Raw genomic sequence first — 44,199 nt, forward strand, 5'->3', positions numbered from 1 at the left:
AGTTCTTTGCCAAGAACAATGCGGTGGAAGAACTGGATTCCGTTGCTCAGGCGCGGGATGCCAAGACCCTCAGGCTGCGAGAGGCACGTCTTGCCAAGGAGTTAGCCGACCGCATGTCGGCGACATCAAATCTCATCGCAAAACGCGCCAAGTCGTGCTGATCGCCACACCACTCGCTATCGGGATAAGAATGAAGAACGTCAGAAACAACGAAGTCGCCGACCGCCGCTCCTCATCCGCTGAGGCTAAAGCGGCTCTGCTCAATGCCTACCGTGCGGCAAAGACCGCGACAGAACCCGCTAGGATCGCGAGGCAGGCGGAACGTGCAGCCATTGCCAACGCGCGTGAAGAACGCCGTGTTGAACGCGAGCGCATGAAGCTTGAAGAGCAGGCTCGTATCGAGACCGAGGCGGCGGAGCGGCAGGCCGCCGCTGAGGCCGCGGTGGCCGCTGAAGCCGAAGCGCGGGAGAGCGCCGAAAAAGCCCGGATAGCGAGGGTGATCGACGATGAGGCGCTGCGAAAGGCCGAGCGCGACAGGCGTTACGCCAACCGCAAGGCAAGGAAAGCCTAGTTCTTGGTTCGTACCGACCTAACCATGACGCCGTCATGTAGGGGTCTAATCACAGGAGGGAGCCCTAAATGGCACTGAACATGAACGAGCTGCAGGCGATCAACACGGCATGGCAAATCGCAATCCAGGAAATCCTGCGCATGGTCATTCGTGACATGTACCACGCTGGTGGCGAGACAAAGTTCAAGGCACATATCAAACGCATCGAAGAGGCCGCCGTCGACAGCATCTATACCGATCTGAGACTTCGAGGGACCAACGAGTGGACCGAGGTGCTCGTCAAGGAGAGGGCGAGCAATTTCGTGACGACGTTGCTGACTTCTTTCACCTACGATCGAGCCTGACTGCCAACTTGCAAAGAGATTTGGCCGGGGTTTGCACCGAGAGTGGCTGTGATGCACATGTTCTGACGTGTAAATCCGCCGCCAATCGAGCTCAGATGCACCTCGTATCCTCAAGCCACTCCAAGGCTGATCTGCAAAGACCTTGGTCTGAAAGCAGCGTCCTTTCCTTGGCAGATTGGGGAGGTCCTTTAGCTGCGGCAGATTCGTCGACGCTAACGAGCTGACATTTGGTCGGATCAAGAGTTCGAATCCCATCAAGAGCTTATGCCACGTGTCCGCAGCAGCTTGGTGGCTGATGCTCCACGTCGAATATCAGAGGATCGCTCGTCTTCCGGCGGCGGCCCTCCGCAGGTGCTCTCGGAAGAGGGTGCGGAAATCCCGAAACCTTACAAAGCCAAGCGCTTTCGTGAGGCGTATCACGGTCGAAGGCGAGACGGCGAATAGGGCGGCGACAGAGCTTGCTGTCCCGAACGCGATCACCTCTGGCCGCTCGAAGGCAACGCGCGCGATGCGATGATGATGATCGGAGAGGGCAATTAATCGGCTCGCGATCGCCGATTTGAGGGCGGCCAAGTCGCGTGGTTGTTCCATGACCGCCCCCGAAGACTTACGCGATCGAGACGACGGTCTTGGTCTTGACCGACTCGATGCAGGCCAGAGCGACGGCAAGCGCGTTGCGTGCATCAGCGCCACTTGGCGAGCCGGAGATATCCCCGCTGCGGATCGTGCGGACAAACGACGCCAGCTGCGCCGTGTAGCCGTGGATGAAGTGGTCGGTGTCGCGGCGCCACGTGTCATTCGAAACGCCCTCGGCGTCGAAGAGCGTCATGCTTGAGCGACGGACATCACCCATCGTCACCATGCCGCCGGAGCCAAACACTTCGCCCCGGATATCGTAGCCATAGAGAGCGGAGAAGTTCGCCTCCGCAACGGCGACGGAGCCGTTGTCGAAGCGGATGGTGACGACGGCGGTGTCGAGGAAGCCCTTGCTACGGGAGTCTGGACGCACGAGCGCGTCTGCTGCGGCGTAGACTTCGACCGGACGTGCACCGGGATTAAGCCACAGCAGCGTGTCGAAGTCGTGGATCAGCGTCTCGTAAAAGATTGTCCAGAGCGGGATCTTGTCGGGGTCAGCGCCAAAGGGCCCTGGATCGCGCGTCAGCGAGCGGATCAGCTGCGGCGTGCCGATCTTGCCGGCATCGATGGCGGCGCGACCTTCTGCAAAGGCCTGGTCCCAGCGACGGTTAAAGCCGACCTGGAGCGGAACTCCGGCCGCTCTTGCCGCGGCGACGGCGCGATCCGCCTCCTCCAGAGTGAGGGCCATTGGCTTTTCACAGAAAATGGCCTTGCCCGCTTCGGCAGCCTGAACGAGCACGTTGGTGTGGAAGCGGGCAGGCGTCGCAATGATTACTCCATCGAGGCCGGGATGGGCGAGAAAGTCGGCAATGTCCGTGTAGACTGCGTCCACGTCGAGTTTTTCCGCGAGTTTCGAGGCTGCGCCGGGTGCCGGATCTGCGATGGCGACGAGATCGGCGTCGACGAGGCGGCGCGCAACGGTTTCACCGTGGAAGGAGCCGATACGGCCGGCGCCGATGAGACCGATGGAAAGGGGTTTTGTCTTGGGCATGGGCTTGTCCTGTGCTTGGCAAGAGGTCAGAGGGTGAAGGCGGCGCGGAAGGCGTCGAGGGCGGCATCGGAATCACCCGCCGCCCAGGCCTCGAGGCCGATAGGGCCGCAGTAGCCCATCGCCGTGAGTGCCTTGGCGATGCCTGGCCAGTTGACCTCGCCAGTTCCCGGTTCGCAGCGACCGGGAACGTCGGCCACCTGGATTTCGCCGATCCAGGGAAGGCATTTGCGGCAGAGCTCAATGAGATTTCCTTCGCCGATCTGCGCATGGTAGAGGTCTAGATTGAGCCGCAAGCGCGGGTGGTCGATGCTGGAGACGAGGGCTAGCGTTTCCTCGGCGCGGCCGAAGGGCACGCCCGGATGATCGACCGGCAGGTTGAGGTTTTCGAGCGTGAAGGTTACGTCTTCTGCTTCCGCCAGATCGACGATGCGGCGGAGCGTGTCGCGAGCCTTCAACCACATCGCGCCGGTGACGACCTCGATCGGCCGCACGGGCAGGCCGCGGTCGCCGAGGCCCGTGCCATGCAGGTTGAGGCGCTGGACGCCGAGGCGCTTGCCGACCTTGGCCGTCTCGCGGGCGGTGCGAAGCAATTCCGCGGCGCCTTCGTCGTCGGTAAGGCGGCCAGTGAGATAGCCGTTCATGATGGTGAAGGTCGCGCCTGTCGCTTCCAGCTTCGCCAGGTCATGCTCCGGCCAGTTCCAGAGGCCGACGCCGAAGCCACGTTCCTTGAGGCGGGAAGCGCGCCATTCGATCGGCTTGTCGCGCCAGAGCATTTCGGCGCAGGCAGCAAGTGGGAAGGGGGAGGTTTTATCGTGCCCGGCCATGCCGAACTCCTGTTTTTGGGTGAGCGAAAGGGTCGGCCGGTCCGATGGGCCGGCCGCTGATTACCATGAGGGAAGGGGCGTCAGATCGTCCCGCCGAGTTCTTCCGAAAGGGATTGCAGCTCTTTGCCGCCGGCCATCAGATTCTGCAGCGCGTCGATACCAATCCCGTCTTTGCTGTAGCTGCCGAGCGTCTTGCCGCGGTTGAGCACCGTAAAGCGGTCGCCGACGGCATAGGCATGGCGGACATTGTGGGTGATGAAGATCACACCGAGGCCCTTGGCGCGGACCTGACTGATATACTTCAGCACCATGGAGGTTTGCGCGACCCCGAGGGCGGAGGTCGGTTCGTCGAGGATCAGCACCTTGGCGCCAAAATAGACGGCGCGGGCAATGGCGACGCACTGGCGCTCGCCGCCCGACAGCGTGCCGACGGCCTGCTGCGGGTCGCGCACGTCGATGCCGATCCGGTGCATCTCGTCACGCGTCACGCTATCGGCAAAACCCATGTCGATACGCTTGAACGGACCGAAGCCGACCTTCGGTTCCCGACCCATGAAGAAATTGCGCGTCACCGACATCAGTGGGATCATCGCAAGGTCCTGGTAGACCGTCGCGATGCCGGCGTCGAGCGCATCGCGCGGGCCGGAAAAGAGGCGCTGTTGGCCCTCAACCAGGAAATCGCCTGACGTCGGCTTGTGCACGCCGGCAAGCGTGTTGATGAGGGTGGACTTGCCGGCGCCGTTGTCGCCGAGGAGGCAGAGCACCTCATTGGCGTGGACCTTCATCGACACGCCGTTCAGCGCGATGACCGGTCCGAAATGCTTGACGAGGTTCTTGACCTCGACGAGGGGTGTCTTCTCGCTCATCAGCGTTCTCCCGTCACGCGCTTGCGGATGACATTGTTGAAGATGACCGCGATCAGCAGCATGCCGCCGAGGAAGACGAGGTACCAATCCTGATCGATGGAGGTGTAAGTGAGGCCGATCAGCACCATGCCGAAGACAATGGAGCCGAAGAAGGCGCCGATGGCGGAGCCGTAGCCGCCCGTCAGCAGGCATCCGCCGATGACGGCCGCGATGATCGCCTCGAATTCCTTCTGGAAGCCGCGGCGGGCGTCCGTCGAGCCGGCGTCGAGCACGGTGAGGATCGCGACAAGCGTGGCGCAAAGCGCGGTAACGATGAAAAGGATCGTTTTCACGCGGGCGACCGGCACTGCGGATTTGCGGGCGGCGCGCGGATCGCCACCGGCAGCAAAGATCCAGTTGCCGAACTGTGTGCGCAGGAGAACCCATGTGGCGACGAGCGCGATGGCGATGAACCAGAGGATCTCGACGGGGATGCCCGGGACTTTCGGCGTGCCGTTCGGGAAGGTGTCGACGATGCCCATCTCGGCAAGCGCGGTGAAGAGGCCGGGGAAGGCATCGCCGGAAAAGAGAGGAGCCAAGGGGCTGCCCGCGGCGGCTTCCTTCATGCCGCGAAGCTGGGTTGCCCCGCCGCTCGCCCACTTCAGTCCGACCAGCGTCAACCCGCGCAGGATGAAGAGGAAGGCAAGGGTAACGATGAAGGAGGGCAGGCCGGTACGCATGGTAAGCTGGGCGTTGATGACGCCGATGAAGACCGCGAAGGCGACTGCGACCAGGATGGAAACGCTGAGCGGCACCTGCCAGACGACGAGGGCCGTGCCGAAGACGAGGCCGGCAAAGGCGATCATCGAACCGATCGACAGGTCGAACTCGCCGCCGATCATCAAAAGCGCGGCGCCGACGGCGAGAATGCCGAGTTGTGCGGCGGGCGCCATGAAATTCATGATGCCGGCGAGCGTGAACATGGCAGGGTTCGCGGTCAATGCGAAGAAGAGGGTGACGAGCACGAGGCCGGCAACGGCCCCCAATTCCGGGCGGCGCAGAAGGGCGGTCAGCGTCGATACCTTCTTCAGCCGTTCATCGCGCGCCACGGTGACAGCGCTGTTTTGATCATTGGCGAGGGACATGGCTTGGTCCTTGATGGCTTGCGGTCTCCCGCGACGGCGGCAGGACACCTGCGGAACGGCGCGCGTTTGCGCGTGAGGAAATCCAGGATGTGGCCCCCGCCGGGAGCAGGGGCCACCGGGCACCGACTAGCGGATACCCTGGGAGGACTTTTCGATGACCGAAGCGGCGGCATCTTTTTCGACGAAGCTCGGGCCGGAGGCGACATTGCCGGCCGGGATCGTGCCGTAGCGGGCATTGAGTGCCAGGAAGGTCACCGGCAGGTAGCCCTGGAGGTAAGGCTGCTGGTCGACCGCGAACAGCGCCTTGCCGTCTGCGACTGCCTGGAGGAAGCCTGCCGAGAGATCGTAGGAGGCGACCTTCACCTTGTCGCCGACGCCCATCTTCTCGACCACCGCAACGGCGCGCTCGCCGACGAGCGGAGCAGAGAGGCCGAGAACCAGGTCAATGGAGCTGTCCGACGTCAGCGCCGCCTGGATCTTGGCCTCGATTTCGCTCGGGTCCGTCGTTGTCGGCAGCACGGTAACCTTGCCGTCGGCAAAACCTTCCGCCGTGCCGGCGCAACGCTGGTCGAGCGCGGCGTTGCCGACTTCCTGGTTGACGCAGAGCACATGCTTCAGGCCGAGCGACTTCAGCTTCTCGCCGACCTTGATGCCGGCGGGATGTTCGTCTTGGCCGACATGCAACCTGATGCCGAGTTTCTCGGCGGCGGCGATGCCGGAGTTCATGGAGATGACCGGGATGCCGGCGGCAACTGCCTTTTCGATCGCCGGGCCGAGCGCATCGGGGTCGGGGTTGGAGATGACGATGCCGGCCGGGTTCTGGTTTACGGCCGCCTCGATGAGCTGGGCCATCGCCACCATGTCAAAAGTTTCCGGCGCGCGGTAATCGACAACGACATTGCTGTCCTTGCCGGCCTGCGTGATGCCGTTCTTGACGATCGACCAGAACGGGTCGGACGCCTGGCCGTGCGTGACGGCGATGATCGTGGGCTGGTCTTCGGCCTTCACGCCGACGGACCATGACGTGGCGATGCCGACGGCCACGAGACCAAAACCGAGCTTCTTCAAAAGAGACTTCATATTTTCCTCCTCCGAGCCGCTCACTCCCTGAGCGGCAAAAACGAATGCTACCGGGTGCAAAGTTACTTGCTACCGGGTGCAAGCGAGTGCATAGTATCCCCAAATGCGGTAAAAGCAAGCATTCATTTCGTCGGATGGCGAAAATGGAATGTTTGTTTCATTTCGGGGGCAGGACATGCGCAAGCGAGCGACGGCAAAAGAGGTGGCGGATGCCGCGGGAGTTTCCAAATGGACCGTGATCCGGGCCTTCACGGAAGGGGCTTCGATCACGGAGGAAAGCAAGCGGCGCGTCATGGAAGCGGCGACAGCCCTCAACTATTCGCCGAACCTTCTCGCGCGCAGTCTGGCCAAGAACCTGACGCACCAGATCGCCGTTTTTGTCGATGACTTTGCCAATCCACAGAAGCTGCCATTTCTCGAAACCCTGACGGAGCGCTTGCAGGCTGAAGGCCTCGTGGCGATGCTGATCAACATCAACACCAACTTCGACCATGTGCACGCACTCCTGAATGCCGACCAGAGACAGGTCGACGCGGTGGTCCTGTTCGGGACAGCGTTCCGCAACGAGACCCTCAATGACAGCCGCCTCGGGCGAGGGGCGCCACCGATGTTCGTTCTGGCGCGCGACAGTCAGATCGAGGGTGTGCCGGCCGTCGTCTGCGATGCGGAGCGTGCGCTGCGGGAAATCGTCGACCATCTCCATGCACGCGGCTATCGCCGGCCGGGCTTCATGTCTGGCGCGTCCGCTCTCTCCACGGCATTGAAGCGCCGGCAGCATTTTCTGGAGGTCTGGAAGGAGAAGGGCGTCGATACCGTGGCCTCTCTCTCTGCCGAACGTTACAGCGCGCAAGCGGGCGTCGCCGCCATCCGCGCCTATATGGAAAGCACCGCGCCCGCCGACCGCATCGATGTGCTGATGTGCGAGAACGACATTCTGGCGCTCGGTGCCATGGACACGCTTCGCGGCACTTATGGCCTGCGCGTGCCGGAGGATATGGCCGTGGTCGGTTTTGACAACTACGAACTCGGTGGCGCCTTCGCCTATGGCCTCACGACCTATGAACAGCCGAAAGACGAAATGATCGATGTGATCATGGCGATGATAACCGGTCGGCAACCCGCCGAGACTGTGACGCTGTCCGGAAAACTGATCGTCCGAACCTCGACCTAATGCATTGGAGAACGCATGAACCAGAAGCCTATTGCGCTGCCAGCCGGCGTTCGTCTCGCCGTGAGTCCGTTGTCCTGGGCCAATGACGTCCTGGAGGATCTAGGTGCGAACATTTCGCTCGAGACCTGCCTCAATGACGCAGCGGAGGTAGGTTATGAAGGCGTTGAGCTCGGCCGCAAATTCCCGCGCGATCCTCAGTTGCTTCGCTCCCTGCTCGATAGTCGTGGTCTTGCTCTTGCGTCCGGGTGGCATTCCGGGCAGCTGGCAGAGCGGAGCGTGGACGTTGAAATCGCTTCGGTCGGTCCGCATGCAAACCTTCTTACCGCCATGGGATGTAAGGTGATGGTCTATGGTGAGGTGGCGATGATGCCCGCAGGCTTCCCGCTCGACGCACCGATGTCGCAGCGTCTTGTCATGCCGAAGGAGGACGTTCCCGCCTATGCTGCCCGCCTCACGGATTTTGCAAAGCGCATCGTCGGCGAATACGGCCTGACGCTTGCCTATCATCACCATCTGATGATGGTCGCAGAGACCTTTGATGAGATTTCCAGCCTTTTTGAGAAAACCGGTTCGGAGGTCGGCTTGCTGCTCGATACGGGCCACGCCGCCGCCGCTGGCTTCGACTATGCTCGACTTATCGAAAGGTTTGGCGACAGCATCGTGCACCTTCACCTGAAGGACGTCCGCGGCCCCATCCGTGAGAAGGTTAAATCCGCTGATTTGAGCTTCAATGCTGGCGTCCGGGAGGGGATGTTCACTGTGCCTGGGGATGGTGTGGTGGACTTTGCTCCGCTGGCGCGCTTCGTGCAATCGACGGGGTATACAGGTTGGCTCGTTGTCGAGGCCGAGCAAGACCCGTCGCAGACCCCGCCTCGGCAAGCGGTAACCCGTGCCAGAGACCACTTGGGAGCGGTTTTCGGCGCGGGATAACGTACAATGGCGATGGACGTCCAGCCAGGTAGTTCGCCATTTGAATCTACAACAGGCTTCCACGAGGGGCCACTACTGCACCTTGATCACGACCTTGCCCTTTGCGCGCCCCGTCTCGACATAAGTCAGCGCCTCGGGCGTCTGGTTGAAGGGGAATATCCTGTCCACTACGGGGCGCAGCACGCCGCTATCAATCAGCCCGGCGATCTCCTCCAGTTGCCGGCCATCAGCACGCATGAACAGGAAGGAATAATGCACGCCGAGGCGTTTTGCCTTCCTGCGAACGCGGTGGCTGAGCAGGCGAATAACCAGCTTTAGGATCGGGTTCAGCCCGAGGGCTTCGGCGAAGGCCGGGTCCGGCGGGCCAGAAATGGAGACGAGGTGGCCGCCCGGCTTCAGGACGTTCAGAGATTTCGAAAGCGTCTTTCCATCCTGGCTGTTCAGCACGACGTCGTAGCCGGAGAGAACCTTTTCGAAATCCTGGCTCGTATAGTCGATCACCACATCCGCGCCGAGGCTTTTGACGAGAGCAGCGTTCTTCGCGCTCGTCGTGGTTGCGACTGTCGCGCCCAAATGCTTGGCAAGCTGGATGGCGATCGTCCCGACGCCGCCGGAGCCCGCCTGAATGAAGACTTTCTGGCCAGGCTTCACCTTGGCAATATCGACAAGCGCTTGCCACGCCGTCAGCGCGACCAGCGGGATGGACGCCGCGTCTTCCATCGTCAGCGTTCGGGGTTTCATCGCGACATCGTCTTCGTGGATGGCGATGAGCTCCGCGAACGTGCCGACGCGGTGATCCCTCGGCCGTGCATAGATCTCATCGCCGACTTTGAAGCGGGTGACGCCCGGGCCGACCTTGACGATAGTTCCGGCAACATCGTGTCCAAGCACGAAGGGTGGGCGGTAGGGCAGGAATATCTTGAAGTCGCCATCCCGGACCTTCGAGTCGAGCAGGTTGACGGCAGTGGCATGGATGCGCACAAGGACGTCGTTAGTCTGGACCTGCGGATCCGGCCGTTCGGTGAGGCGCAATCCGCCCTTCTTCTCGTACTTCTCGACGACGTAAGCTTTCACTGAGAATCTCCGGTCTTTGGTGCTCCTTGCATGGCAAGGTCTTGAATTGGTTTTGCGGTCTAGGCAGATGACGCCGCACAGCATCATCCGCAAGGGAACGTGCTCTCCCGTGCATTTATGCCAAGGAAGCGGATGCGGGCGTATGACCGTACAGGACGCGTATCGCGTTCTTTCCAGCCTCCAGAATACGGCCGGACGCATCTGCGTTCACCGCGCGCGCCAGCTGGAGCGTTCCGATAAGGGTCGCAAAGATTGCGCATGCCACATCTTCCCTCGCTTCGACATGGTCCGGAAGGGCGTCGGCGAGCAGGAGCACCAGAGTGCGGGATTGTTCCGCATACACGCGGCGCGTCTCCTCAGATTGGCGCGCAAGCTCCGGCAGCAGTGCTGCAGATGCGCAACCCAGTCCCGGGTTGTCCCGATGTTCCGTCGAGAGATAGATGTCGATCACGCGATCAATTCCCCCTTCGTCCAGCACTTCGCGCAGCCATAAGGCTTGCTTGCTCAGGGCGTCGGACAAGGTGTCCCGGACGAGATCGGCCTTCGAGGGAAAATGGGGATAGAAAGCGCCGTTCGTCAGGCCGGCATCCTTCATGATTGTCGCAAGGCCCGAGGCCGCAATTCCATCCGTGCGGAAGCGCTCGACAGCGACATCCATGATTCTGCGGCGCGACGCATCTTTTCGGCCTTTTTCATATCGCATGCGCTTCTCCAATTCGCTATTGAATTACGATCATAATAACATTAAGTGAGCGTAATGCAATTGACCTCCGGAACTGAAATCCGGGACGTTCACCTGAGGTAAAAACATGGACGCCGTAAGAACCGCAATCGTGACCGGGGCATCGTCCGGCATTGGCTACGCAACCGCCGAAGGCCTTGTCCGAGCGGGTTTCACCGTTTTCGGAACGAGCCGGAAAATTGCCAACGACGGCCCTAAGGGTGTAATAATGCTGGCATGCGACGTGACCGACGAGGCGTCCGTATCGGCGCTGGTCGCTGATGTTGTCTCCAAGGCGGGAAAGATCGACCTTCTCGTCAACAACGCCGGCATCGGGATGTTCGGCGGTGCAGAGGAGTCTTCAATCGCGCAGTCGCAGGCCCTTTTCGACGTCAATGTTTTCGGGGTCATGCGGATGACGAACGCCGTTCTGCCGGTGATGAAAAGCCGGGGCGGCGGCCGCATCGTCAACATTGGCTCCATCCTCGGCGTCATCCCAGCACCGTATTCGGCGCATTACTCCGCCGCCAAGCATGCGATCGAGGGCTATTCGGAATCACTTGATCACGAAGTCCGGGCTTTCAATATCCGCGTCTCCGTCATCGAACCCGCATACGTCCGCACGGTGTTCGATCAGAACGGCAAGGACATTGAAATGGCGGCGAAAAGACACAAGGCCGAAGAGATCGTCACGAAGCTTCGTCAGGTTGACGTGCTGAATTCACAGGGAAAATCGATGGCGGAAGCGATCCGGTCGATAGGCGTGACAGAAGTTACATACTACCGGTGGCGGTCTGAGTACGGCGGCTTGAAAGGCGACCAGGTTAAGCGACTGAGGGAACTGGAGGCAGAGAATGCCCGGCTCCGGCGAGCCGTTTCCGACCTTACCCTGGACAAGATGATTTTGGCCGAAGCCGCGAAGGGAAACTTCTAAGCCCCGCTCGCCGCCGCGCTTGCGTTGACTATGTGATCGATGAACTGAAGGTATCCGAGAGACGGGCGTGCCGAGTTCTGGGTCAGCATCGTTCCACGCAGCGCAAGATCGCAAAGACTGCGGATGATGAAGCGGTGTTGACCGCAAACACCACGGCGCTCGCCCTCCAGTATGGCCGCTATGGCTATCGTCGCATCACGGCGATGCTGCACACGTTCCGGTTGCAGGCGCCGATCTCAAGATTCCGGGATATTTTCCCGGAAGATGACCTGAAGTCGCGGCGGGTGGTGCTCGAATTTCCGGCCGAGGATGGTGTTCTTCAGGACGGAGATCGCTTCGCGCGCTTCCACCCGCGGGTTCTGGTCGATGACGGCATCGATGGTGCCGTCGAGAAGGAAGCGCTTGGTGCTCTCGGTCAGTTCGTGGCCGACGAAGATGACGCAGGAGGCCATGCCGGCCTCCTGCAAGGCCTGCCCGATGCCGGCATTGCCGGCGCCGATATTGTAGATGCCGGAGAGATCGGGGTGGCGCTTGAAGAGCGCGACCGCTTCCTCGTAGGCGCGCTGCCGGTCGTCGCGGACTTCGCGCAGTTCCACGATGTCGAGATCGCGGAACTCTTCCATGATGACATGGCGGAAGCCCATCTCGCGTTCCTCGTGGCCGCGATAGGAAAGCGAGCCGGCAAACAGCGCGATTTTGCGCTTGACGCCGCCACCCAGGAAGCGACCGAGCAGATAGCCGGCAAGCCGGCCTGCCGCGCGGTTGTCGATGCCGACATAGCCGGCACGGGGAACATGCAGGATGTCGGAGGCGAGCGTGACGATCGGCACGCCGGACAGCGAGAGCGCCCGCATGGCCTCGCGCACCGTCGGATGGTCAAGCGCGATGACACCGACGCCCTGCGTCACGCCGACCAGAGCATGCAGCGTTCGGGCAAGCGTATCTGGATTGAAGCCTTCGATGGACTGAATGCGGATGTCGAGGTCGTCCTGCATGGCGCCCTGATTGACGATCTGCGTGAGCAGGTTTGCGATGAATGTGTTGGTGCCCGCCGGCAGCACGAAATCGAGCCGGACCTTTCCGGATGTCTCCGCTGCTTCCGAAAACGGCGTGGCGAGATAGCCGAGTTTTCGGGCGGTCTCCAGCACGGCATCGCGGGTTCTTTCCCGCACGCCCCGGCGGTTGTTGATGACCCTGTCAACCGTCGCCGGCGAGACCCCGGCTTCACGGGCAATGTCGATCAATGTTGAACGCAAGGCGTGTCCTTTCACGAAATGATGGGAAATGATGTATTCCTCTGCGGTCCAAATACAAGGTGGTGCGCATAATCCAGGCGCCTTTTCCTCAGAAAACCGCGGGAGCGATGCAGAAGATCCCATCATTTGCCGTCAGTTGGTGATGACTTCAGTCGGTCAATACGTAAACACAGCCGATAAAAGATGTAATATGATTGATGTTGATGTTGACACACATCATTGCGGTCGCCATTACTCATCACGCTGAAGGGTGAGGAGACCTCTCGGCGTGGAGGAGAACATCAATGAGCGAGATTCTGACGGTCTCGCGCCGCGGCCTTTTGGCAGCCGGCGCGAAGACATTTGCATTGACTGCTGCCATCGGCATCGCACCGCAGTTCATCCGTCCGGGCCGGGCCTTCGCGGCCGACGCGCTCGCGCCGGGTATGATCGGCGGCCCGACCGGTTTCGAGGGCGCTGAGCGCTACCAGTACGGTCCCGACACGCCCGAAGGACGGGCCGTCGAGGCCGCCAAGGCGCTGAAGGCCGCCGGTAAGGCGCCGGCGCGGATCGTGCTCGGCCTGTCCGACGGTTCGATCGGCCAGCTGACGCAGGCCTTCCCCGCCGGCGCGCCGTCCATCAAGGAGCTTTGGGAGAAGGAAACCGGCATCACGCTCGACATCGTCGGCGTGCCGAACGGCCAGGAATTCACCAAGGCGATGCAGGACATCTCCACCAAGGGCGGGGCGTTCGACATCTATGCGGTGGAATGGAACCGCCTGGGCGATCTCGCCGAGACGGCCGGCATCGTCATGCTCGACGACTATGTCGCCACCCACAAGCCGGAATGGGACGATCCGGAGCGCGGTTACGTCAACGGCGCAAAGGGCGTGTCGCTGCTCAACCAGTATCGCGGCTCGACCTATGGCGTGTCGCTCGACGGTGATTTCCAGACCTGGAACTACCGCACCGACCTGTTCAAAGACGAGACCGAGAAAAAGGCTTTCTCCGACAAATACGGCTATGCGCTCGCGCCGCCGCGCACCTGGAAGGAGCATGCCGATGTCGCGGCCTTCTTCCACCGCCCGGACAAGGGCCTGTTCGGCTCGACGGACCTGCGCAACCAGGGCTGGGGCTATACCAACTGGTACCAGCGGTTCGTCACGATGGGCTCGCCCAACCAGTTCCTGTTCGGCGACGACGGCAAGGCACTGATCAATTCTGAAGCGGGCTATCTCGCCACGCAGGAATATGTTGAATCGCTCAGCCACCATTCGCCGGATGCGATTTCCTGGGGCTGGCCGGAGCAATACGGCAATTTCGCCTCGGGTGGTGCGGCGATGACCTGCGCCTTCTCGAACTTGCCGAAGTTCCTCGACAACAAGGCGAACGAGGGGTCGAAGATCACGGGCAAGATCGGTTCCATGCTGCCGCCCGGCCGTGACGTCGGCGGCCAGCTCGTCAGCCGCTCGGTGCTCTGGCTCAACCTCTCGGCCTCGATCTCGGCGCAGAGCAAGCATCCGGAAGTCTGCTACCTGCTGCTGCAGTGGCTCGGGTCCAGCCGCATCTATTCGTGGATGACGGCCAATCCGGGCGGTTACTTCGACCCGTTCCAGCTGTCGAACTTCGCCGATCAGCTCGTGCGCCAGACCTATCACGACTACCACATGGATGTCGTGCGCGAGACGGTGGCGCGCACCGTGCCCTCGATCAACTATCCGGGTGCGACCGCTTTCCACAACGCGTTGGATGAAAACCTCATGGCGGCGCTGACCAAGGCGAAGACGCCGGAGCAGGCGATGGCCGACACCGAGAAGCAATGGCAGCGCATCGCGCGGCGCACGGGCGAGGACAAGCTGCTCGAAGCCATCAAGTCGAACAAGGAGGCCTGGCCGACGGTGCTCGATCCGCTGGCCGGCTGAGCCGACATGACCCGACCGCTGGGCGGCCTGCCCGCCCGGCGCCTTCCGACCGCTTTCGATAAGTGACCTTTGCGATCATGAACCGCTCGCTGCCTTTCGAGATTTTCCGCTATGGCGCCATTCTTTTGGCGCTGGCGGTCACGCTCATCCCGACGCTCTGGATGGCCTCGATGGCCTTCAAGCCGATTGCCGAATGGTCCGCCGCCGGCGCCGACCTGACCTGGTGGCCGAAGAGCCCGACGCTCGACAATTTCCGTTTCATCTTCGGCACCTCGACCTCCGATCTCATCGTCGCGCTCGACCGCACCGCCGGCAAGCCGATCTTGGCGTCGCTGCTGTCGGCTGTTTTCGGCACGCTGATCGCCATGACGGCGGGCACGGCCGGCGCCTATGGCCTGTCGCGCTTCGGATCGGGCCAGAACCTGCCGCTCGCGCTCATCCAGCTCCGGCTCTTTCCGCCGATGGCGGTGATGATCCCCGTCATGATCATGTGGGCGTTTTTCGGCCTCGTCGACACCTGGTGGGGTCTGGCACTGATCTACGGCATTGTCACGCTGCCCTTCGCCTTCTGGCTGATGAAGACCTTCTTCGACGACATGCCGCGCGAAATCGAGGATGCAGCACTGGTCGAAGGCTGCTCGCGCCTGCGCGTCTTCATGAAGATCACGCTGCCGATGATGCGTCCGGCGCTCGCCAGCTCCGCGCTCTTCGTCTTCATCCTCAACTGGTCGGACTATCTGATCGCGCTGCTCCTGACGACGCGCGAATGGGTGACGATCCCGGTCTACATGGCCTCGCTGTCGTCCTCGATGACCGGCCAGCTCTATGGCGCCAAGGCCGCCCTCGGCCTGATCGCCGCCGTGCCGCCGGTCATCATGGGCATCGCCATCCAGAAGCATCTGGTGCGCGGCCTGACTTTCGGAGCCCTCAAGCAATGAGCATGCTCGCAACCAAGGAGAAACTCTCCGTGACCGGGGACCTTTCGACGCCCGAGACCCGCATTGAGGATGGAGGCCGCCGCCTTGGCCTGATGCTGACGCTGCCGGCGCAAGTGCTGGTGCTGTTCATCGCGGTCTTTCCGCTGCTGATGCAGCTTTATATCAGCCTGACCGACTGGTCGCCGCTCGACGGCATCGGCTGGTGGCATGCCTATGAATTATGGAACAACTTCGCCAACTATACCGACCTCGCGGCCGACAGCCGCTTCTGGGATGCGCTCGGCCGCACGGCTCTCGTGATGCTGATCTGCGTGCCGGCCGAGTTCCTGCTGGGGCTGGGCCTTGCCATCCTGTTTATGGACAATTTCGCCGGCAAGCGGGTGTTCTACTCGATCATGCTCATCCCCATGATGGTCGTGCCCGCCGTCACCGGCTACATGTTCTTCATGCTGTTCCAGTCCGGCGGGCCGGTGAATGACATCATCTCGACACTGATCGGCCGGCCCTTCGCGCTCGCCTGGCTGTCGAGCCCCGGCACGGCGATGGTCGCGGTGATGATCGCCGACATCTGGCAGTGGACGCCGCTGATGTTCCTCATTCTGCTCGCCGGCCTCGTCGGCGTGCCGGAGGACCAGATGCGTGCGGCGACGCTGCTCGGCGCAAGCTGGACGCAGCGCTTCCACACCATCGTCTTGCCGAAGATGAAGACGATCATCATCATCGCCCTGTCAATCCGCGTCATCGAGAACTTCAAGATCTTCGACACGCTCTACATCATGACGGGCGGCGGGCCGGGCGTCGCGACGGAAACCATCTCCGTCTACATCTACAAGGTGACGCAGCAGGATCTGATCTGGGGCTATGTCGCGGCCATCGCTCTCGTCATCCTGATCGCGCTTTCCATTCTCGTGTCGCTTGCCATCAGCCGCATGAATGCGGCGAAGGAGGCCTGATCCATGACCGCCATTCATCTTGAAAACCTGGTCAAGCGTTTCGGGGCCTTCACGGCGCTGAAGACGATGGACCTCGAAATCCGCGACGGCGAGTTCATGGCGCTGCTCGGCCCCTCCGGCTGCGGCAAGTCCACGACCATGAACATGATTGCCGGTATGGAACAGCCGAGCGAGGGCCGCATCACCTTCGACGGCCGCGACATGAACGGCGTCGCCATTGGCAGGCGCGGCGTCGGCTTCGTGTTCCAGAACTATGCGATCTTCACGCATATGAATGTCTACGACAATCTGGCCTACGGCCTGAAGGTCCGTGGCACGCCGGCGTCCGAAATCGACCGCCGCGTCAAGGCGATGGCTGACTTTCTTCAACTGACGCCGATGCTCGACAAGCCATCGGCCAAGCTGTCGGTCAACATTCTTCAAAGACTGGCGATCGGCCGCTCGGCCATCGTGGAGCCGGCAATCTTCCTGCTGGACGAGCCGCTTTCCAATGTGGACGCGGCCTTCCGCGCTGTCATGCGCACGGAACTCAAGCATCTCCAGCGCCAGTTCCGCCAGACCATGGTCTATGTCACGCATGACCAGCTCGAGGCGATGACCATGGCGGACCGCATCGCCGTGATGGATCACGGCGTGCTGCAGCAGGTCGGCACGCCGCTGGAGGTCTATAACGATCCGGTCAATCTGTTCGTCGCCGATTTCATCGGCTCGCCGGGCATGAACCTGCTCAAGGGGACGCTTGCCGACAGCGACCGCGGGCTGGTGGTCGATCTTGGGATGCTCGGCGTCACCGCGCCGCTCGATCCGGCACTGTCCGCCATCGCGCGGGTAAACCGTGTGCGTGAGGTCGTCTACGGTTTTCGCCCGGAACGGGTCGTGCCGGCAGCAGCGGGGCAGGGGCTTGCCATACCCGTGACCTTCATCGAGCGCATCGGCGCGCGAACGGTCGTTCACTTCGGTGACAGAGAGCAACGGGTGAAGGCGGTGTTCGACAACGACGTCGCCGTCCAGGCGGGCGAGACCGTCCATGTCGCCGTCGAACCGGGCTTTGCGCGTCTGTTCGATGCCGCGACCGGCGTTGCGATCCGGGAGGTGTGAAACATGGCCGGCATTTCCTTCCGCAATGTCACGAAGCGTTTCGGCAAGACGGTTGCCGTCAACAAAGCGAGTTTCGATATTCAGCCGGGCGAGTTCTTCTGCTTCTTCGGGCCGCCGCTTTCGGGCAAATCCACCGTCCTGAAACTGATCCTCGGGCTGGAGACGCCGGACGAGGGCGAAATCCTGATCGGTGGCAAGCCGGTCAACCGTGTCTCACCGGCAGACCGCAATGTGGCGATGGTGTTCCAGAACCTCGCACTCTTCCCGCATATGACGGCGGGCGAGAATGTCCGCTTCCCGCTCGTCGAGCGCAAGGTGCCGGAAGAGAAGATCCGTGCCCGCGTCGAGGCCGTCTCGGCGAAGCTTCACATTTCGCATCTGCTGCACAAACCGCCGGCGCAGCTTTCCGGCGGCGAGCGCCAGCGTGTTGCGATTGGCCGTGCGCTCGTGCGCGATCCGGTAGCCTATCTCATGGACGATCCGATCTCGGCGCTGGATGCACGGCTGCGCGAGGAGACCCGCGTCGAGCTGAAGCGTATCCAGCGCGATCTCGGTCAGACGCTGCTCTATGTCACGCACGATCAGGAAGAGGCCATGTCGATTGCCGACCGCATGGCGATCATGGAGGAGGGGGAGATCCGCCAGATCGGCTCGCCCACCGAGATCTACGATACCCCGGTCAGCCGTTATGTCGCGCGCCTGCTTGGCGCGCCCATGATGAACATCCTGCCGGCGGTGCGCGGCCAGGCGCTGGAAGCGGGGGATGGCACCATCAGCCTGCCGCTCGATGTCGTGCCTGCCGGTGCAGCGCATATCGGCCTGCGTCCCGAAGACCTCAAGGTCGAGCCGTGGAGCGATACGCGTCCGGGGCGGCCTGCCACCGTCTATGAGGTCGAGCCGCTTGGCGGCTACACCGTGGTCACGGTCGATACGGGGGCCGAGAAGCTGAAGGCGCTGATGCGCGGCCAGCCGGACATCCGGCTGGACAGTGCGGTGGCACTGAGCTGCAACCCGGCCAGGGCGCATTTCTTCAATCAGGCGGGGGAGGCCGTCAGCCTGTGAACGAGCATATCAAACGGGAGGTTACAATGAGCGAAGCCGGGGGTTTTGCGCCCGATCCGCAGGTGCGGGTGCGGGATTACAGGATCGGCTGCATCGGCGCCGGCATGATCATGGCGGAATGCCATCTGGCTGCTTACAAGGAGGCCGGCTTTCCGGTCGTCGCCATCGCTTCGCGCACGAAGGACAAGGCGGCGGTGGTTGCCGGGCGCTGGGGCATTCCGACGGTGCACGACACGCCGGACGCCCTGATCGCGGATCCCTCTGTCGACATCCTCGACATCGCCTTCCCGCCGGACCAGCAGCCGGACCTGATCCGCAAGGCGCTCGCCCGGCCGCATATCAAGGGCATTCTCGCGCAGAAGCCGCTAGCGCTGACGCTGGAGGACGCCATCGAACTGCGCGACGCTGCCGCCAGGGCAGGCAAGATCCTCTCGGTCAACCAGAACATGCGCTACGACCAGTCGATGAGGGTGCTCAAGCAGATCCTCGACAGGGGTGAACTCGGCACGCCGGTCATGGCGACGATCGAGATGCGCGCCATTCCGCACTGGCAGACCTTCCTCGAGGACTATGATCGGCTGACGCTCTCCAACATGAGCGTTCACCACCTCGACGTGCTGCGCTTCCTGTTCGGTGAGCCCGAGACGATCACGACGCTGACCCGCACGGACCCGCGCACGACCTTCGCGCATAAGGACGGCATCACCGTTTCGACGCTGATTTTCCCGAGCGGCGTCATGGCCGTTTCCATGGAAGATGTCTGGTCCGGCCCGCGCGAGGAAGGTTTCGACAGCGACATCTATATCAAGTGGCGTGTCGAGGGCACCGACGGCGTTGCGCAGGGCACGATCGGCTGGCCCGACGGGTCGCCTTCGACGCTGACCTATGCCTCCAAGACGACGACAGGCGGCAGATGGGTTACGCCGACCTGGGACACGATGTGGTTCCCGCATGCCTTCGTCGGCGTGATGGAGCAGCTGCAATATGCGGTGAAGTCGGGTGAGCCTCCGGCGCTCTCCGTCGCCGATAACGTCAGGACCGTTGCGCTGATCGAGGCCGGCTACAAGTCGATCGACGAGGGCCGCACGGTCAGGCTTTCCGAAATTTCCATCAATTCATGAATAACGAGGGAGGATTCTCATCATGATGCAGACAGGTATTTTCACCGGCTATTTCCCCTATGCGTTGGAAGAGACGGCAAAGAAGATCCGCGCGCTCGACTTCAATACCGTGCAGCTCGACATGCACTTCAAGGACATCGACCTTTCGGCCGGCCAGATCACCAAGGACAAGTGCGTCAGGATCCGCGAAACCTTCCGCGATCACTATCTGCCGATCTCCTGCATTTCCGGCTACACGAACATCATCCATCCCGACAAGGCCGAGCGCGACCGCCGCGTCGGCTATCTCAAGGAAATCATCCGTAACGCGCGCCATCTCGGCACGCCCTATGTCATCTCGGAAACCGGCACCTTCAACACCGAGTCCGACTGGGTTCATCACCCGAAGAACAAGACGGAAGAAGGCTTCGAGGAATGCCGCAAGGTCATCGCCGATCTCGCCCAGCATGCCTATGACCACGGCGCGGTCTTCCTGCTCGAAACCTATGTGAACAACGTCGTCGGTTCCGTCGAGGAAACCGTGAAGATGTTCGCGCAGGTCGATCATCCCGGTCTCGGCCTGCTGATGGACCCGACCAACTATTTCGAGACGCACAATATCGACCGCATGGACCAGATCCTGAACCAGGTGTTCGATACGCTCGCCGACAAGATCAAGATCGGCCATGCCAAGGACGTGAAGCGCTCGGGCGACGACAAGTCGGAGAAGCATGCCGACATCGGCGATGCGGACGCGCTGGAAAGCCACACCTTCCGCGGCGTCGGCGAAATCGAGCTGCCGGCCCCCGGCCTCGGTTCGCTGAACTACGATCTCTACCTGAAGCGCCTCAGCGAGAAGCACCCGAACATCCCGATGATCATCGAGCATCTCGATGAGAGCGACGTGCCGCGCGCCAAGAAATTCCTCGACGGCAAGCTGCGCGCGCAGGGCCTCTGACAGTCCGGCGGCCGGGCCTGGGCCCGGCCGCAATTTTGGATAGCATGACCTGCCTGGCAGGGAGAAGGAACAACACGATGGTCGAATTATTCGGGGAAGCGAAGTCGCGCCGCGACATTGCTGCCAGCGCAGGACGTTTTTCGCAATTTGCCGGCGTGCGGCTGATGACCTTGTCGGATGGTCTCGAATGTGGCATCCGCATGCTCGAATTCCGCAGCGGCACAGGCCTGCGTTTTACGGTTCTGGTGGACCGCGCCCTTGATATTGCGGATTGCGAGTATCGCGGCATGGCGATCGGCTGGCATTCGCCCTCCGGCTTCCGCCATCCGGGCCTGCACGAATATGAAGGCGAGGGCGGCCTCGGCTGGATGCGCTCCTTCTCCGGCCTGATGATCACCTGCGGCCTCGACCACATTCTCTTCATGTATGACGAGCCGTCCGACCACTATGTCTATGGCCCGAAGAAGACGGTGAAGCACTCCATTCACGGCCGCGTCGGCACCATTCCCGGCAAGCTGGACGGTTACGGCGAGCGCTGGGACGGCGACGATTGTTATCTCTGGTGCGAGGGCACCGTCACGCAGGGCACGGTGTTCGGCGAACATCTCGAGCTGAAGCGCCGCATCGAGATCAAGGCCGGCACCAACGACATCCGCATCTCCGACACGGTGGTCAATCGCGGCTTCTACCGCACGCCGCACATGTTCTGCTATCACATCAATGTCGGCCATCCCGTGCTTTCGGAAGGCTCGCGCTATCTGGCACCGGTGCGCGACGTCGTCTGGGCCGCACATGCCGGAGCGGAGTATGAGAAGCAAGGTGTCGGCTACCGCACCATGCCTGCCCCGCAGCTCGGCTTCCACGAGCAGGTCTGGCAGCATGAGATGGCGGCGGATGCGAACGGCGAGGTGCCCGTTGCGCTGGTCAACGATCGTCTGGGCATCGGCTTCGAGGTCGTCACCCGCAAGAACCAGTTCCCCTGCATGTACGAATGGCAGAACCTGCAGGCCGGGCAATATGCTGTTGGCATCGAGCCTTCGACCAACCATGTGCTTGGCCACGGCGCTGCCCGTGAGCGCGGGGAGCTGATCTGGCTCGAACATGGCGAGGAGCGGCATTACGACACGACGCTCCGCATTCTTCCCGACGCCGAGGCGATTGCCGCAAGCGAAGCGCGGATCACGGCCATCGCGCGCCAGCCGGATGCCGATTTCCCGCCGCCTTCGGGCAACCACGTCGCACTGGAGGGCCGGACATGAACGTGCAGCCAAAGCAACCCGTGCAGAAGGAGAACCAGATGATCTCGGTTGCCGGCAAGGTCATTCTCTATACCGGTGCGGCCGGCGGGCTCGGCGCGGAAACGACGCTGAATTTCCTCCGGGCCGGAGCAAAGGTCGTCGCGCTCGACAACGATCCCGTGAAGAACGCGGCCTTGCAGGCCTCGGCGGACAAGGGGGGCCTCGGTAATCTGGTGATCCGGGCCGTCGATCTCTCCGATCTTACAGCCTTGCGCACGTCCCTCGAAGAATTGTCGCGCGAGGTCGGCGGTTTCGACGTGGTCATCAACAATGCCGCGATCTATCCCTCCAAGCCGTTCGAGGAGTATTCGCTCGAAGAGATGCAGCGGGTCCAGCGCATCAATGTGGATGCCGGCATCGTCTGCGTCCAGGTCGCCCTGCCGCATATGCGTGAACGGGGCTGGGGCCGCATCATCAACATCGCCAGCGTCACGTCCAATGGCGGCTGGGCCAATCTTTCGCCTTACGTCCAGTCGAAGGGCGCGCTCATCGGCCTCGCACGCGCCTGGGCGCGCGAATTCGGCGCCTATGGCATCACGGTCAACGCGGTTTCGCCCGGCGCCTTCCCGACGGATGCGGAAAAGATCCATCCCGATCCGGAAGGCTATACCCGCTTCGTCTTGGACCATCAGGCGATCAAGCGGCGCGGCAGCGCCAGCGACATTGCCAATGCCCTGATGTTCCTTGCCTCGGATGCCGCCGGTTTCATCACCGGACAGACGCTGAATGTCGATGGCGGCTGGGTGATGAACTAGCGCCGCGGTTGCGAATATGCCATGTCGAGGGGGGCATGACCGTGCCCCGCAATGCCTGCAGCACTGGAGTTTTCGCGTGAGCCAGCCTCTCTACCTCGCCGTCGGATCGCTCAATCGCGAGGCGCCCTATTTCCAGGGTGCACGCGGCGAGGGCCTCACCATCTTCGCCTTCGACGAGGATAGGCTGGAATGGACGCGCCTTGCCAACACGTCGACCATCGACAATCCCACCTTCCTCAGTGTCGATGCGGCCTCAGGCGTCGTCTATGCCAATTCGGAAGTGTTCGGCTGGCATGAGGGCACGGTCAGCGCCTTCCGCTTTTCGCCCGCAACGAAGGCGCTCACCTATCTCAACAAGCAGCCGACGCTCGGCAGCATCGCGGCGCATAACATGGTGTCGCGCGACCGGCGTTTCGTGCTGGTCGCCAACTATGCGATGGGCGGTGAGGGGCAGGACCAGTCGGTGGCTCTGTTCCCGATCCGGCAGGATGGCTGTCTCGCGCCGGCTTCGGCGTCGGTTCGGCTCGATGGCCCGCTCGGCCCGGTCGCCGACCGGCAGGAGCGGCCGCATGCCCATATGGTGAGCGAGGTGCCGGAGGGTGGCGCGGTGCTCGTCGCCGATCTCGGTCTCGATCAGCTTGTCGAATACACGCTTTCGATCGATGGCACGCTCGTGCAGTCCGCCAGCGTGGCGCTTCCGGCGGGGGCCGGTCCTCGCCATATCGCCCAGCATGCCAACGGTCGTTTCGTCTATGTATCGAACGAGCTGGATTCCACGGTGTCCTTCGTCTTGCGCGGGGCCGGCAATATGTCGCTCGTGCAGACGCTTTCGACCATCCGGCCCGGCGTGGAATCCCATGGGGCGGACATTCACCTGTCGCCGGAGGGCCGTTTCCTCTATTGTTCGAACCGGGGCGAGGACAGTATAGCGTGTTTCATGGTCGATCAGGCGACGGGTCAGTTGACGCTTCAGGACATCATCCCTTCAGGCGGCAGGACGCCGCGCAATTTCGCGCTCACGCCGAGCGGCCGCCATGTGCTGGTCGCCAATCAGAACGGTGATGCGATCGTGATCTTCCGGCGGAACAAGGAGACAGGTGCGCTGGTTGACAGCGGGAAGCGCATCGAGATCGGCACACCCGTATGTGTGAGGCCGTTCAGCCTGTGACGGACGAAAAGCAGTCTGCAAAACGCGGCCGCCGGAAGGGCGCAGGGGTGACGATGGCGGATGTCGCCGCTGCCGCCGGCGTGTCCATGCAGACGGTGTCGCGCGCGCTGCGCTTTCCCGACACGGTGACGCCGGAAAACCGCAAGATCATCGACGATGCGATCCGCAAGACGCACTATGTCCATAACCTTGCGGCCAGCCACCTCGCCTCGCACAAGAGCAACACCGTCGCCGCCGTCATTCCCACGCTCTCGGCCTCCGTCTTCGCCGAAACCATGCAGCACTTCTCCGAGGTCCTGCATCGCGAGGGCTACCAGATCTTTCTCGGCAACACCGACTACCGGCTCGACCGCGAGGAAGAGGTGATCCGCAGCCTGCTCGGGCGGCGGCCGGACGGCGTGTTCCTGATCGGCGCGCACCACACCCGCGCCAGCGTGACCATGCTGAAACGCGCCGGCATTCCTGTTGTCGAAGGCTGGGACATGACGGCAAAGCCGATCGACCGGCTCGTCGGCTTTTCGAACACCGATGCCATCGCCGAGATGGCGCGGCACCTCGTGCGCTCCGGGCGAACGAACATCGTCTTTGCCGGCGTGCTGCGCAAGGGCGATAGCCGCGCGGCCGAGCGCCGGGACGGGTTTGCCGCCGTCATGGAGGAATTGTTTCCCGGCAAGACGCCGCGCATTTCCATCTCGCGAGACCTGCCTTTGACCATGGCGTCCGGCGCGGACATGCTACGCAAGGCGCTTGCGCGCTATCCCGAAGCGGATGCCGTGATGTTTTCGAGCGACATCATCGCCTCTGGCGCGCTGCAGGAAAGTGTGCGCATCGGCCTCAAAGTGCCGGAGCGCCTCGCCATTACCGGCTTCGGCGACTTCGAGCTTGCCCGGCACCTCATTCCATCGCTGACGACGGTCTCCGTACCTTCCGCGGAAATCGGCCGGGAGGCCGGGCGCCTTCTTCTCGAAGGCATGCGCGGCATTCAGTCCGAGACCACGCTGATCGACATGGGCTTCAAGCTGATGATCCGCGACAGCGGCTAGAGCATTTCCAGCCGAAGCGATCTCGCTTCGGCGTCGGATAATGCGGTGAAAACAAGAATCTAGAAGATTTCCGCCCGGTGCTCGAAGTCGGTCAGCACCTCACAGCCCGTTGCCGTCACCCTGAGCATGTATTCGAGCCGCACGCCGCCGATGTCGGGATCGAGTGCGGTCGGCTCGACCATGATCACCATATCCTCTTTCAGCGTCTCCCGTTCATAGGAAACGAGGCGTGGCCATTCATGCACGCCCGTGCCGATCGAGTGGCCGGAATGGTGGGCGTAGGAATAGCCGTGCCGGGTGATTGCCGCTTGCAGGCTGCGGTCGAGCGTGTCGATGGCGAGGCCCGGACGAACGGTTTCGATTGCCAGGTCCAATGCGGCGCGGGCGGCCCGGAAGAGTTTTTGGAAGCCGATGGAGGGGGCTCCGATCATTGCGGATGCGCAGCTGTCGCCCCAATAGCCCGCGACGCGCGGTGCGAGATCGCAGATCAGCGGATCGCCGGTTTCGAGGATACGGTTGCCGGGCCAGCCCATGAACTGCGCGGTGCGCTCCGGCCCGGAAATCAGGTCGCCAGTGACAGGCAGGCGTTCGCCTGCGCGGGTTTCCATGGCAAGCCGGATGGCTGCGAAAAGCTCGAGTTCGCTCAGGCCGGCGCGGGCTGCGGAATGGAAGGCCCTCTGCCCCGCGGACGCCGTCAAGGCCGCCTCGCGCAACAGCCCGATTTCTACCCCTGTCTTGATTGCGCGCTGGCGGCGGAAGGCCGATTCCAGGGAAACGATTGTGCTGCCTTCCAGCAGGGGAACAAGGGAGGCGGGCAGGGCATGCGGTTCCACCGCGATCCTTCCTCCGACCTTGAGGCGTTGCAGCAGCGCCCTTGCCTCGCCAATGTAGTTTGCCAGAATGTCGGTCGGTTCCTTGAAAGAAAAGCCGGTATAGGGGACGACGGCGTCGGCCCAGCTCCCGGTGCCAGCCTCGAGATTGGTGACGAGCAATCCGGTCTCGCCGTTCACGCCGACGATGCCGAGGCTCGGGCCGCCCGCGAAGGGCGAGGGGCCTGCCTCGATGCTCGAAATGTGACCAAGCGCATAGGCGACACCGTCCGGACTGGTCAAGACACCCCAGTCCGCACCGCTCTCCTTGATCGCGGCGATGGTTTTAGCAAGCCGTTCGTCCATGGACCTCTCCTCAGATCAGGTTGCGGATATGCTGGTCGCGGCCGTAGGCGGCGACCAGCAGGAGGATCAGCAGGCCGAGGGCGGACTGCACCAAGGCTTCCGAGAGGCCAAGGCCGATCAACAGCGTGCGCAACTCGACGAGCACGATGGCGCCCGCGACCGTGCCGACGAAGCCGCCGCGTCCGCCGATCAATGCCGTGCCGCCGATGACCACCGCCGAAACCGTCTGGAAGAGATAGGGCGTGCCGACCGTCGCGCTCGAAGATCCGGTGAAGCCGACCAGCAGGATGCCGGCGAGAGCGGCGAAGACGGCGCTGAGGGCAAACGTCGTCGTCCACATCGCAACGGGCCGCACAAGGGCGAGTTCCGCCGCCTTGAGGTTGGAGCCGAGCGCATAGAGGCGACGGCCATAGACCGTTCGGTGCAGCACGAAGACGCAACCGAGCGTCAGCGCAACCGTGAAGGGGATCAGCCAGGGGAAGGGTAGCGGACCGATCGTTCCACCGAGCGAGACGAAGTCATTGACGAAGGGCGGCGCGGAACCGGTGGGAAGGCCGCGCGTCCAGAGCTGCACGGCGGCCTGCACCACCGTACCGACGCCGAGCGTGACGATCAGCGGATGGATCGAAAGACCGGCCGAAAGCGCACCGGACACCGAGCCGATGACGGCGGCGCAGGCGATGACGATGAGAAAGGCGGGCAAGGCCGGCATGCCGCTGCCGTAAAGGCTGGCGAAGACGACATTGGCAAAGCCGATGACGAAGGGGATGGAGAGGTCGATGCCGCCGAGGATCATCACGAGCGTCTGACCGAGGGCGGCAATCGCCAGCAGCGATGCCAGGATCAGCATGGCGCGGACGGAGAACATGCTGCTGAAGCCGGGAATGAGGACCGTGCCGAGCAGGAATACGATGACCACGCCGATGAAGGCGATCAGCGCGCGGTTGGAAAAGAGGGCGGTCTTCATCGGCTGGCCTTCCAGGTCTGGAACCGTGCTTTCAGCTTTTCGGAATTGAGGCAGACGGCGAGCACGAGCACGGTGCCATAGGCGGCCTGCAGCATGAAGGTGGAAACGTTGAAGGAGGTCAGGACGTTCTGCAGCAGGAAGATGTCCGCCGCGCCGATGAAGGCCGCCGTAAGCCCGCCGACACCGCCGGCGAGGCTGACGCCGCCAAGTGCGGCCGCCGCAATGGCAATCAGCGTATAGCCGGGGCCGATATTGGGGTCGCCCGAGCCGATGAGTGCGGTCAGCGCAAGGGCTGCAACAGCTGCGATCAGGCCGGAAAACACATAGGAGAAGAAGCGGACGGCGGGCACGTTGACGCCGGCGGTGAACGCCGCACGATCATCGCTGCCCACGGCCATCAGCAGTTCATAGAACGGCAGCCGCCTGAACAGCAGCCAGGCGACGATGACGGCGCCGACGGGCAGGAAGGACGCAGGACCGGCGAGCGCCGACAGCCATCCCGGCACGGTTCCCGAGGGAGCGGGCAGAATGGAGAGCGCGAGACCGCTGTAGATGAGATAGGTGGCAAGCGTGGCGACGATCGGCTGGATGCGCAGGATGGCGGCGAGCAGGCCGTTCAGGGCGCCGGAGGCAAGGCCGAGCAGAAGCGCGGCAGGCACGATGATCCAGGGCGAGGTGAAGCCGAAATCGCCGATCATCACCTTCACGAGGATGACGTTGATGAGCCCCATCAGCGGCCCGACCGACACGTCGATGGAGCCGCGTCCAGCGAGGAAGGGCAGCGTCGTCGCCATGGTCGCGAGGATCATTGGGGCGGCGAGGCCGAGAACGGCCGGCCAGTTCGCCGGCGAAAACCGGGCGGGATTGAGGATGGCGTTGAACACGACGAGAACGAGGAAGAGGATCGCTGCAAGGGGTGTCTCGCTGCGGTCCCAGAAGCGCGGTTTGCGGAAGGTCATGGGATCGGTGCTCACGCCGGCACTCCTTCCTGCCCGAACATGGCGGCCATGACGCGGTCCATCGACATGGAAGCACGGTCGAGAACGGTGTTGCATTCGAAATCCCGGAAGATCGAGACCGTATCGCAGAGTTCGAGGATTTCCTCGATCTCGCTGGAGAGGATGACGAGGGCGATGCCGTTTTCGGCGGCGAGCTTGCGGAAGGCTTCGTAGAACTTCAGGCGAGTATTGAGATCGACGCCGCGGGTCGGGTCGTTGAGCAGCATGACGCGTGGCTTCAGCGCAAGCAGGCGCGCCAGCAGAACCTTCTGCTGGTTTCCGCCGCTGAGTGCCGAAATCGGTGCATCGGCGGAGGGATAGCGGATCGACAGGAAGTCCGTGTAGGAGGCAAGCTCGTCCTTCAGGCGCTTGCGGTTGAGAATCCCGGCGAGCGAAAAACGCGGCATGGAGGGGATCGCGAAATTGTCCAGCACCGAGAGCACGGGGAAGATGCCCGTCGCGCGCCGGTCGCGCGGCAGATAGACGACGCCATGGCGCGCTGCCTCGTAATGGTCGCGGTAGCCGAGAGGGCCGCGCTCGGCCGTCACGACGGTGATCTTGCCCTCGCGGTATCGGCCAAAGCCGGCCAGCGCCAGCAGGAACTGTTCCTGCCCATGGCCTTCCAGACCGGCGACACCGGTGATTTCGCCGGCGCGGATGGCGCCCGACAATGGCGTCTTTCCGGGCGCCAGCACGAGGTTGTCATAACGCAGGAGGATGGTGTCGTCAGGCATGGATCGCCGCCTCCGGTGCCATCAGCTTCAGGAGCTTTTCAGCCGTGATGCCGTCCCGCTCGAGGGTTTCGACGATGCGCCCGCTTCTCAGCACCGTCACGCGGTCGGAAAGTCGGCGCACCTCTTCCAGCCGGTGCGAGATGAAAATGACAATGTTGCCGGCGGCGGCATAGTCCTCGATGGCGCTGAAGACGAGATCGCGGTCGGCATAGTCGAGCGCCGCCGTCGCCTCGTCGAGAAGCAGGATGGAGGGCAGTCGCACGAGCGCGCGGGCGAGAACGATGAGCTGCTGGCTGGCAAGCGGCAACTCGCCGGCCGGAGCCGAAAGCGGGATGGGGAAGCGCGAGATTTCGGCAAGTAGCGCCCTGGCGAGCGGCACGCGGGCCGATTTCGCGATCCGCCGCTTCAGCGGTCCGTCATAGCCGAGGAAGATGTTTTCGACGACAGTGCGGCGCGGCGCGATAAGCACCTCCTGGAAAACCGTGGAAAGGCCGAGATCGTGCATATCGCGCGGTGTGCGCGGGCTGATCACGCGATCGCCGAGCGCAACGGTACCCTGGCTCTGCGATACGACGCCGGAGAGGATCTTGAGCATGGTGCTCTTGCCCGAACCGTTTTCGCCGAGGATCGTGTGGATGCCCGGTCGGAATCTCACGGACGCATCGCTCAGCGCGAGCGTTTCGCCATAACGTTTGGTCAGATGGCTGATCGTCAGCTCGACGCCGCTCTCCCGGTGGGACGCCGCCCCGCCGTTTTCGGTGACGACGCGATGGATGCGGGATGTCGCGACCGCCGGTCCGGGTTGCGGATGTATCGTAGCAAGCATGCAGGGCAGCCTTCTCGTTGCCGATCGCGAAGGGACCACCGCCGGATGTCCGGCGGTGGTCCCCATTCAGGCGGTTACTGCGCGCAGGAGGCCGGGATCTTGGCGAAATCGTAGAGCGGCGTTGCCTGGCCATTCGAGAAATAGCCGTTGAGCAGCTCTTCCGGGAAGGGATCCTGCGGCGGGATCGGGAAGATCGCGGCCGAATCCGGCTTCATGCAGTCCTTGTACCAGGTCGGCAGATCGGCCTGCGTGATGGTCGGCATCGGCGCGATGATCGTGTTCACGATCGGCTTCTGGCCCTCGATTATGCGAAGCGCGACGCGGAAGGCGTTCTGTGCTGCGACATGCGGCGAGACCTCGCCGCCGTAAAATTTGAAGCCGTCCTGGTTTTCATGCCAGAAACCGAGCGCATCGCCGGAGATCGAAGCCGCGATCAGCGGTAGGGGCCGGCCGGCCTGCTGGAAGGCTTCGGCGATGAAGCGCGCCTCGCTGCCGGTGGACCAGACGGCATCGATTTGCTGCGGCGTCGTGGCGAGCGCCTGGAGAACGGCGGACTTCGTCGTGGTGCCCGTCCATTCGCCGCTCACCTTGCGGGCGATCGTCAGGTTGCCGCTTTCGGCAACGGCCTTGTCGAGGCCGGCATTTTCCTGCTGCACCAGCGGGTGGCCGGAAATGCCCTCGACCTGGAGGATCGTGCCGCCGTTCGGCAGCGCCTCGGCGATGCCCTTGCCCATCTGGTAGCCCCAGAGATTCTGGTTGTGCATGACGTTGATGGCCACGGGCGTCGTGACGGCGCCGGCCGAAGTGATGACCGGGATGCCGGCCTTCTGCGCGTCCTCTATGACCGCGTTCAGCGCCGTCGACGAGCCAGCGATCGTGGTGATGACCGAGCAGCCGCGTTCGATGAAGGCGCGGATCTGCGAGATCTGCTGCGTGGCGTCGCCGTTGGAGTCGGAGACGATGAATTCGGAGACGTCGCCGGCTTCCTTGGCGCCGTTGACGAGGCGGGCGAGCTCATCGTTGAAGGTCACGCGCCAGGGATTGCCCATATAGGATTCCGAATGGCACCAGCGCCACGGCTTGGTCGGTGCCTTGAAATCGCCAAGCGCGGCCGGCGCCACGTCGACGGCTTCCGTGTAGAGCGCACGTACGTTTTCGGGCAGCGCCTGAAGCGCATCGGAGTGGAGATCCGCATGGGCGGGAACTGCGGCAGTCGAGAGCAGCGCAGCGGCAAGCAGGCTCAGGCGAAAGCCTGACTGAAACGTCTTCATTGATTTCCTCCTCCAGCGGCGCGTCCTTCGCTCCACCTTTACCAATGAATTATCTATTCATCGAATTCTGATTGGTCAACATCAAAGTTAGCGCTCATCTACCGTCCGATGATAATCGACATTATGGCCGATCGGCATATCTGTTCAATTCAAAAATAGTTAGCGCTCACTCTGGACAGATCAAATTTATCCGATAAGTTCCCGCCAACTTGAAGGCTTGCAGGAGAGTGACCGCATATGGGTATTTTGTCTGGTATCAGGGTTCTGGATTGCTCCATCGCCATGGCGGGGCCTTTTGCGGCCCAGCGGCTTGGCGATCTGGGTGCCGACGTGGTCAAGGTCGAGCCGACGACCGGCGAATGGCAGCGTCATGTCGCTGCCGGCGGTGCCGGCGGCAACCGCGTCAACGTCTCGTTCCTCTCGCTCAACCGCAACAAGCGCTCGCTCGCTGTCGACCTGAAATCGGAAGACGGCAAGAAGGTCCTGCTCGATCTCGTCAAAACGGCCGATGTCTTCCTGCAGAACTACCGTCCCGGCGTCGCAAAGCGCCTCGGCGTCGACTACGAGACGCTGTCGAAACTCAACCCGCGCCTCGTCTATGTGTCGATGTCGGGTTATGGTGAGGACGGCCCCTATGTGAACCGTCCGGGGCAGGATCTCGTTCTCCAGGGCATGTCCGGCGCCATGCTGTCGGCCGGCCGCGAGGGCGAGCCGCCGACGGCGGCAGGCCAGTATCTCGTCGATGCGATCACCGCCTATACGGCCTTCGAAGGCGCGCTTGCCGCGCTCTTCCACCGCGAGCGGACCGGCGAGGGGCAGCTCGTTCAGGTCAACATGCTGGATGCGATCACGACGATCCAGATGCAGGAATTGTCCGTCCATACGGTGGGCGGTAAGCCGCAGCAGCGCTCTGCCGAGCCGCATGCGCATGTCTATATCCGCGCGCCCTACGGTGCCTTCGCCACCAGCGACGGCTTCATCATCGTCGCCTTCCCGAAGCTGAAAACGCTGGGCGAAGTGATCGGCGAGGACAGTTTCCTGACCATGGACGACGAGGTGGATACCTGGACTCGGCGCGACGAGATCTTCGCCATGACCCGTGACCGGTTGAAAACGAAGACGTCGGCCGAATGGCTCGAACTGCTGCGCGCCGCCGACATCTGGTGCGGTCCCGTCTACGGCTATGCCGATCTCGTCGATGACGAGCAGATCAAGCACAACGGTACCTTCGTCGATTACGACCACCCGACGGAAGGCCGGGTCAAGACGCCGGGTTTCCCGATCAAGTTCTCGAAAACCCCGTCCAGTGTCGAGCGCGGTGCGCCCGTGACCGGCCAGCACACGCAGGAAATCCTGAAAGAGGCGGGCTACGACGACGCGACGATCGCCTCCCTCGTGGCCAATGGCGCCGTCGCCACGGGAACGATCTGATCATGGCGACGATCAAGGCACTGACCTGGGACCATCCGCGCGGCTTCAACGCACTTGCCGCCGCCGCCAGACGCGATGAGGTGATTGCGGCGGGTCTCGATGTTCAATGGGAAAAGCAGCCGCTCGAAGGGTTCGAGTCGCATCCGATCGCCGATCTCTGCGCGCGTTACGACCTTGTCGTGCTCGACCACCCTCATGTCGGCGAAGCGGTCGGCGGCGATTGCCTGCGGTCGCTGGAAAGCGTGTTCGGCGCCGATGTGGTCGAGCGATTGGCCGCCGAAAGCATCGGGCCTTCGCTGTCGAGCTATCGCTATGCCAGACAGCACTGGGCGCTGCCGTTGGATGCCGCAACGCAGGTCATGGCGCTTCGCGCCGATCTCGTACCAGGCGGGGCGCCGGAGACATGGGCGGCGGTTGCCGACCTGTCCCGCCGCACGGGCAAGGTCGCGCTTTCGCTGGCGGGGCCGCATGCGGCCCTGAGCTTCCTCTCGATTGCCGCCGCCTATGGCGAGCCGCCGGCCGAAGCGGATCCGGATGTGCTTGTTTCAGCCGAGACCGGAACCCTGGTCTATGACCTGATGGCTGAACTGGCGTCGCTCAGCCCGCTCGTCGTCCGGGAGAAGAATCCGATCGGTATCCTCGGCCATATGGCGTCGTCCGACGACGTGGCGCTTTGCCCGCTCGTCTATGGCTATGTGAATTATTCGGCCCCTGAAACGGGCAAGCCGGTAACGTTCGCAGATGCGCCGCGCCGCGTCGCGGGCGGTCGCCCCGGCTCCACGCTCGGCGGCACGGGCATCGGTATCTCGAAGCGTTGCGATCCCAGCCCGGAACTGAAGGCGCATCTGCTCTGGCTGATGAGCCGCGAGGCGCAGATCGATTTCATTCCCGTCCATGACGGCCAGCCCTCACGGCGTGAAGCCTGGTTCGACAATCGCGTGAACCGGCGCTGGAACGGTTTTTACCGGCAGACGGCAGAGACGATCGAGGCGGCTTACGTGCGCCCGCGCCATGACGGCTACATCGCCTTCCAGAGCAAGGCGTCCGCGCTGCTGCGCGACTCATTTGAAACGAAGGCTGCGGCTGCCGGTGTGCTGGCCCGGCTGCAGGACCTCTACCGTGCCCATAGGCGCGGCGGTGAGGAGCGATAGGAGGACGACATGACGGAGGAGATCATTTTCGAGGTGGACGGCGCAATCGCGACGATTACCCTGAACCGCCCGGCCAAGCTGAACGCCGTCACGCCTGAAATGGCCGACGCCATCGTGGCGGCAGTCAAGGAATGCAACGACAGCGACACGATCCGCTGCGTCATCCTGACGGGTGCCGGTGAGCGCGCCTTTTGCGCCGGTTCCGACATTCGCGAATTGGATACCTATGAGACGCCCTGGCAGTTCCGCAACCGTGCGGACTATTGCGACGCGATCCACGCGCTCCTGAAGCCGACGGTTGCCGCCGTCAACGGCTATGCCTTCGGCGGCGGGCTGGAGACGGCCATGGCCTGCGACATTCGCATCGCCTCGTCCAACGCGCAGTTCGCCGCGCCCGAGATTAAATTGGGCTGGATCGGCGGCGGCGGCATGGCGGCGGGCCTCGCCCATTCGATCGGCCCGTCGAATGCCGCACTGATGATCATGACGGGCGATTCCATCAGCGCCGAGAAGGCGCAGCAATGGGGCCTCGTCAGCGATGTGGTGAGTTCTGCGGAACTGCTGCCGCGGGCGCGCGCCATCGCCGAAACGATTGCCTCCCGCGCACCCATCGCAGCCGAAACAGCCAAGCTCAACCTGAAGGCCGCAGCCTCGATGCCGCATGAAAAGGCCGTCGAATACGAGCGCGATCTCCAGACCATCTGCTTTGCCACCGCCGACGCCCAGGAAGGCCGGCAGGCCTTCAAGGAAAAGCGTCCGCCGGTCTTCCGGCGGCGATAGGAGGGGGCGCATGAACACGGGTCTCGTCGCGCTCAAGCGTCTCGGGCGCCACCGCGAAGCATCGGTTCTGCTGATGCTCTTCGTGGTCGCCGCCTATCTTTCCTTCGCCAGCGAGTATTTCCTGGCGCCGCGCAACCTCCTGAATGTCGGCCGGCAGGCCTCGGTGGTCGCCATCGTGGCGCTCGGCCAGGCGCTGGTCATTATCGGTCGCGGCATCGATCTGTCGGTCGGCTCGGTCATCGGCCTTTCCGCCGTCGTGGCGGCCGTCGTCATCAGGGATACGGGGCTTGAAAGCGTCGGCCTCATCGCGGGCCTGCTCACCGGCCTCGGCTGCGGCATCGTCAACGGCCTGCTTTATACGCGGTTGAAGATCAATCCGTTCATCGCGACCCTCGGCACGCTGTCGGTTGCGCGCGGCATCGCGCTCCTGATGACGGGCGGGATTCCGGTGCCGATGGGCGGCTTTGCGGAATTCGTCGGTGCGGGCCGCATTGCGGGCATTCCGGTTTCCTTCCTGTTGATGATCGTGCTCGCCATCGCCATTCATGTCTTTTCTGTACGAACGGTAAGGGGGCGCGAGATCTACGCGATCGGCGACAATCCGAAGGCGTCGCGCCTGGCAGGGGTCGACCTCAAGGCGACACGTCTCTTCATTTTCGCCTTTTGCGGCCTGCTCGCCGGTCTCGGCGGCCTCATCCTGTCGGGCAACCTGGCCAGCGCCGATCCCAATCTCGGCGTCGGCTATGAACTCGACGTCATCGCCGCCGTCATCCTCGGCGGCACGGCGCTCGGCGGCGGTCGGGGTTCGATTGCCGGTGTCGTCATCGGCGCGCTGCTGATGGCGCTGCTCAACAATGCTTTCGTGCTGCTCGGCATTTCCGCCTACTGGCAGGTCGTCACCAAGGGGTTGGTGATCATCTTCGCCGTGGCGTTGGACGGCCTGCAGCGCGGCGGTGAAGACGATTGATCAATCCAGTGGAGGAGATGAACATGATCAGTAAAATCACGAAAATGACGGCCGCGGCCGCTTTCGGTCTCGCATCGGTGTTTTCCGCAGCGCATGCGGCGGAGGCACCGAAGGGCGGCACGGTCGCTGCCGTGGAGAACACGAAGGGTCCGATCAAGATCGCCTTCCTGTCCTTCCAGAACAACCCGTTCTGGACACCGGTGACGGATGGCGCCAGGGCTGCCAACGAGTATCTGAAGGGCTTCAACGCCACGGTCGATTTCGTCGATCTCGGCAACGAGCTTTCGGCCGAAGCCGTGGTCGCCGGCATCGAAGGCGCGCTGGCCAAGCAGTATAACGGCATCGTCGTCGTTCCGATCTTCGACGGCACGGCGCGTATCATCAACGAGGCGACGGAAGCCGGCGTGCCGGTCTTCAACATCGTCGCGGAAGGGGCCGCCCCCTCCGAACGTCTCGCCTTCATCGGCCAGGACGCGACCTCGGCCGGCGAGCAGATCGGCAAGTTCATTCAGGAAAAGATGAACGGCAAGGGCAAGCTCGGCGTGATCACCGGCTATTTCGGTGCCACGCAGCACACCCAGCGCATGAACGGTGCGGTCGATTATCTCAAGGCCAATGCACCCGACATTCAGATCGTCGGCCCGTTCGAGAACAAGGACAAGGCGGAAGAGGCTTATTCGCTGGTTCAGGACATGATGACGTCCAATCCCGATCTGTCGATGGTCTATGTCACGGCGGGCGGTCCGTTCGGCGCGGCCAAGGCCGTCAAGGACCTGGGACTGACCGGCAAGGTCGGTGTCGTCGGCTTCGACCACACGCCCGACAACATGCAATATCTGAAGACCGGCGAGATGGTCGGCCTGCTTGACCAGGCGCCCTATCAGCAGGCGCTCGATGCCAGCGTGATGCTCTACAACTACCTCGTCGCCGGAACCGAACCGCCGGCCAAGGTCATCCCCGTCGTCGGTAATCTGCTGACCCCCGCCGATGCCAAGTAATATCGTCGAAGACAGGACCGGCGCGCCTCGCGCCGGTCACGTTCCCGGTCAGCCGCTGGTGCGGGCTCGCGCCGTTGCGAAGGCGTTTTCCGGCAATGCGGTGCTGCATTCCGTCGATCTCGACCTCTATCCGGGTGAAGTGGTCGGGCTTCTTGGCGAGAATGGCGCCGGCAAGTCGACGCTGATGCATATCCTGTCCGGCGGCCTCGCGGCGGATTCCGGCACGATAGATCTTGCCGGCGAGCCGGTGCGGTTCGGGAATGTCGGCGACGGCATTGCCGCCGGCATCAGCTTCGTCCACCAGGAGCTTTCCGTCGTCGGCGCGCTTTCCGTGGCGGAAAACCTGTATCTCGGGCGCTTTCCACGCACGCCGCTCGGCTTTGTCGACAAGGCGCTGATGCGTGCCTCGTCGAAGGCTTTGCTGGAACGGGTCGGGGCAGGCGGTCTTGACCCGGCGCGGGAAGCAGGCCTGCTTCGCGCCGGCGAGCAGCAGTTGATCGAGATTGCCAAGGCGGCAGGGCGCCAGCCGCGCCTGCTGATCCTTGACGAGCCGACCTCTTCGCTGACGCCGCACGAGGTGGAGAACTTCTTTTCCTACGTCCGCAATGCGCGGGATGCCGGCACGGCGATCATCTTCATCACGCATCGGCTGGAGGAGGCGCTCGGGCTCTGCGATCGGCTGGTGGTTCTGCGCAACGGCGCCATCGTCAGCGAGCGCAGGCCGACCGAGACCAGCCGCGAGCAGCTGATCGCCGACATGACCGGCAAGCCGGCGATCTACGACTACAAACCGCGCGCCATCGATGAAAAGGCCATCGCCCTGTCGCTGCGGAACATCTCCGATGGCATGCATCTCGACGACATCAGCCTGGAGGTGCGGCGAGGCGAGGTCCTTGGGCTGTTCGGCCTTGTCGGGGCAGGACGCACCGAGCTTCTCGACGTGATCCATGGTGTTCGCCCAGCCACGTCGGGACAGCTCGTTCTCGACGGGCGGCCCTTTGCGCCGCGTGACCCGAGCGATGCGGTGAGGAGCGGTGTGGCTCTGGTGCCGGAGGGGCGCAAGACGGCGGGAATCCTGCCGCAGCATTCCGTGCGCGACAACGCAGCCGTTTCAAGCCTGCGGCGCTTCGCTGGCCGGCTTTTCTCCGATCGCAGCGGGGAGGCGGGCCGCATGGCGAGCTTCACGAAGAGCCTTGGCATTCGCATGGCCGACGACACGCAGGCAATCTCGACGCTTTCGGGCGGCAACCAGCAGAAGGTCATTTTCGCCCGCGCGCTCATGGCCGAGCCGCAGCTGCTGCTGCTCGACGAACCGACCCATGGTGTGGACGTCGGAGCGAAGGCCGACCTCTACACCATCATCGCGCAGGCTGCCGGGCGGGGGCTGACCGTCGTCATGGCCTCGTCCGAGGTGCCGGAAATCCTCGCCCTTTGCGACCGCGTCGCGGTGCTGTCGAAGGGTCGGCTTGCCGGTATTCTCGAGCGTGCGGAGATGAGCGAAGACAGAATACTGACATTAGCTTTCAGGGAGCATTGACCACCGTGACCGATATGACTTCAAGCTTTGCAACAGGATGTTTCGTCGGCCGGGCCTGGGCGCCGGAGGTCGAGGGGCCGATCCTCGTGACCGTCCGTGACGGTCGTCTCCATGACATAACGACCAAGGCCTGCGCCACCATGCGCGATCTCCTCGAACTGGATGCGCCAGCGGAATTCGTCCGCACCGCCCAAGGCCGCGATCTCGGGATGCTCGAAAATCTGCTCTCGCTCAGCGAGCCGGATCATTCGCAGCTTCACCTGCTGGCGCCGATCGATTTCCAGGCCGTCAAGGCGTGCGGCGTCACCTTTGCCCGCTCGATGATCGAGCGGGTCATCGAGGAGCGCGCGGCGGGCAATCCGGCGCGTGCCGCGAGCATTCGCGAAAAGGTCTCACAGATCATCGGCGCCAGCCTGCGTGATCTCAAGGCCGGGTCGGACGACGCCCAGAGGGTGAAGTCCGCCCTGATCGAGGAGGGGCTCTGGTCGCAGTATCTCGAAGTCGGCATCGGTCCGGATGCCGAGGTCTTCACCAAGTCGCAGATCATGTCCGCCGTGGGCACCGGGGCCGCCGTCGGCCTGCATCCGATCTCGAAGTGGAACAATCCCGAGCCGGAAATCGTGCTTGCGGTCGATAGCGCAGGCCGCGTCAAGGGCGCGACGCTCGGCAACGACGTCAACCTGCGCGACGTGGAAGGCCGCTCGGCCCTGCTGCTCGGCAAGGCCAAGGACAACAACGCCTCCTGCGCCATCGGCCCGTTCATCCGCCTTTTCGACGAGACCTATTCCATCGACGATGTGCGGCAGGCCGAACTGGACCTGCGCGTCGAAGGCAAGGACGGCTTCACCCTGCACGGCAAAAGCTCGATGAAGGAGATCAGCCGCGATCCGCTCGACCTTGTTGCGCAGACGCGCGGTGCGCACCATCAATATCCCGACGGCTTCGTCCTGTTCCTCGGCACGCTTTTCGCGCCGGTTGAGGATCGCGATGCACCGGGCCAGGGGTTCACGCACAAGGCCGGAGACGTCGTGACCATCGCAAACGACAAGCTCGGTGCGCTCGTCAACACCGTGAAGCTTTCGACCGAGTGCCCGCCCTGGACCTTCGCAGCCTCGCATCTCATGCGCAATCTTGCTGCGCGCAAGCTGCTATAGGCGCGGCGTAGATTGAGGAGGTGCGGGCGCATCTCCTCTTTTTGGCTCGTCAGCGGCTCCGACGGTTGTGCCTACCGGCGGATAAACGAAAGAACGCTGCCAAGAGGCTTCGGCGCTATTCGGCTGATCCGTGCTGTCCTCGATGACTGCCTAGGGCAATTGCCTCGCTTGAGGCACTGTTGCCGCAGACTTCTTCGGTATTCGAATGCGAGCGATTACGTCAGAGACTTGATCCGCAGAGACCAGGCCCGTGCCGACAAGATTGCCGATATGCAGCGGTTTGTCGATGACGGAATTAGAAGCGGTGTTGGGAGCCGTTCAGCGGACGAGCTGTTTGGTGCAGCCACCACGCGAGCCGAGATAAGCCACGGACGCGCTTAATGCCATTCATCCTATCCGTCCAAGCGGAAGAGGATGTAATCTCAATTGCCGAAGAAGGCATTCGCGTCTTCAGAGCATTGGTTGCTAAACGGTATAATGATGAGCTCTTCAATTTGGTCGAGCTAGTTGCCAGCAATCCACGAATGGCGCGTGGGCGCCATGAGATCTCTCCGCCTATTAGGATCCATTCCTTCAAGGCACACCTTGTAGTTTATCCCATCAAAGAGGATGGAAGCGTCTTTGTGATCCGTATCAGGCATAGCCACGAGGATTGGGAAGCACACTCCCCCTAGTAATTTGTTTTGTCGAGTTCATGACTTGCTAGTCTTAAGGTCGAACCTCATCAAGAGCATTTAAGAGAGCAGTGAATGGGGAATGACGGCGTGAAATTTTAGCTGGAAAACGTCATTCAATTGCATTCTCCTCGAATATGGAGACAGCCATGGCCGTAAACGCTCTTGTACAAACACGTATCGATTCCGAAGTCCGGGATCGTGCGTCTGCCGTCCTTGAAAGCATGGGCCTCACGGTATCTGATGCGGTTCGTATCATGCTCACCCGGACTGCTAACGAGGGCTCTCTGCCTCTTGAACTTTTATCCGGCAGTGAGGCGCATGATGCCTGGTTTCGGACCAAGGTGCTCGAAGCGTTAAACGATACTCGACCGGATTTATCGGACGACGAGGCCGAGGCGCACTTTGCCAAACGTCGAGCAGCGGCCCGCCTTAGAGCTGGTGTGCCAGAGTCGTGAAACTTACGTGGTCAGCTTTTGCGTTATCGGATCGTGACGCCATTTTCACATACATCGAGGCAGATAATCCCGCCGCTGCGTCTTGACTACTCGATAGCTCTCATGTGATTCGAGTGGGGGCTCTTCGTGCGCTACAATTATCGTACTATTTCCAGTGTCTTGGCCGCAACTCTGTTTTCGTCCGTTGCAATGCAAGCGCGGGCGGATGAGATCCCGATCGAAATCGTCGGGCAGCCGGATGTAACGCAAGGTAGTGAGTACGCGCCGGTCGTTGACCTGGATCTGGCCAATCTTCCGGTTGAACCTCATGCCTACGAGGGGCGCGCTGATGAGCAGGTGCTGAGCCCGGACGATCTGTCGCTTCTGCAGCCTGAAAGCGAGCTTGCGATGCCGGAAGGCTCGGCAGCGCGGGCTGCGGCTGCTGGTGCGGCTCCGCTTGAGGAAGATAAGACAGTCACGAACGAGACGCCGATTCCGGCCGGGGTAAAGCTGCCGGACGTGTCGAGCACGGGCGGCCTCAGCTACGAATACCCGATCGACGTGCCGGCCTTCCGCGGCCTGGAGCCGAAGCTCAGCCTCAACTACAATTCCAGCCGCAAGACGAAGGTCGCCGGCACCTACCAGGGCTGGCTCGGCTATGGCTGGGGTCTGGACGGCATCTCGGTCATTGAGCGCATGCGTCCGAAGATGGGCATCCCGTCCTTCGACGACAGCAAGATCGAAGATGAGCGAGACATCTATGTCCTGAATGGCCAGCCGCTCTACAGATGCTCCGATAGCAGGGTGTCCGATGGCACGTCCTGCCTTGCAGGCGGCAATTACGTCTCTGAAGTCGAGAACTATCTGAAGATCTCGTTCAACTCCACGACGCGTGAGTGGAAGGTGAAGGCGCGCGCTGGCACGGTGACGACGTTCAGGGCGGTGGGGGACATCAAGCCGCCGGCAACGGCGCCTGCTTCCGGCAGCGACGCGCATGACTTGGCCTATAAGGCGCGCTGGATGGCGACCTCGGTCGAGGACGTCAACGGCAACGAGGTGACCTACGGCTATAGCTGCCCGGAGCTGCCGCTGTGCTATGTCAGCAGCATCAGCTACAACAAGCGTACGATCAGCTTCCTCTACGAGGAGCGGCCTGACTACCTCCTGATGGCGAACGGCCACACGATCACGACGATCAAGAACCGGGTCGAGAGCATCATCGTAAAGACCGAGGGTGCTGTCACACGGGGCTATCGGCTGGAGTACAGCCAGGCGGCGGGAAGTGGGGCGTCGCAACTCGCATCCGTGCAGCCGTTCGGCAGCAATCTTGCCCTCGACGAGACCGGACGCATCGCATCGGGCACCAGCCTGCCAATCACAACGTTCGCGTATAATGCGGGGGGCAGCTTTACTGCGGCTGCTGAGTTGCCGAGCTTGAAAACGGCGCACTTCAGCTCGACGTCCGGAACGGAGGGCGTGAAGTACCGAAACCGTATCTCGGTCACGGATGTGAACTCGGATGCCGTGTCTGAAATCTTCCTGCATGCTTATAAGACATCGGCGAGCGGAACGTGCGGTTACGCTCTGTTCCATAGCCCGTTGATGGATGGCGTGTTCTCGAAGGTTGTCCCAACTGGTCTGCCTTGTGAGGTTTGGCAGACCAGCACGGAAGGAACGGGGCTCAATACGACCTATGAGCTCCCGTTTCGAGTGGCAGACAATGGCCCTGGCCGTCGTCATCTATGGCGGCTTTTTTGCCCTGACCTGGTTGTGGCAGTCGTTGCCGCTCCTGCTTGTCATCCTCTTTGGCGGCTGGTTGATCGCTTGGCACGGATCGCTGCAGCATGAGGTGATCCATGGCCATCCGACCCGCAGCCGCCGTTTCAACGACGCGCTCGGCTGGCCGCCCCTGTCCCTTTGGTTACCCTATGCCATCTACCGTGAAGGTCACCTGACCCACCACCGCGACGAGCACTTGACGGATCCCATCGAAGATCCGGAATCGTCCTATCTCACCCAGGCCGCCTGGGAGCGCATGGGGCGCTTCGGCCGCCTGATGGCGACCTGGAACTCCACGCTTTTCGGTCGTCTTACACTCGGGCCATTGGTGATGATTGCAAGCTTCCTCGCGCAGGAGATGGCCGTGATCAGGGCCGGGGATCGGCAACGGGCGGCCCTGTGGGCACGACACGCACTCGGCGCGGCCGGGGTGCTCTTCTGGGTGTCATGGATATGCGAGATGCCGCTCTGGCTTTATCTCTTCGGTTTCGTCTACGTTGGCGCGGCGCTGAGCCGGCTGCGCTCCTATGCCGAACATCGTTATGCCGACCACCACGACGAGCGCACCGCCATCGTCGAAAACAGTCCGGTCTTCGGTCTTCTGTTTCTTTACAACAACCTGCATGTGCTGCATCACCAGCGCCCGGCAGTGCCCTGGTACCGGATCCCCGCTCTCTACCGCCGTCACAGAAATGCGCTCGTCGCGATCAATGGCGGGCTTGTCTATGACGGCTACTGGGACATCGCGCGTCGTTTTCTGCTGAAGCCACACGACCAGACGTGCCATCCCCGGCATCAGGAAAGACCGACTGACGGAGGGCTCGGGATGGCCGCATCTGGTCTAAAAGCGAACTAGGCCGCTTCCGCCGCGCGCCGCGGCCACTTTACTCCTTGCCGTCCCTGTGAAGTCGTTTCCCTCGGGTGACCCGGGTAGCAGCTGCCACGCTGTTACTCGCCAAGGCATGGTGAACCCAGCTAGCCTATTCATGGCTGTGCGGCCGGAGTTTTGCGTTTCATTACACTGTTCGTCAAAAACGCCCCCGCAGAGATGCGCTGAGCATGCGCCCAGGACCGGGAACGAGTGGCGCGACATCGACGACCTCATCGAAGACATTCGATAATCCGAATGACAGTGAAAGGCGTCGGTCTTCCGATTCCCAGCCCGCGCCGACATCCGTGACAAAAGCGTCCCCCATCCAAACGGTCTCTCCCGAGGCTCCATGTACGTCCCGCGTGAACGAGACGCGCTTGCCGATGTAGCTTTCCGCAATAAAGAATGTGAAACGCTCGGGGCTCATATAACTGAAGCCGATACGGCCCGTATGTTCGGGCACCATCGGCAACCAGTCGTCCCAGCCGGGTATCGGATTTCCGCTCAAAATGCGGGAATAGTTTGCGAAGAAGGTAACGCCTCCACCTATCCAAACATTCGCATTCACGGTCAGACGATCAATCTGTGCCTCAGGAAACTGGAGAGAATATGAGTAGACAGGCGCACCGACTGAAAGGTTTTCGATATCTTGATGCTGGTATTCGACGGCGGTGAAAAACCGTTCGGACCATTCCGCGTCCCAACGCAACATTGCCGTCTTGGTCTCCCCGAAGGCCGGGGGATTGTCGGCTCTCAGCCCCACAATGGTGAGCGGTGAGAGCGTGCTTCGCTCGCTGAGCGGAGTGCGCTCCGCGTAGGCCGCCCGTATATAATGCCCCTCCGTCAATTCCCAGGCTACACCGAGATGGGGATTGAAGCTCATGTCCTCAGTATCGTTTTGATTGTACCAATCCAGAAACAGATTGGCTTCCACTTCGATCTCGGGCGTCAGTTCAGCCATACCGCCGATCCAGGCACGAACGTTCTCGCCTTGGACATGGGTGCTGCTCGTTGGAAAACGAACTTTGAAAGAAGGACTGTCGAGATAATATCCCAAATAGGAAGTCGAAGTCTCGAACTCCGACCGCCCACCTTCAATGCCCCAACGCAACGTTACGTCATCAGCGACCTCAAAGAGATGAGAAAGGCCGAGCTTCAATGAGAACTCGTCTTGCTCCACGTCCAAGTCATAACCTTCCGCCGGATCACGGTCGAAATAGTAGTCCTGCAGGGCGTTTCGTCCGGATCGGTCAATGATGGAGCTGAACAGCCCGACATTCAGCACATTGTGATACGCGAACGTGTGGCTCCAGCCGAGAAACATGTCGAGGCCATCGGCATTCAGCGTATCGCCACGCGTTACGTCCAGGCCATCGCTGATGGCGCCGTCGAAGGAAACGCCCCCCTCCACATGTACCCCATTCAGATATCCGACGATCCGATCGTCTGGTGTAAGCTGGGCACCGAATACCGTCAGCGAATTTATGTTCTGCGCAGTCTGATCGGCAAAGGACGGGTTCATGTAGTGTTGATTGCCACTGAGAACTGACCCGGCATAGCCCGATATTTCCATTGAGAATTGACCCATGTTTCAACCGTCCCTCGCGAGTTTTCAGCGAGGGCTGTGGAGTGATTGACATGGCGTTACTGAGC

General features: G+C 62.4%; 43 protein-coding genes and 3 pseudogenes. 30 read left to right on the forward strand and 16 right to left on the reverse strand.

Annotation, left to right across the window (positions count from 1 at the left end; genetic code table 11):
* The first annotated feature begins 190 nt into the window (after positions 1–190).
* Complete coding sequence (locus tag D0Y60_RS23610; protein ID WP_117372462.1) at positions 191–571, forward strand: DUF6481 family protein; 381 nt, start codon at positions 191–193, stop codon at positions 569–571.
* A gap of 68 nt (positions 572–639) precedes the next feature.
* Positions 640–915 (forward strand): hypothetical protein, encoded by a 276-nt coding sequence (locus D0Y60_RS23615; RefSeq protein WP_117372427.1) that lies wholly within the window; start codon positions 640–642, stop codon positions 913–915.
* Between the two features lie 312 nt (positions 916–1,227).
* Here D0Y60_RS23615 and D0Y60_RS23620 read toward each other — a convergent pair whose 3' ends face one another.
* From D0Y60_RS23620 to D0Y60_RS23645, 6 genes are all read right to left on the reverse strand, one after another.
* Positions 1,228–1,506, reverse strand: a complete 279-nt coding sequence (locus D0Y60_RS23620) for a MurR/RpiR family transcriptional regulator (RefSeq protein WP_117372428.1) — start codon at positions 1,504–1,506, stop codon at positions 1,228–1,230.
* Positions 1,507–1,522: 16 nt separating this feature from the next.
* Positions 1,523–2,542 carry a Gfo/Idh/MocA family oxidoreductase gene (locus tag D0Y60_RS23625; protein ID WP_117372429.1) on the reverse strand — a complete coding sequence of 340 codons (1,020 nt, stop codon included), beginning with the start codon at positions 2,540–2,542 and terminating at the stop codon, positions 1,523–1,525.
* A gap of 26 nt (positions 2,543–2,568) precedes the next feature.
* Positions 2,569–3,366 (reverse strand): hydroxypyruvate isomerase family protein, encoded by a 798-nt coding sequence (locus D0Y60_RS23630; protein WP_117372430.1) that lies wholly within the window; start codon positions 3,364–3,366, stop codon positions 2,569–2,571.
* Between the two features lie 80 nt (positions 3,367–3,446).
* Complete coding sequence (locus tag D0Y60_RS23635; protein ID WP_199564268.1) at positions 3,447–4,232, reverse strand: ATP-binding cassette domain-containing protein; 786 nt, start codon at positions 4,230–4,232, stop codon at positions 3,447–3,449.
* Entirely contained in the window at positions 4,232–5,356 is a 1,125-nt protein-coding gene (locus D0Y60_RS23640; protein WP_117372431.1) for an ABC transporter permease, read from the reverse strand. Before D0Y60_RS23640 ends, D0Y60_RS23635 begins: the two co-directional genes overlap by 1 nt.
* A 126-nt stretch (positions 5,357–5,482) precedes the next feature.
* Positions 5,483–6,436, reverse strand: coding sequence for a sugar ABC transporter substrate-binding protein (locus tag D0Y60_RS23645; RefSeq protein ID WP_117372432.1), 954 nt, complete (start codon positions 6,434–6,436; stop codon positions 5,483–5,485).
* A gap of 175 nt (positions 6,437–6,611) precedes the next feature.
* Between D0Y60_RS23645 and D0Y60_RS23650 the strand changes: the two genes are divergently transcribed.
* Both D0Y60_RS23650 and iolE read left to right on the forward strand, forming a co-directional pair.
* Positions 6,612–7,607: a LacI family DNA-binding transcriptional regulator gene (locus D0Y60_RS23650; RefSeq protein ID WP_117372433.1), complete on the forward strand. Its 996-nt coding sequence runs from the start codon at positions 6,612–6,614 to the stop codon at positions 7,605–7,607.
* 15 nt (positions 7,608–7,622) lie between these two features.
* The gene (gene iolE / locus D0Y60_RS23655; RefSeq protein ID WP_117372434.1) at positions 7,623–8,537 is read left to right on the forward strand and encodes a myo-inosose-2 dehydratase; all 915 of its coding nucleotides are present in this window, start codon (positions 7,623–7,625) and stop codon (positions 8,535–8,537) included.
* A gap of 72 nt (positions 8,538–8,609) precedes the next feature.
* On the opposite strand, the gene D0Y60_RS23660 is transcribed toward iolE, so the two are convergent.
* Positions 8,610–9,611, reverse strand: a complete 1,002-nt coding sequence (locus D0Y60_RS23660) for an NADP-dependent oxidoreductase (protein ID WP_117372435.1) — start codon at positions 9,609–9,611, stop codon at positions 8,610–8,612.
* Positions 9,612–9,726: 115 nt separating this feature from the next.
* Positions 9,727–10,314: a TetR/AcrR family transcriptional regulator gene (locus D0Y60_RS23665; protein ID WP_117372436.1), complete on the reverse strand. Its 588-nt coding sequence runs from the start codon at positions 10,312–10,314 to the stop codon at positions 9,727–9,729.
* Positions 10,315–10,420: 106 nt separating this feature from the next.
* Here D0Y60_RS23665 and D0Y60_RS24940 point away from each other — a divergent pair.
* A pseudogene (locus D0Y60_RS24940) lies at positions 10,421–10,960 on the forward strand (SDR family NAD(P)-dependent oxidoreductase); the annotation flags it as partial.
* A gap of 27 nt (positions 10,961–10,987) precedes the next feature.
* Positions 10,988–11,475: pseudogene (locus D0Y60_RS24945) on the forward strand (transposase); the annotation flags it as partial.
* Between the two features lie 27 nt (positions 11,476–11,502).
* Here the strand turns inward: D0Y60_RS24945 and D0Y60_RS23675 are convergent.
* Complete coding sequence (locus tag D0Y60_RS23675) at positions 11,503–12,522, reverse strand: LacI family DNA-binding transcriptional regulator (protein WP_117372437.1); 1,020 nt, start codon at positions 12,520–12,522, stop codon at positions 11,503–11,505.
* Positions 12,523–12,806: 284 nt separating this feature from the next.
* Here D0Y60_RS23675 and D0Y60_RS23680 point away from each other — a divergent pair, with 284 nt between their 5' ends.
* From D0Y60_RS23680 to D0Y60_RS23730, 11 genes are all read left to right on the forward strand, one after another.
* Positions 12,807–14,423, forward strand: a complete 1,617-nt coding sequence (locus D0Y60_RS23680; protein WP_117372438.1) for an extracellular solute-binding protein — start codon at positions 12,807–12,809, stop codon at positions 14,421–14,423.
* 77 nt (positions 14,424–14,500) lie between these two features.
* Positions 14,501–15,361, forward strand: coding sequence for a carbohydrate ABC transporter permease (locus tag D0Y60_RS23685; protein WP_117372464.1), 861 nt, complete (start codon positions 14,501–14,503; stop codon positions 15,359–15,361).
* A 92-nt stretch (positions 15,362–15,453) separates the two neighbouring features.
* A complete protein-coding gene (locus tag D0Y60_RS23690) occupies positions 15,454–16,314 on the forward strand; it encodes a sugar ABC transporter permease (protein ID WP_245409293.1) in 861 nt (286 codons plus the stop codon).
* Between the two features lie 3 nt (positions 16,315–16,317).
* Complete coding sequence (locus D0Y60_RS23695) at positions 16,318–17,412, forward strand: ABC transporter ATP-binding protein (RefSeq protein WP_117372440.1); 1,095 nt, start codon at positions 16,318–16,320, stop codon at positions 17,410–17,412.
* Between the two features lie 3 nt (positions 17,413–17,415).
* The gene (locus D0Y60_RS23700) at positions 17,416–18,474 is read left to right on the forward strand and encodes an ABC transporter ATP-binding protein (RefSeq protein ID WP_117372441.1); all 1,059 of its coding nucleotides are present in this window, start codon (positions 17,416–17,418) and stop codon (positions 18,472–18,474) included.
* Between the two features lie 26 nt (positions 18,475–18,500).
* Positions 18,501–19,595, forward strand: a complete 1,095-nt coding sequence (locus D0Y60_RS23705; protein ID WP_117372442.1) for a Gfo/Idh/MocA family oxidoreductase — start codon at positions 18,501–18,503, stop codon at positions 19,593–19,595.
* A 22-nt stretch (positions 19,596–19,617) separates the two neighbouring features.
* Entirely contained in the window at positions 19,618–20,532 is a 915-nt protein-coding gene (locus D0Y60_RS23710) for a sugar phosphate isomerase/epimerase (protein WP_117372443.1), read from the forward strand.
* Positions 20,533–20,609: 77 nt separating this feature from the next.
* Positions 20,610–21,791 carry an aldose 1-epimerase family protein gene (locus D0Y60_RS23715; protein WP_117372444.1) on the forward strand — a complete coding sequence of 394 codons (1,182 nt, stop codon included), beginning with the start codon at positions 20,610–20,612 and terminating at the stop codon, positions 21,789–21,791.
* The gene (locus tag D0Y60_RS23720; RefSeq protein WP_199564269.1) at positions 21,788–22,585 is read left to right on the forward strand and encodes an SDR family oxidoreductase; all 798 of its coding nucleotides are present in this window, start codon (positions 21,788–21,790) and stop codon (positions 22,583–22,585) included. Before D0Y60_RS23715 ends, D0Y60_RS23720 begins: the two co-directional genes overlap by 4 nt.
* A 76-nt stretch (positions 22,586–22,661) precedes the next feature.
* Positions 22,662–23,753 carry a lactonase family protein gene (locus D0Y60_RS23725; RefSeq protein ID WP_245409290.1) on the forward strand — a complete coding sequence of 364 codons (1,092 nt, stop codon included), beginning with the start codon at positions 22,662–22,664 and terminating at the stop codon, positions 23,751–23,753.
* Positions 23,754–23,806: 53 nt separating this feature from the next.
* Positions 23,807–24,796 carry a LacI family DNA-binding transcriptional regulator gene (locus tag D0Y60_RS23730; RefSeq protein WP_245409291.1) on the forward strand — a complete coding sequence of 330 codons (990 nt, stop codon included), beginning with the start codon at positions 23,807–23,809 and terminating at the stop codon, positions 24,794–24,796.
* A gap of 59 nt (positions 24,797–24,855) precedes the next feature.
* On the opposite strand, the gene D0Y60_RS23735 is transcribed toward D0Y60_RS23730, so the two are convergent.
* The 6 genes from D0Y60_RS23735 to D0Y60_RS23760 all read right to left on the reverse strand — a co-directional run bounded on the left by D0Y60_RS23735 (position 24,856) and on the right by D0Y60_RS23760 (position 30,767).
* Positions 24,856–25,971, reverse strand: a complete 1,116-nt coding sequence (locus tag D0Y60_RS23735; RefSeq protein WP_117372447.1) for a Xaa-Pro peptidase family protein — start codon at positions 25,969–25,971, stop codon at positions 24,856–24,858.
* 10 nt (positions 25,972–25,981) lie between these two features.
* Entirely contained in the window at positions 25,982–26,938 is a 957-nt protein-coding gene (locus D0Y60_RS23740) for an ABC transporter permease (protein WP_117372448.1), read from the reverse strand.
* The gene (locus D0Y60_RS23745; protein WP_245409292.1) at positions 26,935–27,912 is read right to left on the reverse strand and encodes an ABC transporter permease; all 978 of its coding nucleotides are present in this window, start codon (positions 27,910–27,912) and stop codon (positions 26,935–26,937) included. The genes D0Y60_RS23740 and D0Y60_RS23745 overlap by 4 nt, the downstream gene beginning before the upstream one ends.
* Complete coding sequence (locus D0Y60_RS23750; protein WP_117372449.1) at positions 27,909–28,670, reverse strand: ATP-binding cassette domain-containing protein; 762 nt, start codon at positions 28,668–28,670, stop codon at positions 27,909–27,911. Before D0Y60_RS23750 ends, D0Y60_RS23745 begins: the two co-directional genes overlap by 4 nt.
* Entirely contained in the window at positions 28,663–29,496 is an 834-nt protein-coding gene (locus D0Y60_RS23755; RefSeq protein WP_117372450.1) for an ATP-binding cassette domain-containing protein, read from the reverse strand. Before D0Y60_RS23755 ends, D0Y60_RS23750 begins: the two co-directional genes overlap by 8 nt.
* A 74-nt stretch (positions 29,497–29,570) precedes the next feature.
* Entirely contained in the window at positions 29,571–30,767 is a 1,197-nt protein-coding gene (locus D0Y60_RS23760; RefSeq protein WP_117372451.1) for a substrate-binding domain-containing protein, read from the reverse strand.
* A 237-nt stretch (positions 30,768–31,004) separates the two neighbouring features.
* Between D0Y60_RS23760 and D0Y60_RS23765 the strand changes: the two genes are divergently transcribed.
* From D0Y60_RS23765 to D0Y60_RS23825, 13 genes and pseudogenes are all read left to right on the forward strand, one after another.
* Positions 31,005–32,198: a CoA transferase gene (locus tag D0Y60_RS23765; protein ID WP_117372452.1), complete on the forward strand. Its 1,194-nt coding sequence runs from the start codon at positions 31,005–31,007 to the stop codon at positions 32,196–32,198.
* A 2-nt stretch (positions 32,199–32,200) separates the two neighbouring features.
* Positions 32,201–33,349 (forward strand): carbohydrate ABC transporter substrate-binding protein, encoded by a 1,149-nt coding sequence (locus tag D0Y60_RS23770; protein WP_117372453.1) that lies wholly within the window; start codon positions 32,201–32,203, stop codon positions 33,347–33,349.
* A gap of 9 nt (positions 33,350–33,358) precedes the next feature.
* Positions 33,359–34,129 carry an enoyl-CoA hydratase/isomerase family protein gene (locus D0Y60_RS23775; RefSeq protein ID WP_117372454.1) on the forward strand — a complete coding sequence of 257 codons (771 nt, stop codon included), beginning with the start codon at positions 33,359–33,361 and terminating at the stop codon, positions 34,127–34,129.
* A gap of 10 nt (positions 34,130–34,139) precedes the next feature.
* Entirely contained in the window at positions 34,140–35,096 is a 957-nt protein-coding gene (locus tag D0Y60_RS23780) for an ABC transporter permease (protein ID WP_117372455.1), read from the forward strand.
* Between the two features lie 23 nt (positions 35,097–35,119).
* Entirely contained in the window at positions 35,120–36,094 is a 975-nt protein-coding gene (locus tag D0Y60_RS23785; RefSeq protein WP_199564270.1) for a sugar ABC transporter substrate-binding protein, read from the forward strand.
* Positions 36,084–37,631: a sugar ABC transporter ATP-binding protein gene (locus tag D0Y60_RS23790; RefSeq protein ID WP_117372456.1), complete on the forward strand. Its 1,548-nt coding sequence runs from the start codon at positions 36,084–36,086 to the stop codon at positions 37,629–37,631. The genes D0Y60_RS23785 and D0Y60_RS23790 overlap by 11 nt, the downstream gene beginning before the upstream one ends.
* 14 nt (positions 37,632–37,645) lie before the next feature.
* The gene (locus D0Y60_RS23795; protein WP_117372468.1) at positions 37,646–38,785 is read left to right on the forward strand and encodes a fumarylacetoacetate hydrolase family protein; all 1,140 of its coding nucleotides are present in this window, start codon (positions 37,646–37,648) and stop codon (positions 38,783–38,785) included.
* Positions 38,786–38,944: 159 nt separating this feature from the next.
* Positions 38,945–39,166, forward strand: a complete 222-nt coding sequence (locus tag D0Y60_RS25190; protein ID WP_117372469.1) for a type II toxin-antitoxin system ParD family antitoxin — start codon at positions 38,945–38,947, stop codon at positions 39,164–39,166.
* Entirely contained in the window at positions 39,166–39,459 is a 294-nt protein-coding gene (locus D0Y60_RS23805) for a type II toxin-antitoxin system RelE/ParE family toxin (protein ID WP_117372457.1), read from the forward strand. Before D0Y60_RS25190 ends, D0Y60_RS23805 begins: the two co-directional genes overlap by 1 nt.
* Before the next feature lie 149 nt (positions 39,460–39,608).
* Positions 39,609–39,917 (forward strand): type II toxin-antitoxin system RelB/DinJ family antitoxin, encoded by a 309-nt coding sequence (locus D0Y60_RS23810; protein ID WP_117372470.1) that lies wholly within the window; start codon positions 39,609–39,611, stop codon positions 39,915–39,917.
* A pseudogene (locus D0Y60_RS25195) lies at positions 39,914–39,997 on the forward strand (type II toxin-antitoxin system mRNA interferase toxin, RelE/StbE family); the annotation flags it as partial. The gene D0Y60_RS23810 and the pseudogene D0Y60_RS25195, both read left to right, overlap by 4 nt.
* 46 nt (positions 39,998–40,043) lie before the next feature.
* Positions 40,044–41,744 (forward strand): SpvB/TcaC N-terminal domain-containing protein, encoded by a 1,701-nt coding sequence (locus D0Y60_RS25200; RefSeq protein ID WP_147324556.1) that lies wholly within the window; start codon positions 40,044–40,046, stop codon positions 41,742–41,744.
* On the forward strand, positions 41,635–42,531 hold the full coding sequence (locus tag D0Y60_RS23825; RefSeq protein WP_245409294.1) for a fatty acid desaturase: 897 nt from the start codon (positions 41,635–41,637) through the stop codon (positions 42,529–42,531). The genes D0Y60_RS25200 and D0Y60_RS23825 overlap by 110 nt, the downstream gene beginning before the upstream one ends.
* A gap of 172 nt (positions 42,532–42,703) precedes the next feature.
* Here D0Y60_RS23825 and D0Y60_RS23830 read toward each other — a convergent pair whose 3' ends face one another.
* A complete protein-coding gene (locus tag D0Y60_RS23830; protein WP_117372461.1) occupies positions 42,704–44,134 on the reverse strand; it encodes a TonB-dependent receptor in 1,431 nt (476 codons plus the stop codon).
* Positions 44,135–44,199 lie beyond the last annotated feature (65 nt).

It is taken from the genome of Shinella sp. WSJ-2, assembly GCF_003432075.1.
Taxonomy (GTDB): domain Bacteria; phylum Pseudomonadota; class Alphaproteobacteria; order Rhizobiales; family Rhizobiaceae; genus Shinella.

What these genes read in the sequence shown, in the direction of transcription:
- D0Y60_RS23615 (WP_117372427.1), top strand. Translation starts at nt 640, where the DNA reads ATGGCACTGAACATGAACGAGCTGCAGGCGATCAACACGGCATGGCAA.
- D0Y60_RS23720 (WP_199564269.1), top strand. Translation starts at nt 21,788, where the DNA reads ATGAACGTGCAGCCAAAGCAACCCGTGCAGAAGGAGAACCAGATGATC.
- D0Y60_RS23770 (WP_117372453.1), top strand. Translation starts at nt 32,201, where the DNA reads ATGGCGACGATCAAGGCACTGACCTGGGACCATCCGCGCGGCTTCAAC.
- D0Y60_RS23610 (WP_117372462.1), top strand. Translation starts at nt 191, where the DNA reads ATGAAGAACGTCAGAAACAACGAAGTCGCCGACCGCCGCTCCTCATCC.
- D0Y60_RS23830 (WP_117372461.1), bottom strand. Translation starts at nt 44,134, where the DNA reads ATGGGTCAATTCTCAATGGAAATATCGGGCTATGCCGGGTCAGTTCTC.
- D0Y60_RS23805 (WP_117372457.1), top strand. Translation starts at nt 39,166, where the DNA reads ATGCCATTCATCCTATCCGTCCAAGCGGAAGAGGATGTAATCTCAATT.
- D0Y60_RS23625 (WP_117372429.1), bottom strand. Translation starts at nt 2,542, where the DNA reads ATGCCCAAGACAAAACCCCTTTCCATCGGTCTCATCGGCGCCGGCCGT.
- D0Y60_RS23715 (WP_117372444.1), top strand. Translation starts at nt 20,610, where the DNA reads ATGGTCGAATTATTCGGGGAAGCGAAGTCGCGCCGCGACATTGCTGCC.
- iolE (WP_117372434.1), top strand. Translation starts at nt 7,623, where the DNA reads ATGAACCAGAAGCCTATTGCGCTGCCAGCCGGCGTTCGTCTCGCCGTG.
- D0Y60_RS23630 (WP_117372430.1), bottom strand. Translation starts at nt 3,366, where the DNA reads ATGGCCGGGCACGATAAAACCTCCCCCTTCCCACTTGCTGCCTGCGCC.
- D0Y60_RS23780 (WP_117372455.1), top strand. Translation starts at nt 34,140, where the DNA reads ATGAACACGGGTCTCGTCGCGCTCAAGCGTCTCGGGCGCCACCGCGAA.
- D0Y60_RS23750 (WP_117372449.1), bottom strand. Translation starts at nt 28,670, where the DNA reads ATGCCTGACGACACCATCCTCCTGCGTTATGACAACCTCGTGCTGGCG.
- D0Y60_RS23740 (WP_117372448.1), bottom strand. Translation starts at nt 26,938, where the DNA reads ATGAAGACCGCCCTCTTTTCCAACCGCGCGCTGATCGCCTTCATCGGC.
- D0Y60_RS23775 (WP_117372454.1), top strand. Translation starts at nt 33,359, where the DNA reads ATGACGGAGGAGATCATTTTCGAGGTGGACGGCGCAATCGCGACGATT.
- D0Y60_RS23620 (WP_117372428.1), bottom strand. Translation starts at nt 1,506, where the DNA reads ATGGAACAACCACGCGACTTGGCCGCCCTCAAATCGGCGATCGCGAGC.
- D0Y60_RS23730 (WP_245409291.1), top strand. Translation starts at nt 23,807, where the DNA reads ATGGCGGATGTCGCCGCTGCCGCCGGCGTGTCCATGCAGACGGTGTCG.
- D0Y60_RS23685 (WP_117372464.1), top strand. Translation starts at nt 14,501, where the DNA reads ATGAACCGCTCGCTGCCTTTCGAGATTTTCCGCTATGGCGCCATTCTT.
- D0Y60_RS23635 (WP_199564268.1), bottom strand. Translation starts at nt 4,232, where the DNA reads ATGAGCGAGAAGACACCCCTCGTCGAGGTCAAGAACCTCGTCAAGCAT.
- D0Y60_RS23735 (WP_117372447.1), bottom strand. Translation starts at nt 25,971, where the DNA reads ATGGACGAACGGCTTGCTAAAACCATCGCCGCGATCAAGGAGAGCGGT.
- D0Y60_RS23705 (WP_117372442.1), top strand. Translation starts at nt 18,501, where the DNA reads ATGAGCGAAGCCGGGGGTTTTGCGCCCGATCCGCAGGTGCGGGTGCGG.
- D0Y60_RS23765 (WP_117372452.1), top strand. Translation starts at nt 31,005, where the DNA reads ATGGGTATTTTGTCTGGTATCAGGGTTCTGGATTGCTCCATCGCCATG.
- D0Y60_RS23785 (WP_199564270.1), top strand. Translation starts at nt 35,120, where the DNA reads ATGATCAGTAAAATCACGAAAATGACGGCCGCGGCCGCTTTCGGTCTC.
- D0Y60_RS23665 (WP_117372436.1), bottom strand. Translation starts at nt 10,314, where the DNA reads ATGCGATATGAAAAAGGCCGAAAAGATGCGTCGCGCCGCAGAATCATG.
- D0Y60_RS23810 (WP_117372470.1), top strand. Translation starts at nt 39,609, where the DNA reads ATGGCCGTAAACGCTCTTGTACAAACACGTATCGATTCCGAAGTCCGG.
- D0Y60_RS23760 (WP_117372451.1), bottom strand. Translation starts at nt 30,767, where the DNA reads ATGAAGACGTTTCAGTCAGGCTTTCGCCTGAGCCTGCTTGCCGCTGCG.
- D0Y60_RS23710 (WP_117372443.1), top strand. Translation starts at nt 19,618, where the DNA reads ATGATGCAGACAGGTATTTTCACCGGCTATTTCCCCTATGCGTTGGAA.
- D0Y60_RS23650 (WP_117372433.1), top strand. Translation starts at nt 6,612, where the DNA reads ATGCGCAAGCGAGCGACGGCAAAAGAGGTGGCGGATGCCGCGGGAGTT.
- D0Y60_RS23690 (WP_245409293.1), top strand. Translation starts at nt 15,454, where the DNA reads ATGCTGACGCTGCCGGCGCAAGTGCTGGTGCTGTTCATCGCGGTCTTT.
- D0Y60_RS23700 (WP_117372441.1), top strand. Translation starts at nt 17,416, where the DNA reads ATGGCCGGCATTTCCTTCCGCAATGTCACGAAGCGTTTCGGCAAGACG.
- D0Y60_RS23680 (WP_117372438.1), top strand. Translation starts at nt 12,807, where the DNA reads ATGAGCGAGATTCTGACGGTCTCGCGCCGCGGCCTTTTGGCAGCCGGC.
- D0Y60_RS23755 (WP_117372450.1), bottom strand. Translation starts at nt 29,496, where the DNA reads ATGCTTGCTACGATACATCCGCAACCCGGACCGGCGGTCGCGACATCC.
- D0Y60_RS23695 (WP_117372440.1), top strand. Translation starts at nt 16,318, where the DNA reads ATGACCGCCATTCATCTTGAAAACCTGGTCAAGCGTTTCGGGGCCTTC.
- D0Y60_RS23645 (WP_117372432.1), bottom strand. Translation starts at nt 6,436, where the DNA reads ATGAAGTCTCTTTTGAAGAAGCTCGGTTTTGGTCTCGTGGCCGTCGGC.
- D0Y60_RS23640 (WP_117372431.1), bottom strand. Translation starts at nt 5,356, where the DNA reads ATGTCCCTCGCCAATGATCAAAACAGCGCTGTCACCGTGGCGCGCGAT.
- D0Y60_RS23790 (WP_117372456.1), top strand. Translation starts at nt 36,084, where the DNA reads ATGCCAAGTAATATCGTCGAAGACAGGACCGGCGCGCCTCGCGCCGGT.
- D0Y60_RS23795 (WP_117372468.1), top strand. Translation starts at nt 37,646, where the DNA reads ATGACTTCAAGCTTTGCAACAGGATGTTTCGTCGGCCGGGCCTGGGCG.